This is a genomic window from Rhizobium lentis (genome assembly GCF_014200175.1).
GTDB lineage: Bacteria > Pseudomonadota > Alphaproteobacteria > Rhizobiales > Rhizobiaceae > Rhizobium > Rhizobium mulingense.
This window is the reverse complement of the sequence record NZ_JACHBD010000019.1, coordinates 1-54487: the sequence shown is the minus strand read 5'-3', so window position 1 is coordinate 54487 and position 54487 is coordinate 1. Positions and strand designations below refer to the sequence as shown.

General features: G+C 62.8%; 55 protein-coding genes and 1 pseudogene. 34 read left to right on the top strand and 22 right to left on the bottom strand.

Annotated elements, in window-relative coordinates:
* Positions 1–11: 11 nt before the first annotated feature.
* Entirely contained in the window at positions 12–1379 is a 1368-nt protein-coding gene (locus GGI60_RS29205; RefSeq protein ID WP_183919849.1) for a TIGR03808 family TAT-translocated repetitive protein, read from the bottom strand.
* A gap of 233 nt (positions 1380–1612) precedes the next feature.
* Here GGI60_RS29205 and GGI60_RS29200 point away from each other — a divergent pair, with 233 nt between their 5' ends.
* Complete coding sequence (locus GGI60_RS29200) at positions 1613–3910, top strand: EAL domain-containing protein (RefSeq protein ID WP_183919847.1); 2298 nt, start codon at positions 1613–1615, stop codon at positions 3908–3910.
* Positions 3911–3912: 2 nt separating this feature from the next.
* On the opposite strand, the gene GGI60_RS29195 is transcribed toward GGI60_RS29200, so the two are convergent.
* A complete protein-coding gene (locus tag GGI60_RS29195) occupies positions 3913–4884 on the bottom strand; it encodes a glycerophosphodiester phosphodiesterase family protein (protein WP_183919844.1) in 972 nt (323 codons plus the stop codon).
* An 81-nt stretch (positions 4885–4965) separates the two neighbouring features.
* Between GGI60_RS29195 and GGI60_RS29190 the strand changes: the two genes are divergently transcribed.
* The 10 genes from GGI60_RS29190 to GGI60_RS29145 all read left to right on the top strand — a co-directional run bounded on the left by GGI60_RS29190 (position 4966) and on the right by GGI60_RS29145 (position 13261).
* Positions 4966–5811: an alpha/beta fold hydrolase gene (locus GGI60_RS29190; protein ID WP_183919843.1), complete on the top strand. Its 846-nt coding sequence runs from the start codon at positions 4966–4968 to the stop codon at positions 5809–5811.
* 45 nt (positions 5812–5856) lie between these two features.
* The gene (locus GGI60_RS29185) at positions 5857–6867 is read left to right on the top strand and encodes a ligase-associated DNA damage response exonuclease (RefSeq protein WP_183919841.1); all 1011 of its coding nucleotides are present in this window, start codon (positions 5857–5859) and stop codon (positions 6865–6867) included.
* A gap of 198 nt (positions 6868–7065) precedes the next feature.
* Positions 7066–8691 (top strand): cisplatin damage response ATP-dependent DNA ligase, encoded by a 1626-nt coding sequence (locus tag GGI60_RS29180; RefSeq protein WP_183919839.1) that lies wholly within the window; start codon positions 7066–7068, stop codon positions 8689–8691.
* 120 nt (positions 8692–8811) lie between these two features.
* Positions 8812–9735, top strand: a complete 924-nt coding sequence (locus tag GGI60_RS29175) for an alpha/beta hydrolase family protein (RefSeq protein ID WP_183919837.1) — start codon at positions 8812–8814, stop codon at positions 9733–9735.
* A 199-nt stretch (positions 9736–9934) separates the two neighbouring features.
* Complete coding sequence (locus tag GGI60_RS29170) at positions 9935–10741, top strand: L,D-transpeptidase (RefSeq protein ID WP_183919835.1); 807 nt, start codon at positions 9935–9937, stop codon at positions 10739–10741.
* A gap of 141 nt (positions 10742–10882) precedes the next feature.
* The gene (locus tag GGI60_RS29165) at positions 10883–11617 is read left to right on the top strand and encodes a L,D-transpeptidase (protein WP_183919833.1); all 735 of its coding nucleotides are present in this window, start codon (positions 10883–10885) and stop codon (positions 11615–11617) included.
* A gap of 246 nt (positions 11618–11863) precedes the next feature.
* Positions 11864–12073: a cold-shock protein gene (locus GGI60_RS29160; protein WP_004676036.1), complete on the top strand. Its 210-nt coding sequence runs from the start codon at positions 11864–11866 to the stop codon at positions 12071–12073.
* A gap of 212 nt (positions 12074–12285) precedes the next feature.
* On the top strand, positions 12286–12570 hold the full coding sequence (locus GGI60_RS29155; RefSeq protein WP_097582792.1) for a cold-shock protein: 285 nt from the start codon (positions 12286–12288) through the stop codon (positions 12568–12570).
* A 54-nt stretch (positions 12571–12624) separates the two neighbouring features.
* On the top strand, positions 12625–12861 hold the full coding sequence (gene rpsU / locus GGI60_RS29150; protein WP_009996690.1) for a 30S ribosomal protein S21: 237 nt from the start codon (positions 12625–12627) through the stop codon (positions 12859–12861).
* Between the two features lie 166 nt (positions 12862–13027).
* The gene (locus GGI60_RS29145) at positions 13028–13261 is read left to right on the top strand and encodes a hypothetical protein (RefSeq protein ID WP_183919831.1); all 234 of its coding nucleotides are present in this window, start codon (positions 13028–13030) and stop codon (positions 13259–13261) included.
* 28 nt (positions 13262–13289) lie between these two features.
* On the opposite strand, the gene GGI60_RS29140 is transcribed toward GGI60_RS29145, so the two are convergent.
* The gene (locus GGI60_RS29140; protein ID WP_183919829.1) at positions 13290–13769 is read right to left on the bottom strand and encodes a MarR family winged helix-turn-helix transcriptional regulator; all 480 of its coding nucleotides are present in this window, start codon (positions 13767–13769) and stop codon (positions 13290–13292) included.
* A 244-nt stretch (positions 13770–14013) separates the two neighbouring features.
* Between GGI60_RS29140 and GGI60_RS29135 the strand changes: the two genes are divergently transcribed.
* On the top strand, positions 14014–14436 hold the full coding sequence (locus GGI60_RS29135; RefSeq protein ID WP_183919827.1) for an organic hydroperoxide resistance protein: 423 nt from the start codon (positions 14014–14016) through the stop codon (positions 14434–14436).
* 265 nt (positions 14437–14701) lie between these two features.
* On the opposite strand, the gene GGI60_RS29130 is transcribed toward GGI60_RS29135, so the two are convergent.
* Positions 14702–15220 (bottom strand): MarR family winged helix-turn-helix transcriptional regulator, encoded by a 519-nt coding sequence (locus tag GGI60_RS29130; RefSeq protein ID WP_183919825.1) that lies wholly within the window; start codon positions 15218–15220, stop codon positions 14702–14704.
* A gap of 86 nt (positions 15221–15306) precedes the next feature.
* On the opposite strand from GGI60_RS29130, the gene GGI60_RS29125 reads away from it, so the two are divergent.
* The 3 genes from GGI60_RS29125 (at position 15307) to GGI60_RS29115 (ending at position 17420) form a co-directional block, all read left to right on the top strand.
* On the top strand, positions 15307–16035 hold the full coding sequence (locus GGI60_RS29125) for a thioredoxin family protein (protein ID WP_183919823.1): 729 nt from the start codon (positions 15307–15309) through the stop codon (positions 16033–16035).
* A gap of 91 nt (positions 16036–16126) precedes the next feature.
* Positions 16127–16594 (top strand): DUF1579 domain-containing protein, encoded by a 468-nt coding sequence (locus GGI60_RS29120; protein WP_097608535.1) that lies wholly within the window; start codon positions 16127–16129, stop codon positions 16592–16594.
* Between the two features lie 46 nt (positions 16595–16640).
* A complete protein-coding gene (locus GGI60_RS29115) occupies positions 16641–17420 on the top strand; it encodes a VOC family protein (protein ID WP_183919821.1) in 780 nt (259 codons plus the stop codon).
* A 161-nt stretch (positions 17421–17581) separates the two neighbouring features.
* On the opposite strand, the gene GGI60_RS29110 is transcribed toward GGI60_RS29115, so the two are convergent.
* From GGI60_RS29110 to GGI60_RS29100, 3 genes and pseudogenes are all read right to left on the bottom strand, one after another.
* Positions 17582–19102 carry an ABC-F family ATP-binding cassette domain-containing protein gene (locus tag GGI60_RS29110; protein WP_183919819.1) on the bottom strand — a complete coding sequence of 507 codons (1521 nt, stop codon included), beginning with the start codon at positions 19100–19102 and terminating at the stop codon, positions 17582–17584.
* 549 nt (positions 19103–19651) lie between these two features.
* A pseudogene (locus GGI60_RS29105) lies at positions 19652–19828 on the bottom strand (ABC transporter ATP-binding protein); the annotation flags it as partial.
* A gap of 62 nt (positions 19829–19890) precedes the next feature.
* Positions 19891–20781, bottom strand: a complete 891-nt coding sequence (locus GGI60_RS29100) for a hypothetical protein (protein ID WP_246720518.1) — start codon at positions 20779–20781, stop codon at positions 19891–19893.
* On the opposite strand from GGI60_RS29100, the gene GGI60_RS32275 reads away from it, so the two are divergent.
* Positions 20780–20983: a hypothetical protein gene (locus tag GGI60_RS32275; protein ID WP_246720517.1), complete on the top strand. Its 204-nt coding sequence runs from the start codon at positions 20780–20782 to the stop codon at positions 20981–20983. The genes GGI60_RS29100 and GGI60_RS32275 overlap by 2 nt on opposite strands.
* Before the next feature lie 279 nt (positions 20984–21262).
* Here the strand turns inward: GGI60_RS32275 and GGI60_RS29090 are convergent, their stop codons facing one another.
* Both GGI60_RS29090 and GGI60_RS29085 read right to left on the bottom strand, forming a co-directional pair.
* Positions 21263–22858 (bottom strand): ABC-F family ATP-binding cassette domain-containing protein, encoded by a 1596-nt coding sequence (locus GGI60_RS29090; protein WP_183919814.1) that lies wholly within the window; start codon positions 22856–22858, stop codon positions 21263–21265.
* Positions 22859–23197: 339 nt separating this feature from the next.
* The gene (locus tag GGI60_RS29085; RefSeq protein ID WP_183919812.1) at positions 23198–24754 is read right to left on the bottom strand and encodes a helicase HerA-like C-terminal domain-containing protein; all 1557 of its coding nucleotides are present in this window, start codon (positions 24752–24754) and stop codon (positions 23198–23200) included.
* Between the two features lie 207 nt (positions 24755–24961).
* Here GGI60_RS29085 and GGI60_RS29080 point away from each other — a divergent pair, with 207 nt between their 5' ends.
* The 3 genes from GGI60_RS29080 to GGI60_RS29070 all read left to right on the top strand — a co-directional run bounded on the left by GGI60_RS29080 (position 24962) and on the right by GGI60_RS29070 (position 26323).
* The gene (locus tag GGI60_RS29080) at positions 24962–25354 is read left to right on the top strand and encodes a hypothetical protein (RefSeq protein WP_004679798.1); all 393 of its coding nucleotides are present in this window, start codon (positions 24962–24964) and stop codon (positions 25352–25354) included.
* Between the two features lie 77 nt (positions 25355–25431).
* Positions 25432–25887, top strand: coding sequence for an NUDIX hydrolase (locus GGI60_RS29075; protein WP_183919810.1), 456 nt, complete (start codon positions 25432–25434; stop codon positions 25885–25887).
* A 118-nt stretch (positions 25888–26005) separates the two neighbouring features.
* On the top strand, positions 26006–26323 hold the full coding sequence (locus tag GGI60_RS29070) for a hypothetical protein (RefSeq protein ID WP_183919808.1): 318 nt from the start codon (positions 26006–26008) through the stop codon (positions 26321–26323).
* On the opposite strand, the gene zwf is transcribed toward GGI60_RS29070, so the two are convergent.
* Both zwf and GGI60_RS29060 read right to left on the bottom strand, forming a co-directional pair.
* Positions 26324–27853: a glucose-6-phosphate dehydrogenase gene (zwf, locus tag GGI60_RS29065; RefSeq protein WP_183919806.1), complete on the bottom strand. Its 1530-nt coding sequence runs from the start codon at positions 27851–27853 to the stop codon at positions 26324–26326. It abuts the gene before it with no gap.
* Between the two features lie 166 nt (positions 27854–28019).
* Positions 28020–28898, bottom strand: a complete 879-nt coding sequence (locus tag GGI60_RS29060) for a LysR substrate-binding domain-containing protein (RefSeq protein WP_183919805.1) — start codon at positions 28896–28898, stop codon at positions 28020–28022.
* Positions 28899–29072: 174 nt separating this feature from the next.
* Here GGI60_RS29060 and speB point away from each other — a divergent pair, with 174 nt between their 5' ends.
* The 6 genes from speB (at position 29073) to GGI60_RS29030 (ending at position 35324) form a co-directional block, all read left to right on the top strand.
* Positions 29073–30131 carry an agmatinase gene (gene speB, locus GGI60_RS29055; protein ID WP_183919802.1) on the top strand — a complete coding sequence of 353 codons (1059 nt, stop codon included), beginning with the start codon at positions 29073–29075 and terminating at the stop codon, positions 30129–30131.
* Between the two features lie 108 nt (positions 30132–30239).
* On the top strand, positions 30240–31322 hold the full coding sequence (locus GGI60_RS29050) for a PotD/PotF family extracellular solute-binding protein (RefSeq protein ID WP_183919800.1): 1083 nt from the start codon (positions 30240–30242) through the stop codon (positions 31320–31322).
* A 60-nt stretch (positions 31323–31382) separates the two neighbouring features.
* Positions 31383–32417 (top strand): ABC transporter ATP-binding protein, encoded by a 1035-nt coding sequence (locus GGI60_RS29045; RefSeq protein WP_183919798.1) that lies wholly within the window; start codon positions 31383–31385, stop codon positions 32415–32417.
* Positions 32414–33271: an ABC transporter permease gene (locus tag GGI60_RS29040; RefSeq protein ID WP_096765029.1), complete on the top strand. Its 858-nt coding sequence runs from the start codon at positions 32414–32416 to the stop codon at positions 33269–33271. The genes GGI60_RS29045 and GGI60_RS29040 overlap by 4 nt, the downstream gene beginning before the upstream one ends.
* Positions 33268–34065 (top strand): ABC transporter permease, encoded by a 798-nt coding sequence (locus GGI60_RS29035; RefSeq protein WP_183919796.1) that lies wholly within the window; start codon positions 33268–33270, stop codon positions 34063–34065. The genes GGI60_RS29040 and GGI60_RS29035 overlap by 4 nt, the downstream gene beginning before the upstream one ends.
* 221 nt (positions 34066–34286) lie before the next feature.
* Positions 34287–35324: an Ldh family oxidoreductase gene (locus GGI60_RS29030; RefSeq protein ID WP_096765031.1), complete on the top strand. Its 1038-nt coding sequence runs from the start codon at positions 34287–34289 to the stop codon at positions 35322–35324.
* A gap of 107 nt (positions 35325–35431) precedes the next feature.
* On the opposite strand, the gene tam is transcribed toward GGI60_RS29030, so the two are convergent.
* The 5 genes from tam to GGI60_RS29010 form a co-directional block, all read right to left on the bottom strand.
* Complete coding sequence (tam, locus tag GGI60_RS29025; protein WP_183919794.1) at positions 35432–36202, bottom strand: trans-aconitate 2-methyltransferase; 771 nt, start codon at positions 36200–36202, stop codon at positions 35432–35434.
* Positions 36203–36297: 95 nt separating this feature from the next.
* Positions 36298–37572 (bottom strand): hemolysin family protein, encoded by a 1275-nt coding sequence (locus tag GGI60_RS29020; protein WP_183919792.1) that lies wholly within the window; start codon positions 37570–37572, stop codon positions 36298–36300.
* Positions 37573–37734: 162 nt separating this feature from the next.
* Positions 37735–38202: a cupin domain-containing protein gene (locus GGI60_RS29015; protein WP_183919790.1), complete on the bottom strand. Its 468-nt coding sequence runs from the start codon at positions 38200–38202 to the stop codon at positions 37735–37737.
* Positions 38203–38242: 40 nt separating this feature from the next.
* Positions 38243–38374 carry a hypothetical protein gene (locus GGI60_RS32550; RefSeq protein WP_281414071.1) on the bottom strand — a complete coding sequence of 44 codons (132 nt, stop codon included), beginning with the start codon at positions 38372–38374 and terminating at the stop codon, positions 38243–38245.
* A gap of 398 nt (positions 38375–38772) precedes the next feature.
* A complete protein-coding gene (locus GGI60_RS29010) occupies positions 38773–39816 on the bottom strand; it encodes a zinc-dependent alcohol dehydrogenase family protein (RefSeq protein ID WP_183919788.1) in 1044 nt (347 codons plus the stop codon).
* Between the two features lie 248 nt (positions 39817–40064).
* Here GGI60_RS29010 and GGI60_RS29005 point away from each other — a divergent pair, with 248 nt between their 5' ends.
* Complete coding sequence (locus GGI60_RS29005; protein WP_183919786.1) at positions 40065–40952, top strand: branched-chain amino acid aminotransferase; 888 nt, start codon at positions 40065–40067, stop codon at positions 40950–40952.
* Between the two features lie 294 nt (positions 40953–41246).
* On the opposite strand, the gene GGI60_RS29000 is transcribed toward GGI60_RS29005, so the two are convergent.
* Positions 41247–42149 carry a LysR family transcriptional regulator gene (locus GGI60_RS29000; protein ID WP_183919784.1) on the bottom strand — a complete coding sequence of 301 codons (903 nt, stop codon included), beginning with the start codon at positions 42147–42149 and terminating at the stop codon, positions 41247–41249.
* Positions 42150–42285: 136 nt separating this feature from the next.
* Here GGI60_RS29000 and GGI60_RS28995 point away from each other — a divergent pair, with 136 nt between their 5' ends.
* From GGI60_RS28995 to nadE, 4 genes are all read left to right on the top strand, one after another.
* Positions 42286–43482, top strand: coding sequence for an HlyD family secretion protein (locus tag GGI60_RS28995; protein ID WP_183934980.1), 1197 nt, complete (start codon positions 42286–42288; stop codon positions 43480–43482).
* Between the two features lie 72 nt (positions 43483–43554).
* Positions 43555–45174 carry an MDR family MFS transporter gene (locus GGI60_RS28990; protein ID WP_183919780.1) on the top strand — a complete coding sequence of 540 codons (1620 nt, stop codon included), beginning with the start codon at positions 43555–43557 and terminating at the stop codon, positions 45172–45174.
* Positions 45175–45197: 23 nt separating this feature from the next.
* On the top strand, positions 45198–46403 hold the full coding sequence (locus tag GGI60_RS28985; RefSeq protein WP_183919779.1) for an adenylate/guanylate cyclase domain-containing protein: 1206 nt from the start codon (positions 45198–45200) through the stop codon (positions 46401–46403).
* A 102-nt stretch (positions 46404–46505) separates the two neighbouring features.
* Positions 46506–47339 carry an ammonia-dependent NAD(+) synthetase gene (gene nadE, locus GGI60_RS28980; RefSeq protein ID WP_183919777.1) on the top strand — a complete coding sequence of 278 codons (834 nt, stop codon included), beginning with the start codon at positions 46506–46508 and terminating at the stop codon, positions 47337–47339.
* Positions 47340–47346: 7 nt separating this feature from the next.
* Here nadE and gstA read toward each other — a convergent pair whose 3' ends face one another.
* Positions 47347–48030: a glutathione transferase GstA gene (gene gstA, locus GGI60_RS28975; protein WP_183919878.1), complete on the bottom strand. Its 684-nt coding sequence runs from the start codon at positions 48028–48030 to the stop codon at positions 47347–47349.
* A gap of 116 nt (positions 48031–48146) precedes the next feature.
* Between gstA and GGI60_RS28970 the strand changes: the two genes are divergently transcribed.
* Entirely contained in the window at positions 48147–48764 is a 618-nt protein-coding gene (locus GGI60_RS28970) for a TetR/AcrR family transcriptional regulator (RefSeq protein WP_183919770.1), read from the top strand.
* Here GGI60_RS28970 and GGI60_RS28965 read toward each other — a convergent pair.
* A complete protein-coding gene (locus GGI60_RS28965; protein WP_183919768.1) occupies positions 48726–50000 on the bottom strand; it encodes an MFS transporter in 1275 nt (424 codons plus the stop codon). The genes GGI60_RS28970 and GGI60_RS28965 overlap by 39 nt on opposite strands.
* Positions 50001–50110: 110 nt before the next feature.
* Between GGI60_RS28965 and GGI60_RS28960 the strand changes: the two genes are divergently transcribed.
* On the top strand, positions 50111–50452 hold the full coding sequence (locus GGI60_RS28960) for a nuclear transport factor 2 family protein (protein WP_183919766.1): 342 nt from the start codon (positions 50111–50113) through the stop codon (positions 50450–50452).
* A gap of 11 nt (positions 50453–50463) precedes the next feature.
* Here GGI60_RS28960 and GGI60_RS28955 read toward each other — a convergent pair whose 3' ends face one another.
* The 3 genes from GGI60_RS28955 to GGI60_RS28945 form a co-directional block, all read right to left on the bottom strand.
* Positions 50464–51195, bottom strand: a complete 732-nt coding sequence (locus GGI60_RS28955; RefSeq protein ID WP_183919764.1) for a sulfite exporter TauE/SafE family protein — start codon at positions 51193–51195, stop codon at positions 50464–50466.
* A 59-nt stretch (positions 51196–51254) separates the two neighbouring features.
* Entirely contained in the window at positions 51255–51908 is a 654-nt protein-coding gene (locus GGI60_RS28950) for a class I SAM-dependent methyltransferase (RefSeq protein WP_183919762.1), read from the bottom strand.
* A 194-nt stretch (positions 51909–52102) separates the two neighbouring features.
* Positions 52103–52429, bottom strand: coding sequence for a hypothetical protein (locus tag GGI60_RS28945; RefSeq protein ID WP_183919760.1), 327 nt, complete (start codon positions 52427–52429; stop codon positions 52103–52105).
* A 212-nt stretch (positions 52430–52641) separates the two neighbouring features.
* Between GGI60_RS28945 and GGI60_RS28940 the strand changes: the two genes are divergently transcribed.
* A complete protein-coding gene (locus GGI60_RS28940; protein WP_011424542.1) occupies positions 52642–53244 on the top strand; it encodes a superoxide dismutase in 603 nt (200 codons plus the stop codon).
* A gap of 136 nt (positions 53245–53380) precedes the next feature.
* Positions 53381–54226: a metallophosphoesterase gene (locus tag GGI60_RS28935; RefSeq protein ID WP_183919758.1), complete on the top strand. Its 846-nt coding sequence runs from the start codon at positions 53381–53383 to the stop codon at positions 54224–54226.
* Positions 54227–54487 lie beyond the last annotated feature (261 nt).

Sequence of the window (54487 nt, the reverse complement as noted above, 5' to 3'; positions counted from 1 at the left end):
CGCCCCGTCCGTCAGGACATGCGGTTTCGCTCGATGGTGAGCTGCCCATAGGGCGAGCCGCCCTCCGCCAGCTCGCCGGAGACTCGTTTCTCCCACTCGAAGCCGAGAACCGCGCCTTCGGCGATTTCCTGGAAGATGTTGTCGGTGATGACTGCAGTGCCGGCGCCCTCGGCGACCGAGACGGCGCAGCCAACCGGGGCCTTGCGCACGACATTGCCGCTGACGACGACATTGCGCAGATAGGCGCCCCAGCCAATCTGCATTCCCCAGCGCGGCGCCCCTTCGATCACATTGGCCGACACCAGCGTATCGGCCTCCGCTGCAATGCCGATGCCGAAGCCGACCTCGTGCTCGTAGGGGCCCTTCAGCGTCAGGTTGCGCACGACATTGCCGGTGACGCTGGCAAGCCTGCCGCCTTCGTCGAAGTTGGCGATCGAGATGCCGTTGGCCGCCCCGTCGATCAGGTTGGCGGAGACCACAGCACCCTCGAAGGCGAATTCGACATAGATCGCTGTCTCGCCGGAGCGCCGGCACTGGTTGCTGTTAATCTGGATATTCGAGGCGGAGTTGGCGCGGATCGCCGTAAAGGCGCAGTCGGAGATCTGGTTGTTCACCACCATTACGCCGTCGGCGCGGAAGATGTTGATGCCGTTGCCGTTCTGGCCGGTGCCGCCGTCATTGGCGCGTATGTTGGAAATCCGGTTGCCGGAAACGACCGTGCCGTCTTCCGCCTTCTTCCAGCGATGCACGAGAATGCCGCCATTGCCGCAATCGGCGATCGTATTTCCGGTGACCGAAAGATTGGCGGAATCCACCGCGTAGAGCCCGGCTTGGGCGGCACCTGAGATGCGGCTGCGCTCGATCCGTCCGCCGCAGCGCTCCAGCTGCAGGCCGTGCTTGCGGCTGCCGCCGATTTCGCAATTGTCGATCAGCACCTCGTCGACGCCGGTAAATTGCACGAGCCCGCGGGCATAATCGCCGAGCCAGCGGTTGCCGCCGTCGATGACGAGATTGTAAAGCTCGATGCGCCGCACATTCTCGGCCGCGAAGAGATGGCCTTCGCCGGTATAGACGATCCGTGAAGCGCCGGGCACGCCCGTGATGCGGGTATTGTCGGGCAAGGTGAGATTGGAGATCCGGTAGGTGCCGGGCGGCAGGAAGACCGGCACGTTGTCGGCCGCTGCCTGTTTGATCATCTGCTCCAGGTTGCGGGCCTTGCGGTCGCCGCTTTCGGGGATGGCGCGATATTCCACCGCGTCGATCGCGCCGCGCAGATCGGGCTGGGCAGCAGCCGTCAGCGGCGAGGTAAACGCGCGCGACGTCCCGCCCGCGACCGCCGAGGCGGCGAGAAAGAGAAGCATGTCGCGGCGTGAAGGCATTCCGGGCTCTCCTGTCATGGCCCGCCTCTAGCAGGAAACGTGCCATCCCGCCTGTCTTCTTATGGCACAGGCTTTTCCCCGGGCGCGCGAAATTGTGGTTGCCGCCAAGGTTGAGGGCAGGATCTCGCCGCTTATTTTGGCGTGTTGTTCACATCTTTCACTTAAGCAAGCCGAAGGACTTCAGGACTACTTTAAAGGGAAACGACGATCGCGGGGCGGGGGAGAATGGCGTCATGCACGAAACGAGTGCCAGGCGATGGGAATCGGCCGAGGCCCTGACGGCCGAGACGCGGCGCTTCGTCGCCGCGACCGAGGCGATGATGGCGTCGACCGCCTACCACCTCTCCGAAGACGTCGAGAACCTGCGCCTGAAAGCGATCATCCACGAACTGCCGGATTTCCTCTATGTCAAGGATCGCGACAGCCGCTTCGTCTTCGCCAATGCCGTCACCGCCAGCAACCTTGGCTTCAGGAGCGCCGAAGAGATCACCGGCAAGCGCGATTTCGACCTGTTCGATTTCGAGGTGGCGCGCCGGCATTTCGACATCGAGCAGCAGATCATGGCGAGCGGCGAAGCTCGGATCGACATGGAGGAAACGGTCGTTCTTCCAGGCAGCCCCAGGCCGGTCTGCCGGCTGACCTCGAAGATACCGCTGCGCAATGGAAGCGGCGAAATCGTCGGGCTGATCGGCGTTTCCCGCGATATCACCGAACGCAAGCTCCAGGAGGATCTCCATCGCGAACAGGCGAAACTGCTCGAAATGATCGCCCGCAACGAGCCGTTGCCGATGATTCTCGAGGCGCTGGTGCTGATGATCGAGGCGCAGCTCATCGGCATCGACGGATCGGTGCTGCTGCTCGACAGCGAGGGCACCAGGCTCTATCATGGCGCGGCTCCCAATCTGCCCGGCGGCTACAGCCGCCTGATCGACGGCGTTACCATCGGCCCCAAGGTCGGCTCCTGCGGCACCGCCGCCTGGCGCGGCCAGACCGTGATCGTCGAGGACGTGATGAGCGATCCGCTTTGGGAGGATTTCCGCGCGCTGGTTGCCCCCTTCGGCTTCCGCTCCTGCTGGTCGACGCCGATCGCCACCTCTGAGAATAATGTGCTCGGCACCTTCGCCCTCTATTCCAGGGAAGTCCGCCGTCCCACAGAGCATGAAATGAAGCTGGTGGCGCTCGCCACCCATATCGCCGGCATCGCCATCGAGCGCAAGCGGGTCGACGATCGCATCCATTTCATGGCCCATCACGACGATCTCACCGGCCTGCCGAACCGCGCCTTCCTGAAGGAGCGGCTGGCCAATATCCTCAATCAGGCCCGACGCAACAACCGCAAGGTCACCGTCGCCTATATCGATCTCGACAATTTCAAGGACGTCAATGACGGCCGCGGCCACGCCGCCGGCGACGAGGTGCTGAAGGAGATCGCCACCCGCATGGCCAACAGCGTCCGCGCCTCGGATATGGTGGTGCGGCTCGGCGGCGACGAATTCCTCGTGGTGCTCGTCCACCAGTCGAGCCACGATGCCGGCATCTCCCGCCGCCTGCGCGAACTTCAGAAGGCGATCAACCGGCCGATGCGCGGTAAGAGCGGCGATATCGCCATCACCGCGAGCATCGGCGTTGCCGCTTTCCCCGTCGACGGCGCAACCGCCGAAGAACTCCTTGCCAATGCCGACAGCGCCATGTACCGGGCCAAGCAGCTCGGCCGCAACACGCTGCAGCATCACGATGGCGCCGGCACATCGGTCGGCATGCCGCTCGGCGAACACGAGGAACTGCACCTGGCGATAACAGGTGATCAGCTGTTCCTGGAGTATCAGCCACAAGTCGATGTCGCCACCGGCCGCATCACCGGCATCGAGGCGCTGGTCCGCTGGAACCATCCGGCAAAGGGCAGGGTGCCGCCGATCAATTTCATCCCGCTCGCCGAAGAGACCGGCCTCATCGTTCCCCTCGGCCTCTGGGTGCTGAACGAGGCCTGCCGCCGGGCGCGCGCCTGGCAGGATACCGGTGTGGCGCCGCTGACGATCGCCGTCAACGTCTCGGCCAAGCAGTTCGCCGATCCGGATTTCGCAAGCCATGTCGCCGAGGCGCTGGAGCGTCACGGCCTGCAATCCCATTGGCTGGAGCTCGAGGTCACCGAAAGCGTGGTGATGCAAGATGCCGAACGCGCGCTGGCGATGATGGCATCGCTGCGGGCGCTCGGCGTGCGCCTGTCGATCGACGATTTCGGCTCCGGCTATTCCAGTCTTGCGGCGCTGAAGACCTTCCCCTTCGACCGGCTGAAGATGGATCGTTCGCTGGTCGAGGCGCTGCCGGGCGACAAGACCGCCGTCGCCATCGTTTCGGCTGTGATTTCGCTGGCGCAGACGTTGAAGCTTTCGGTGCTTGCCGAAGGCGTCGAAACCGACGCCCAGATGGATTTCCTGCGTCACGCGCGCTGCGAGGAGGCTCAAGGCTATCGCTTCTCCCGGCCGGTTTCGCCGGAGGAGATTCTCCGATTGTTGCAGACGCAGCTCCGCTGACCTTATTTCATCGCCTTGCCGATCGCTTCGATGTCGTTTGTCCAGATGCCGGCGGAGAAGTTCTGCGGCAGTTGCGAAAGTTGCGTGGTGTCGTCGATGCCGGTGGAGAAGTCGCTGCCGCGATAGGGGCCGAGCACGAAGACCTCCGTTCCGGCATCCTGCATTCGGTTGAGGAAGCGGTCGGGCCAGCCCCAGAGCCAGGGGGCGATATTGATCGGCACCAGCATCATCCGCTGCTTGCAGGCATCCGGCAGCAGGCCGGTCCAGCCATAGCCGATATAGCCGGTGAGGCAGCCCTTCAGGCTCTGGCGCGAGGCGGTCTTGATATCGGGCACGCGCCGGCGGATGACGTCGATCGGTTCGTCGCCGCCATAGACGATGATCTCGGCCCGTCGCTCAGTGGAAAGCCCGATGAGCACGGCGGCGAGCTTTTCGCCCTCGGAAGGGTCGCGGCTCTTGACGTTGATCAGGAAGCGCCGATTCGGAAAGGTCGATAGTACCTCGGCAAGCGTCGGCATCATGCCGAGGCCGCGGCCGCGAAAGGGAAAGCTCTTGCCGCCATCGGCGGTGTAGCGATAGCCGATGTCGAGCTTCTTCATGTCAGCCATCGCCTGCTCGCGGGTGACGCCGTGCCCGTCGGTGCGGCAGTCGAGCGTCCAGTCGTGGAAGACGGCGAACTGCCCGTCCGTCGTCGGATGCACGTCGATCTCGACGATATCGGCGCCGGCGGCAAAGCCCGCCTGCATCGAGCGGATGGTATTCTCGAGATAATCGTGTTTCGGCGGCAGCATGCGGCTCGCCGTGCAGGTGTCATTCTTCAGATCGGTCTCGTCAAAGCGCTGGGCGAGGCCGCGATGGGCGAGCAGCACCGGCTTTCCTGGGCGGTGCTCCGCCAAAAGGCTGCTATTGTTGAGATAGATACCGGCCGCGGCGAGCGCGAATGCGCCGGCGCAATAGAAAAGCGTCCTGCCCATATTGCTTCCCCTGATTGCATCGAAGGACGCAACAGCTAGAAAGCGATTCTGGTTGTTCTTGGGCTGTTTTCCGGCTTTTCTATGCTGGCCGCCGATAAACCCGAAAGGACTGTCATCGCCAAGGAACGACACGACGACGAGCTCATCCATTTCGAAGACCACGGCACGGCCCCCTTGCCGCCGGCCGCAGTCGAAGGCCATGTCGGGCGCGAGGGCGCCCGCATCTGGTATGCGAGCTACGGCACCGGGCCGGCCGTCATCCTGCTGCACGGCGGTCTCGGCCATAGCGGCAACTGGGGCTATCAGGTCCCGGCGCTGCTCCAAAGTGGCCGCCGCGTCGTGCTGATCGACAGCCGCGGTCATGGCCGCAGCAGCCGCGATGCCCGTCCTTACACCTATGAGCTAATGGCCGCCGACGTACTTGCGGTCATGGATGACCTCTCTCTGGACAAAGCGGCCTTTATCGGCTGGAGCGACGGCGCCTGTATCGCCCTTATCCTCGCCATGACGGCGCCGTCACGTGTCGAGGGAGTGTTCTTCTTCGCCTGCAACATGGATCCGAGCGGCACGCTGGAATTCGTCGCCACCCCGCGCATCGACCGCTGTTTCGCGAGGCATGCCAGGGATTACGCCGAACTGTCGGCCACGCCGGACGATTTTCATCCCTTCGTCGAGGCGGTCAGCCTGATGATGCGGACGGAGCCGAATTATCAGGCCGCCGATCTCAACCGCATCGGCGTGCCGGTGGCAATCGTGCTCGGTGAACATGACGAATTCATCAAGCCGGAACATGCGGAATATCTCGCCCGCAGCATTCCGGACGCTCAGATGATCTATCTCAAGGGCGTCAGCCATTTTGCGCCGCTGCAGCGGCCGGCCGAGTTCAACGCCGCAGTGCTGTCCTTCCTCGACGGGCTTCCGTCTTGAACGTTCCCTCTGGCCTCGCGCCCAGTTCCCGCTATCTCTTGCAGCATGAGAGCTGACGCGCTGCTTTATCCTGCCCCGGAAGGGCTCTATTGCCCGGAAGGCGGATTTTATGTCGATCCGGTGCGCCCGGTGGAGCGGGCGCTCGTCACCCACGGCCATTCCGATCACGCCCGGCCCGGTCACGTGAACGTGCTCGCCACCCGCCAGACGCTCGACATCATGCGGCTGCGCTACGGCGACGGCTTTTGTGCCAGCGAGCAGGCTGCAGCCCTTGGCGAGGAGCTGCTGGTCAACGGCGTCAAAGTGATCTTTCATCCCGCCGGCCATGTGCTCGGTTCGGCCCAGATCGCCATCGAGAAGAACGGCACCCGCATCGTCGTCTCCGGCGATTACAAGCGCCGTCCCGACCCGACCTGCGCGGCCTATGTGCCGGTTGCCTGCGATGTCTTCATCACCGAGGCGACCTTTGGCCTGCCGGTCTTCCATCATCCCGATCCACTCGACGAGACCGGCAAGCTGCTGGCTTCGCTCCGGCAATTTCCCGAGCGCACCCATCTCGTCGGCGCCTATGCGCTCGGCAAGGCCCAGCGCGTCATCCGGCTGCTGCGCGATGCCGGTTATGCCGAACCGATCTATATCCACGGCGCCATGGAAAAGCTCTGCGACTATTATGTCGGCCAAGGCATTGATCTCGGCGAGCTGCAGCCCGCCACGATCGAAAGCCGCGACAAGTCGGCCTTCAAGGGCGCCGTCGTCATCGGCCCGTCCTCGGCCTTTGCCGACCGCTGGGCACGACGCTTCAACGAACCATTGCCGGCCTTCGCCTCCGGCTGGATGTTGGTGCGCCAGCGCGCCAAACAGCTCGGCGTCGAACTGCCGCTCGTCATCTCCGATCATTGCGACTGGCCGGAACTGACCGAAACGATCCGGGAGCTGCACCCGGCCGAGGTCTGGGTGACCCACGGCCGCGAGGAGGCGCTGGTGCGCTGGTGTCAGTTGCAGGGCATCAAGGCGAAACCGCTGCATCTGGTGGGTTATGAGGATGAGGCGGATTGAGATGAGCTGCGTGCTGGACCAAAACCCCTCCCCATCCCCTCCCCACAAGGGGGAGGGGCTTAACGTCTCGCACCGTCCCACCGCAAAATCTCTGCTGCGAACGAGGTCGAAAGAGGGCAGCGCAGCGCCGCGGGTTAGCCCCTCTCACCTGTGGGGAGGGGTTGGGGAGGGGTCTTTTTCCCAAGCACGGAGGCCATCATGAAAGCCTTCGCCGACCTCCTGGACCGCCTGGTTCTCACCCCCAGCCGCAACGGCAAGCTCAAGCTGCTGACCGACTATTTCCGCGACACGCCCGATCCCGACCGCGGCTACGGCCTTGCCGCGATTGCCGGCACGCTGGAGGTGCGCAACGTCAAGCCGGCCATGCTGCGCGATCTGGTGCTGGAGCGCATGGACGAGGTGCTGTTCCATTATTCCTACGACTATGTCGGCGATCTCGCCGAGACCATTTCGCTCGTCTGGGACAATGAGCGGGACATAGACCGCTCGGCCCTGGCCCAGCCGCGACTCGGCGAGGTCGTCACCCGCATGAACGCGCTCGGCCGCACGGAAGTGCGCGGCTACGTCCGCGATCTGCTCGACCGGCTGGATTCCTCCGGCCGTTTCGCCTTCATCAAGCTGACGACCGGCGCGTTGCGCATCGGCGTGTCCGCCCGCCTTGCCAAGCAGGCGCTGGCCGATCTCGGCGATAAGGACGTCGCCGAGATCGAAACCCTCTGGCACGGCCTGCAGCCGCCTTACGAGACGCTGTTCCGATGGCTCGCGGGCGGCGGTGAAAAGCCGGTACTCGCCACTCCGGCGATCTTCCATTCCGTCATGCTCGCCAATGCGGTGGAGGAGGGCGATCTGGCCAGTCTTAATCCGGCCGACTATGCCGCCGAGTGGAAATGGGACGGCATCCGCGTCCAGCTTTCCCGCTCCGGCGACAGGCGCAAGATCTATTCGCGCTCCGGCGACGACATTTCAGGCGCCTTTCCCGATATTCTTAAGGCGATCAATTTTTCCGGCGTCGTCGACGGCGAGTTGCTGGTCGGCGGCACCGCCCGCTCCAACAGCCCGACCCGCACCTTCTCCGACCTGCAGCAGCGGCTGAACCGCAAGACGGTGACGGCGAGGATGCTCGATGATTACCCCGCCTTCATCCGCGCCTATGACCTGCTCTTCGACGATGAGGAGGATGTTCGCGGCCGCACCTATATCGATCGACGCGAGCGTCTCGCCGATATTATCGACCGCGCCCCCCATGATCGTTTCGATCTGTCGCCGCTCGTGCCTTTCTCGTCCTGGGAGGAGCTTGACGCTTTGCGCGCCGCCCCGCCCGATCCGGTTATCGAAGGCGTGATGATCAAGCGCCTCGACAGCATCTATCAGGCCGGCCGCATGAAGGGCCCCTGGTTCAAGTGGAAGCGTGATCCATACAACGTCGATGCTGTGCTGATGTATGCCCAGCGCGGCCACGGCAAGCGCTCGAGCTACTATTCCGATTTCACCTTCGGCGTCTGGGCCGACGACGAGGACGGCGAGCAGCTGGTGCCGGTCGGCAAGGCCTATTTCGGTTTCACCGATGCCGAACTCGAGCTGCTCGACAAGTTCGTGCGCAACAATACGACAGAGCGTTTCGGCCCGGTGCGCGCCGTGCGCGCCGACCGGGATTTCGGCTTCGTCGTCGAAGTCGCCTTCGAGGGCATCAACCGCTCGACGCGGCACAAATCCGGGGTCGCCATGCGCTTCCCGCGCATCGCCCGCCTTCGCCCGGATAAGCCACCTTACGAGGCCGACCGCCTGCGCACGCTGATCGCCATGATCGACGCCAAGCCAGGCTGAGTTGCCGGCCGCCTGCGCAACAATGACGCAGGGCGATATTTTCAACAGTATGTGTCTTGGCGGCAGCGCGGTTTCCGGTGCAAATCTTGCGGGCCGGGGAAATGATTTGGGTGCTGCGTCATGAGCTCGCATGAACAAAATTGCTTTTTCCGGCAACGCCGTGCCGTGCTGGCGGGTCTTGCCGGCGCGCTCGTCCTGCCGCGCGTGGCGGCCGCTTTCGACGTGCCGGACGAGCCGCGCCTTGCCAAGCACGATTACGCCGAGGTCCGCCGCCACTTCCGCACGAAGCTCCTGCAGAAGGGCCCAGCGCCCGATAAATACGAATCGCTGACTGCGCCTGCCGACGCCGAGAAGATCTTCTACCGCTCCGGCTATGGCGGCGAGCTGGAACTGGTCGCCTGGGTGTCGAAATACAAGCGCGAGCACGCGGCCAAGCCGGCCGTGCTATTCCTGCACGGCGGCAATGCCATGGGGACCGGCCACTGGCAGTTGATGAAGCCCTATATGGATGCCGGTTATGTCGTGATGATGCCGTCGCTGCGCGGCGAAAACGGCCAGAGGGGCAATTTCTCCGGCTTTTACGACGAGGTCGATGACGTTCTCGCCGCCGCCGAGCGCCTGGCGCATCTGCCGGGCGTCGATCCCCAGCGCCTGTTCATCGCCGGCCACAGTATCGGCGGCACGCTGACCATGCTGACGGCGATGAGCACCCATAAGTTCCGCGCCGCCGCGCCGATTTCCGGCAATCCGAACGCCTTCCGCTTCTTCAGCCGCTATCCTCAGGACATCCGCTTCGACGACAGCAATGCGCATGAATTCGAGGTGCGTTCGGCGCTCTGTTACGCCCACAGCTTCAAATGCCCCATCCGGGTGCTTCACGGCACCGAAGAGCCGCATTTCAACGACCGCGCCGATCTGCTCGCCCGCCGCGCCCGCGCCGCCGGCATTCATATCGAAACCGACACCGTCGCCGGCAACCACACCTCGGCGCTGCCGGCTGAGATCGAACAGAGCATCCGCTTCTTCCACGGAGTAGCGGCGTAAGCTCTGCCGATGCCGGCAAGGCTGCCGGAGCATAATGGACGATTGATTACGCATGAGCTCGCCGTCGCCGATCCTGGCGGCGGGTTTATCATTTTGCTCGACTTGGTCTTTCCCACCCCAACGCCAGCCTCGCGCCAGCCGAGCATGCCATCCTTCCGGCAGTATCGCCGTCTCGCCGATCGTTGATAAGGGTGGTCCCATGAATTTTATGCGCCGGGTTTTTCCGATTGCCGGGCTTATGATTGCTGTAGCGCCGCTCAGCGGCTGCAACATCCTCATTCCCGATGTCGCCGCCGATTCGCCCGCCCGCTTCGTTCAGGAAACCTCGCCGGTCTTTTACCAGCCGCCCGGCGTCGATCCGCGCCGGGTGCGGCCCATCCCTGACCAGCCGGTGCCGCAGACGCGCGAGCTTTACAAGACCCAGTTCCACCAGACCTATGGCCTGCCGGTCACCAATCCGGTGCATGCGGCGATGTATGGCGAGCTGCGCGACGAGGATTTCACCCTGCCGCCGATCCCGGTCAGCCGCATGCAGCCGCAATTCCTGCGCCAGGAGGTCGATTATCAGACGACCGAGCGCCCCGGCACCGTCGTCGTCGATACCAAGGCGCGTTTCCTTTATTTCGTCGAGGCGGGCGGCAAGGCGATGCGCTATGGCGTCGGTCTCGGCCGCGACGGTTACGCTTGGTCGGGCCGCGGCGTCGTCCAGTGGAAGCAGAAATGGCCGCGCTGGACGCCGCCGGCCGAAATGGTCTCGCGCCAGCCCGATGTTCGCGCTTTTTCCGCCGAAAACGGCGGCATGAATCCGGGGCTGCAGAACCCGCTCGGCGCGCGCGCCATGTATATCTTCAAGGACGGGCAGGATACGCTCTATCGCATCCACGGCACTCCAGACTGGCAGTCGATCGGCAAGGCCACATCCTCCGGCTGCGTGCGCATGCTGAACCAGGACGTCGTCGATCTCTATGATCGCCTTCCAGCCAAGGCCGAGATCGTTGTGATGTAGCGCTGCAACAGCGCTGCCCATATCGTCGGCTCCATCAGGAACACGTCTGCGTGAAGCTATGGTTTATTTGGCGCAAGCCGATAGATTTCCTTATGTCGTTATTCCAGGATTCCCGCATCAAAAGGAAATCAGTCCCGCGTCATGAGTTCCGATAGACATCTTTCCCGCCGTAGCTTCCTTTCCCTTTCGGCTCTGACGGCGGCCTCCGCGCTCACCGGCTGCGCCTCCTCCGCCAACACCGTGACATCGGGCGATACCTCGATCATCTACCGTTCGCCCATGCGCCTGTTCCAATCGCCGGGAGCGTCGAGCGTCCCGAGCGGCGCCGAGCTTGCCGTCATGTACGGCCCGGTCGAGGACGGTGGCTTCCTCATTCCCGCCGTTCCCTATGAAGAGATCGATCCGCGCTATTATCGTCAGCGTGTCCTCGACCCCACCGGCCAGCCACCCGGCACTATCGTCGTCGATACGCCGTCTCGCTTCCTCTATCTCGTCCAGGCCGACGGCATGGCGATGCGCTACGGCGTCGGCATCGGCCGCGAGGGTTTCGCCTGGCAGGGGTCGGGCGTCATCCAGTGGCGTCAGAAATGGCCGCGTTGGAAGCCGCCGAACGAGATGGTCGCCCGCCAGCCGGAACTGGTCAAATACTCGATCGAGAACGGCGGCATGGAGCCGGGCCTGAAGAACCCGCTCGGCGCTCGCGCGCTCTATATCTTCTCGAACGGCGAGGACACGCTCTACCGCCTGCACGGCAATCCCGATTGGCGCTCGATTGGCAAGGCCGTCTCCTCGGGCTGTGTCCGGCTGCTGAACCAGGATATCATCGATCTCTACGATCGCGTTCCGACGAAGGCGCCGATCGTCGTCTGGCAATGATGCCGCCGGGGCGGCCGCCGGCCGGCCGCCCCTGCTTCTCTTTCGCCTGCCAATTCCCCGCTCGGAAAAGTTTTATTTCTGATTTAGCATTGCTTAATTCGACAAAAGGCCTACATGGTGCCTATCGAATTTTGCTTGTGACCTTTGTCCATGCGCCAAGAGCGCTTCGTCAGATCTCGTCTCAACATCGATATTGCCCGCGGACATCCGTCCCGGGCGCACACAAACGGTTGAAAGGAGATCGTTATGAATTCAGGCGTCGTCAAGTGGTTCAACGGTACCAAGGGTTTCGGCTTCATCCAGCCCGATGACGGTTCCACGGACGTTTTCGTCCATATTTCGGCAGTCGAACGCGCCGGCATGCGCGAACTCACCGAAGGTCAGAAGGTCCGTTACGACCTCGTTCGCGACAAGCGCTCGGGCAAGAACGCCGCCGACAACCTGCAGGCTGCATGATTTGTCATTCGCCTCCGCCGATCATCGATATGGCGGCACGCTGACCACGGATGTACTGGCAGCGAGCCGACCACCAGTGGCGGCGGGCCGACCACCAGTGGCGGCGGATAGGCTGAGTGACGGGAAGAGGTCGGGTCCGCGCCCGGCCTTTTTGCTTTGATCGCGGTCTTTGATTGACCAATTGAACAGCCGAAGAGTTGAGGGACACTGCAATGGGCAGGCCAAACTACAAAGTCGGCGACACGATCGTGCTGAAATCCGGCCTCACGCGCACCGCGAAAGCCGAGAAGCGATGCCGAATCGCCAGCATTCTGCCCAACGACCACGGGCATGTGCAATATCGCGTCCGGTTTGACGCCGAGAATTTCGAACGCCGCATCACCGAGGCCGACATTGACACCGGGAAATCACCATGTGAGGCGTCCCCCGAGGCGGTGGCCAAGTCGGACGGCGCCGGGTCCTGGCTCAAACTTTCGAGCATCAGGATTGGGAAATAGTCCCGCGTTTTATTATGGACAGTGCGGCGTCGCCGCCGAAGAAAGGATATCATCTTGCAGGTACTCGTCAGGGATAACAACGTCGATCAGGCACTGCGCGTGCTCAAGAAAAAGATGCAGCGGGAAGGTCTGTTCCGGGAAATGAAAGCGCGCAGCGCCTTCGAGAAGCCCTCCGAGAAACGCGCCCGCGAAAAAGCCGAAGCCATTCGTCGCCAGCGCAAGCTTGCCCGCAAGAAGATGCAGCGTGAGGGCTTGCTGCCGGCGCCGAAAAAGGTTCTCCGCGCCCGCTGATCCCCGGCCGCGGCATCGCGGCCAACGTGAACCACGGCCCGGCCGCTACACCGCGGGCCAACGTGGAACCACGGCCCGCCGTGGGTCGCGGCCGTCCCCGAAATCACGGCCGCGGTATCGCGGCCCGGCCGTGGCTCAATATCGCCAGCACCTGAGAAAGGCGTATATGACTGCCACCAAGGGAGAATTCTTCAATCCCGCCAAGCTGTCACCCCGTGACAAGGCGGAAACCACCGATCAGACGGCCCGCGCCATCATCGCGGCCGAGGCCTCGGCTCGCGACAAGAAGACGGAAAAGCTGAAGGCGATGCGTTTGCAGCAAGAGGCGGAAGCCGGAGCGGAAGCGGTGCCGGCAAAGAAGCGCAGGTCGCCGGCCAAATCCGCTCAGCGGCGGCCGTAATTCGGCGAGCAGGCCCGGGCAGGAGGCTTCAGCCGCCGGCGGCGCCGGCCCGGCCGAGATTGCCGCGCAGCCGATGCAGCATGTCGCGCATCTGCCCCATCTCCTCCAGCGTGCAGCCGGCGGCCTGCCCGATCGCCGTCATGATCGTATCGACCTCTCCCTTCATCACCTGGCCTTTCGGAGTCAGCGACACGATGACCTGCCGCTCGTCGCGCAGGTCGCGGATGCGCTTGATCAGACCGCTTTGCTCCAACCGTTTCAACAGCGGTGACAGTGTGCCGGAATCAAGGTCCAGCTGTTCGCCGATGGTTTTCACCGGCAGCTCGCTGCGCTCCCACAACACCAGCATCACCAGATATTGCGGATAGGTGAGGCCGACCCTGTCGAGGATCGGTTTATAGGCGCGGGTGAAGGCATGCGCCGTTGCATAGACGGCGAAACATAGCTGCTTTTCCAGCCGCTTCTCCTCTTCCGGTATTTCGATCGTCTTTGTCGCTTGCGCTTTCATATCATCATCCCCGAGCATGAGGCCGAAAAGTGTGAGCGGTTTTCGGACGACATTATGCTCTCATTTTAACGTAGAGCAGGATTCAGATTTTAGGCCGAGCCGGCCTAAAATCATCCTGTTCTAAGGCGCCGATTGTCCTCTTTCCGATTCCCAAATGCAATTTGCAAAATTCACTTGCGTGCAATTTAATTGCGCGATATTGAAAATTCAACCCTGATCGAAGGGCCAACCAAAGGAGATTGTCATGCCTATTCTCTATACGACTCAAGCCTCTGCCACCGGCGGCCGCGCCGGCCGCGCCGTTTCCGATAACGGCGTCCTGGACGTGACGCTGACCGTTCCCAAGGAGCTCGGCGGCGACGGTGCGACCGGCACCAATCCCGAACAGCTCTTCGCTGCCGGCTATTCCGCCTGCTTCCTCGGTGCCCTGAAATTTGTCGCGGGCCAGCAGAAGGTCAAGATTCCCGAAGACACGACGGTCTCGGCCAAAGTCGGCATTGGCCCGCGCGAAGACGGCACCGGCTTCGGCATCGAAGTGGCGTTGACCGTCAATATCCCCGGCCTCGACCGCGAAACCGCCGAAAAGCTTGCCGCGGCAGCTCACATCGTTTGCCCCTACAGCCACGCCATGCGCACTTCGACCGAAGTTCCGGTCACGGTCGCCTGATTGAGGCGCGCTCAGCAAAACTGCCGGCGACGGCCTTCGGCTTTAGCCGAGGCGGTCGCTTTTCTGCTGCTGACATGAACGCAGTGCTCGCAGCATGGGTCCTCGGGTCAAGCCCGAGGACGACGGAGCAAGGGGAGGTCTCTCGCCTCCAGCCAATCCTGCTCCTCAATCTCCGTCAGTGCTCGGGCTTGACCCGAGCACCTACACTCTGGTCGCATCGCTGGAAACCAAGGGTTTCTCGGATCCGAGGCGTGCTCAGTTAGCTCTACTCGGCCATCACCCGCGCTGTAACTCGGCCGGCGCGGCGAGCGGCCGGCTTCGATGCCTCACCACTCATCTCCGACACCGCCTGCAAATCCTGCCGCAGCCGCGTGGCACCGCCATCCGGCAGCCTGTCGTCGAGCGCCGCATGCGTCTCTTTCCAGATAGGCAGCGCTCTTGCCAGCACCGTCTTGCCTTCGCCGGTGAGCACGAGCAGCCGGCCGCGCCGGTCCTTCGGATTTTCTATCACGCTCACCCAGCCCTTGCGCTGTAAGGGCTTCAGCGCCGCCGTCAGCGTCGTCTGGTCCATGGCGAGCAGGGTGGCGACCGGCCCCATCGGCGGCGGCTCCGGCCGGTTCAGCGACATCATCAGTGAAAACTGCCCGTTGGTCAGCCCCGCCGGTCGCAATGCATCGTCGAACAGCCGGGCCAGCGCCCGCGCCGCTCGCTGCGCATGCAGGCAGAGGCAGGTGTCGCGCACCAGCAGCGTTGTAGAAAAAGGAATTTCAACCGAATTTGACATGGCCATTTTATATTGATATCAATCTTTCTAGTCAAGCAGAAGGAGATGGGCCGGCTCGCCGGCAGCGCCGGAGGAGGGCGCATTCCATGCAGAACGAAGTTGTTTCCCGCGAGCAATGGCTGGAAGCCCGCCGCGCCCTGCTCTTGAAGGAAAAGGAGGCGACAAAGCTGCGCGACAGCGTCAACGCCGCCCGTATGACGCTGCCCTGGGTGAAGGTCGACAAGGATTACGTCTTCGATACGCCCGAGGGAAAAAAATCGCTTGCCGATCTCTTCGACGGCCGCAGCCAGCTGCTGATCTATCATTTCATGCTCGGCCCGGATTGGGAGGCCGGCTGCCCCGGCTGCTCATTCCTCTCGGATCACGTCGACGGCGCCCTGCCGCATCTCAACCATCACGACGTCACCTGGGTAGCCGTCTCGCGCGCCCCACTTGAGAAGATCGCCGCCTACAAAAGGCGGATGGGGTGGAAATTTCCCTGGGTGTCATCCTTCGGCAGCGATTTCAATTTCGATTATCACGTTTCGTTCAGCCCCGAGGATCTTGCCAAAGACAAGGTCTTCTACAATTTCACTGCTATTGAGCCGGCCGAGGCCCATGACGAACTGCCGGGCCTCAGTGCCTTCTACCGCAACGACAAGGGCGAGGTCTTCCATACCTATTCGAGTTATGCCCGCGGGCCGGAGGAACTGATCGGCACTTTGATGATCCTCGACCGCGCGCCGAAGGGCCGCAACGAGCAGGGCACAATGAATTTCGTGCGCCGCCATGACGAATATGAGGATGCTCAAACGGCGCCATCCTGCTGTCATTGAGCAGGCACATGATGCCGAAATGCGTGGGGCGGTTTCCGGACGACGCCATGCTCTAAGAATAGGCGTCGCCATCACCTGAAGGGAGAAGAGGATGATGAAGACGGCTGAAGTGCTGAAGGAGCATTCCTTCCTGGAACGACTGGTCGGCGACTGGAGCGTCACCGCACCCGAGATGGGCGGCAGCGACGACTGGACGGAGACCGTCCGCTCGCTGCATGGCATCTGGTTCGTCGCCGAAGGTCACGGCCGCATGCCCGACGGCAAGCAGGCCACGACGATCCTGACGCTCGGCTACAACGCCGAAAAGGGCAAATATGTCGGCAGCTGGATCGGCTCGATGATGGACTTCATGTGGGTCTATGAAGGCGAGGTCGATGCCTCCGGCAATGTGCTCGACCTCTATACGACGGGACCCGACTTCAATGGCGAAGGTCTGGCCGATTACCGCGAGCAGATCACCTTCATCAACCCAGATCACCGCACCTTCACCTCCAGCGCCAGACAGGCCGACGGTTCGTGGAAGCAGTTCATGGAAGCGCATTACACCCGCAAGATCTGACCATCGCGGCGCACTCGAAACGGGGCGCCGACAAAGGGAGAGTATAATGTCTGAGACGCATGGAAAGTTCATCTGGTGCGAATTGATGACACCAGACACGGCGGCTGCCGCGAAATTCTACAGCTCCGTCGTCGGCTGGACCACCTCTGAGATGAAGGTGGAGGGCATGCCGACCTATACGATCTTCCAGGCCAACGGGATCGGCGTTGGCGGTCTGATGGAGTTCCCGGCCGAACTCGAAGGCCAGGGCATTCCGCCGAACTGGACGGGTTATGTCAGCGTCGACGATGTCGACCAGTCGGCAAAGGATTTCGCCGCCAATGGCGGTGCGGTCCGCCGTCCGCCGGAAGACATCCCGACCGTCGGCCGCTTCGCCGTGGTCGCCGATCCGGACGGCGCCGTCATCTGCATCATGACGCCGGCGCCGATGGAGCAGACCTGGCCTGAACTCGCCTTCGACGCGCCGGGCAATGTCGGCTGGCGCGAGCTCTATTCCGGCAACGGCAAGGACGCGTTCGCCTTCTATTCCAAGCTGTTCGGCTGGACGAAGGACAGCGAGATGGACATGGGTCCGATGGGCACCTACTACATCTTCGCCCATGGCGGCCGGCAGACCGGCGGCATGATGACCAAGCCGGACAACATGCCGATGCCCTTCTGGTGCTACTATTTCATCGTGCCCACCCTCGATGCCGCGATCGAACGCGTCACCTCGGGCGGCGGCAAGGTCGTCAACGGCCCGATGGAAGTCCCCGGCGGCAGCTGGATCATCCAGGCCACCGACCCCCAGGGCGCCTTCTTCTGCCTGGTGGCGCCGAAGCGGTAGTTGATCCACTTTTGATCGCAAGCGGCCCCCTCATCCGCCTGCCGGCACCTTCTCCCCGAGGGAAGAAGGGATATGCCGCGACGTCTCGATTCCCCTTCTACCCAACGGGGAGAAGGTGCCCGGAGGGCGGATGAGGGGGCCACATGGCACGCAACAACACATCACCCCACCACCGAAGCAAAGAACCCTTCCGGGCTCGCCACTTCCACCAGCCGCTTCTTCTCGATCAGCCAGAAGCGGTTGCCGACCGCCCGCACGAAACTGCGGTCGTGCGAGACCAGCAGGCAACTCGCCTCGTGCGCCATCAGCTCGCTTTCGAGCGCTTCCTGTCCCTCGATGTCGAGGTGATTGGTCGGCTCGTCGAGCAGATAGAAATTCGGCTCCGTCAGCCGCAGCACCAGCATGCCGAGCCGCGCCTTCTGGCCGCCGGAAAGCTGGCCGATCGGTTTGGCCTGCATGTCGATCGTCATGCCGGCTCCGGCGAGCAGCGCCCGCGCCCTGTGGTCGCCGACATCGAAGCGGCGGATGATCGTGCCGATCGGCGTGTCGCCGTCGGCAAGATCGGCGAGCGCCTGGTCGCCATAGCCGAGAACCAGCGACGGCGTCGCTTTGATCCCGCCTGGCGCCGCCTCCGGCCGTTCGATCGCCTGCTTCAGTATCGTCACCAGCCGCGACTTGCCGGCGCCGTTGAGGCCGAGGAGCACGATCCGGTCACCCTGGCGGATAAATTGCCGGCCGGTCCTGAACAGCAGCGTTTCATCCGGCGTCGTCACCACCGCATCCTCCAGCGTCACCAGCACCTTGGCATGCGTACCGCGGTTGGTAAGCCGGATGGCGCCGGCCGAGCGCTCCAGATGCGCTGGTTTTGCCGCATCCTCCAGCTTCTCCGCCCGCTGTTTCAACTGCTTCGTCTTGACGACGAGCAGGTCGCTGCCGGAATTGATGCCGATATTGTTGAGCTTGGCGGCCTGCTTGCGCAGCTGTTCCGCCGTCTTCATATCGCGCTCGTAGCGTCGCGCTTCGGCGGCGTCGGCCTCGTCGAGGGCGGCGCGCGCCCTGGAATAGGGGAGGGCAAAGACCGGCGATTGGTCGGGCCGCAGGAACAGAGTCCGGTTGGTCGTCGCATCGAGGAAGGCGCGGTCATGGCTGGAAAGGATCACCGGCACGTCGCGCGGCAGCGCATTCAGCCAGCTTTCCAGCTGCGCGATCTTTTCCAGATCGAGATGGTTGGTCGGCTCGTCGAGCAGAAGTACGTCGGGCTCGCCGACCCAGGCACGGGCCAGCATGGCGAGCCGCTGCCAGCCGCCGCTCAACTGCTGCAGCGGCCGTCGCCGCATGGCCTCCGGCACCTCGAGCGATTCCAGCACGACGTCGACGCGCCAGCTCTCGCTTTCGGCCTGGTCGGCCGGCAGAGCCTGCAGCACCGCATCGTAAAACGCCGTGTCGAAAAGGGCGGCCGGCACATTCTGGGCGACATGGCCGATGGTCAACCCGCGCGCCTTGGTGATCTCCCCCTCGCTCGGCTCGAGCGCGCCGGTGATGCAGGCAAGCAGCGTCGATTTTCCCCGCCCGTTGGCAGCGACGAGACCGATGCGGTCGCCGGCATTGACGACGAGATTAAACTTAGAAAACAACGGGTTGCCCAGCGTCACGCCGAGGTTGCGGATAGTGATGAGTGTCATGATCGTTCTCTGGTCTTGACCGGGAGCGGGGCATCCGGGGCATCAGCCATCACGGAATTGCGCCTTTCAGGCCCGGGACGTTACAGAAATGCGCGCGCAGCTCGGAGACGGCGCCGCATTGGCCACGAAGGGCAGACCAGGAAGAGATGTCGAGAAACGGTCTCTGGTCAGCCCTGCAAACGCATTTGCAGGGCGTCGACGGGACCACGCTGGCGATGATGCCGGAAGTAAGTTTGCATAGCGTGATCCTCCTTTCTCGAATGGGTTGCAGGATGGAAATACCATTGCCGGCAAAAAGAGGCAAGAGAATCGCCGGTGCGGCGCCCAAGAGAGCCTCATCCTGAGGTGCCCCGCAGGGGCCTCGAAGGACGGGGCGGGTGCGCTGGCGCCGATGGCTGCAAGAAGCAGCGTCGGAGCGTGTCCTTCGAGGCTCCGGCCTTCGGCCTGCGCGCCTCAGGATGAGGGAGGTTGGTGGGTGCCGCGCCTCCCGAAAGGCGGAGGGAATGGAGAGGTGTCGCTGGCGGGAGGCAGCGCTGCTCCCCCCTAAAATCACCCACCCACACTGGCAGCCAATTCCAGCCGCCGCTCTATTCCGATACTTTCGACAAACGTCTCGTCATGGCTGACGACGATGAGCGCCCCGTCATAAGCACGCAGCCCGGCCTCGACCGCAGCGATCGAGTCGATGTCGAGATGGTTGGTCGGCTCGCCGAGGATCAGGAGCGGGTCGTGCCCAGAAGCGTCACAATGGCTCACCATATCTGCACCAGCATTTCGCCGTTCAGAAGTCATTGGCGGCAAAGGTTACTTATTGCTCCAACCTTTTGCTGCAGATCCGCAAGGGCTTTGCCAGCCAGTTCGGTGCCCAATTGTTTGTACGTCGTGGTGTCGGCCATTTTCTCGGTCATACAGGTGCAATAGGTTTGGATTTGCTGCTGGGTAATAGCTTGGTTGAGTGAGACCTGCTTCTGAATGCACGCAAACTGGGTGTCAGCTATGAATGATTTTCGAGCTTCGCCATCGATTGCTTCGTCGCGAGAGAACACAAGCTCTCCGTAGGTAAAAAGGCCGACGAAAATTGTGACAAAGACCGCCGCGAACGTGATTGCCCCCCGAATGGCACTTGCGTTCGACTTAGCTTGCCCCCTTTTGAAAACGTTTCGTATGGCTGCAATCACAACAAATAATAGTGGAGCGGCGAGAACCTGCCCACCTAAAGCGCTAATCGTTTCCGCACTCCGAGTGTGGGCGTAGCTTGCTAATTCAAAGCCTCGACCGTTCGCGACCTGAAGTAACAAGGCGGCAGCACTAACGCCAATGCCAATATTGGCACTTCTCCAAAGGCTCCACTTTTGGGCTGCACGATGCCCGATCGCCTCTTCCATAGTCATGCCCTTCTCCTTTAAGCCGCCGCTTTCATAGGTTGAATGCGTTATGTATTGCAAGTATGGCATCGCTTTCGAACTAGCGAGATGAAGCCTTTTCATGGCGAAACGGGCTAGTGGAGCAATCGAGATTGAGCGAAGACTTGATGGCAGGCCCGAAAGGCAAAAATGCCTTGGGGCAGCCGTCGGAGCATCATCGCTGATCTGCGAAGGCTGGCCGATCTGGCGGAAGTAAGTGGTGACGGGGTTTCCGCTGTCGGGGCGCTGAAGCTTGCATGGAACATCACGTATCATGTCCCTGCCAACGAGGCGGCCTTCCATCGATATCGTCATTGACGGTGGGGAGGTTGCCGCCGCGCTCGCGGCCCGCTTCAGCCCGGAAGATGTCGCCAGCATTGCCGCGACCGTGGTCGATCTGCGTCAATACCGCCTCGAACTGATCGAGGCAGAACGGGAAAACCGCCACCGTTCACTGATTGCCACTACCGTCCATTGAGGATGCAAGAAAGCAGTGTTGCAGAGTGCTTCGAGGCTACGCCCTTTGGGCTTCGCACCTCAGCATGAGGGACGTTGGCGGATGCCGCGCTCATAACTGCGGGCGTGACAGATGCGCCGTCCCACGAGAGCCTCATCCTGAGGTGCCCCGCAGGGGCCTCGAAGGACGAGGCGGGTGCGCTGACGCCGATGGCTGCAAAGAGCAGCATTGGAGCGTGTCCTTCGAGGCTCCGGCCTTTGGCCTACGCGCCTCAGGATGAGGGAGGTTTGAGGGTGCCACCTAACTCACTGCATCACCGCCAGCCAGTTCCAGCCGCCGCTCTATCCCGATGCTCTCAAGAAACCTTTCGTCATGGCTGACGACCAGCAGAGCCCCGTCATAGGCGCTGAGACCAGCCTCGACCGCCGATATCGAGTCGATGTCGAGATGGTTGGTCGGCTCGTCGAGGATCAGGAGCGGCGGCGGCGTGGCGCCGAGCGTGCAGGCAAGGCCGGCGCGCAGCAATTGCCCGCCGCTCAGCGTCGAGACCGTCTGCAGCGCCGCATCGGCCCGGAACATGAAGCGGGCAAGCGCGGCGCGGCAGGTGTTTTCATCGGAAAGCGGATTGATCCGGCGAAAATTATCGCGGATCGAGGCCGACGGATCGAGAAGGCTGACCTTCTGATCGAGCATTGCAAAGCCGGTCATCACGGCGACCGTGCCGGCCCAGGGTTTCAACGCACCGGTTACAAGCGCCAGCAGCGTCGTCTTGCCTGAACCGTTGCGGCCGGTGAGGGCGATCCGTTCCGGCCCCGTCACATCGAAGGAGAGATCGCGGATGACGGCATCTCCCGGCCGATAGCCCGCCGTCACGGCCTCCATCTTCAGCACGACCTTGCTGGCGGGCAGCCCCGTCGGCGGCAGGCTCATCGATAGCGGCTGCAGGATCTCGATCTTCTCGCGCGCCGCTTTTGCTTCCTCCAGCGCCTCAGTGCGCCGGCGTTCGGCCAGCCGGGCATTGTCGCCGCCGGTCGTCTCGCTCCGCTCCTTCATGCCGCCGAGCAGGATGCGGGGGATGCCGCCCTTGGCCGCCTTCTTCCGCCCGGCGCTGTCCCGGTGCGCCTGGCGTTCCACCGTCGCCTGCGTCTTCCTTGCGACCTCGGCCATGCGCTTTTCGGCATCGGCGAGGTCATGTTCGGCTGCCGTAAGCTCCAGCGCCTTGCGCTCGCGATAATGGCTCCAGTTGCCGCCGTAACGCGTCGCGCCGAGCGAGGTCAGTTCAACGATCTGATCGACGCTTTCAAGCAATTCCCGGTCATGGCTGACGATGACGGCGCCGGCACGCCAGCCTGAAATCAACGCGATGACGGCCTCGCGGCCCTTTCGGTCGAGATTGTTTGTGGGTTCGTCGAGCAGCAGGAAATCCGGCTCGCTGAAGATGAGCGCGGCAAGCGCGGCCCGTGTACGCTGCCCGCCGGAGAGTGCGGCAAGCAGCGTTTGCGGCTCCGCGTCGAGTCCGGTTCGGTTGAGCGCGGCGGCGATGCGGGCCTCCAGCGACCAGTCCGCCGAGGCAAGCTCGTCGGCCGTTGCCTCGCCGGCTTCGGCACGACGCAGAAGCTTGAGCGCGGCGGCCACGCCGAAGAGATCGGCGATGGTTTCGTCAGCCGCGACCTGAACGCTCTGGCGCAGCACCCCGAGGCTGCCATTGATTGATATCGATCCGGAAAGCGGCCTGATATCGCCGGTGACAAGCTTCAGCAGCGTCGTCTTGCCGACGCCGTTGCGCCCGACGAGACCGCTGCGGTCTCTGCCGAAACTTAAATCGAGATCGGAGAAAAGCGGCCGCCCCTCAGGCGTGGCCCAGGAAATTTGCGAGAGAGTGATGGATGCAGGCATGGTTATGGATTTCCCCGTTGGCAAGGCGAATTGGCATTGCGATCGAGTTGAAATCCATTGCGGCACACATCCTGTTGAAATGGTCGATGGCGGGGAATTTAGGGAAGAAAGGCCCAAGGTTCAAGGCAGGGCAGGTATTCAGGGTGGTCGCGATCGTGCCAGCCTTATACCGGGGCAAAGGAATGGGAATTCGGCGCCCCCTCATCAGCCTTCCGGCATCGACGCGGGTGAACCTCGCGTCTCACCCGTCTTTCGAAGCACAGAGAGGAGGTCGCGGCACGTCCCCTTCTCCCCTCGGGGAGAAGTGGCCCGAAGGTCGGATGGGGCTCGGCGCGGACTCTACCGCTTCAAGCTCCCCAATATCCCGCGCACCAATGCCCGACCGACCTGGGTAGCGACCGTTCGCGCGACGCTCTTCATCGCCGCTTCGACCACCGTTTCCCGCTGGTAGCCCGATCGGCCGCGCGACTGCCCGTGGCCCTGGCGGTTGTCGTCATCGCCGCCGAAACCCGGCAGGTTCCAGCCGGAGGTCGTGCCTGGCTGCTCTGCCGCTTCTTCCTGCGCGCGCTTGGCGGCCTCGGCTTCCGCCGCCTTTTTAGCGCGCGCCGCAAGCATTTCGAAGGCGGATTCACGGTCGACGTCTTCGTCATAGATCCCGAGAACCGGGCTCCTGTCCATGACCTGCTGGCGTTCGCTGTCGGTCAGCGGGCCCACGCGGCCGGACGGCGGCCGGATCAGCGTGCGCTCGACGATCGATGGCGCGCCCTTGGCTTCCAGCGTCGAGACCAGCGCCTCGCCGGTACCGAGATTGGTGATGACGGTGGCGCAGTCGAAGGCAGGGTTCGGGCGGAAGGTCTCGGCGGCCGTCTTCACCGCCTTTTGCTCGCGCGGCGAATAGGCGCGCAACGCATGCTGGGCGCGGTTGCCGAGCTGGGCGAGCACCGTTTCCGGCACGTCGAGCGGGTTCTGCGTCACGAAATAGACGCCGACACCCTTGGAGCGGATCAGCCGCACCACCTGCTCGACGCGCTCGACCAAGACCTTCGGTGCATCGTTGAAGAGCAGATGCGCTTCGTCGAAGAAGAAGACCAGCTTCGGCTTGTCGGGATCGCCGACCTCCGGCAGTTCCTCGAACAGCTCCGACAGCAGCCAGAGCAGGAAGGTGGCGTAAAGGCGCGGGTTCATCATCAGCTTGTCGGCGGCAAGCACCGAGATCTGGCCATAGCCGTTATTGCTGGTGCGCATGATGTCCGTGATCTTCAACGCCGGCTCGCCGAAGAAATGCTCCGCACCCTGCTGTTCGAGAACGAGCAGCGCCCGCTGGATCGAGCCGACCGAGGCCTTGGAGATCAACCCGTACTGGGTAGAAAGCGCAGTGGCGTTCTCGCCCATATAGTTGAGCAGCGAGGTGAAATCCTTAAGGTCGAGCAGCGGCAGCCCGGCCTGGTCGGCGATCTTGAAGGCGATGTTGATGACGCCTTCCTGCGGTTCGGAGGCATCCATCAGTCGGGAGAGCAGCAGCGGCCCCATCTCGGCGACGGTGGTGCGTACCCTGTGGCCCTTCTGGCCGAACAGATCCCAGAAGATCACCGGAAACAGGTCGAATTCATAGTCGGCAAAGCCGATCTGCTCGGCCCGTTTCGTGAGGAAGTCCTTGGGTTCGCCCTTGGCGGCGATGCCGGAAAGATCGCCCTTGATGTCGGCCGCAAACACCGGCACGCCGGCCCGCGAAAAGCCTTCCGCCAGCACTTGCAGCGTCACCGTCTTGCCGGTGCCGGTGGCGCCGGTGACGAGGCCGTGGCGATTGCCGAATTTCAGGTCGAGATATTCCGGCTTGTTGATGCTATCGTCGGGATTGCGGCTCGCGCCGATGAAAATCTTGCCGTCCTCGATCATCCGCAACTCTCCCTTCGGCGCCCGCGCCATTTGTTGAGAAGGCTCGGGCTTGCGCCGCCTTCATCGAACCATCGTTTCACTGTTATAAGCAGGCGGAAGCATGCGGACAACTGTTTGCATGGAAAGCAAAACCGCCGTTTGAAAGCGCAGCTTGAGTTGCGATCGAACTTCGAATAACGTTGACGTTAACGTCAAAAGGAGGCTGACATGAATGAAATTGTAACCCAGATCGCCGATCGCGTGGGTATTGCGCCGGATCTGGCCGAAAAGGCGCTCGGCATGATGCTCGGCTTCCTGCAGCGCGAGGCGGCAGACGGCCCAGTCGCGCGGATGATCGAGGCGATCCCCGGCGGCGCTGATCTCGTCGCCCAGTTCAACGGCGCCGGTGCCGGCGGTGGCGGCCTGCTTGGCGGGCTGATGAGCTCTCTCGGCGGTGGCGGCATCATGGGCCTCGGCCAGCAGCTGATGGGCGAGGGCCTCGGCATGGGCGAGATCACTTCGCTCGCCAAGGAAACCATCGCCATCGCCAAGCAATATGCCGGCGAAGAGGTCGTCGACGAGGTCGTCGCCTCGGTTCCGGGGCTCAGCCAGTTCGTTTAAACGTTGGCGGAACAGAGGAGCCTCGCGGTATTCGCTGCGAGGCTTTTCTATTTGTCAGCGCCCCGAAGGAGAGCTGCATGACCGTCTGGCGCCCGCCGCAGCAGATCAGGGTGAAAGTGATCGGCCTTGCCTGGAGGGAAGATCGGCTGCTCGCCGCGGAAGTGGAGGATGACGGCGGCCGCATCAAGGGTGTTCGGCCGCTCGGCGGCTCGATCGAATTCGGCGAGACACGCGAGCAGGCGCTGCAACGCGAATTCCGGGAGGAGCTCGGGACGGCAATCCGCATCGTCGGACCCTGGATTCTTCTCGAAAATATCTTCGAACACCATGGCGCAATCGGCCACGAATTCATCTTCGCCGCCGATATCGAGCTGGCCGATAAAACCCTCTACGATCGTGACGAAATCCGCTATTCCGAGCTGGACGAGACGGCGGCGACGGCACGCTGGTTCGGCCGCGATATGCTGCGTGACTCCGGCCTTGATCTCTATCCGACGGGCCTCGAGACGGTGCTGTCACCCTGGCTTGATTGAGCCCGAAGGACGTTTTGATCTGCTCGCCAAACTTTGATCGTCCTTACTCGCTCCATAGGGAACAAGGGAGTAGATTTGCTGTTTCTGCCACATCGCCGACATCAGAAGGAACAGCATCATGCGCAGGTTTATTGAAGCAACGTCGATTGCTCTCCTCAGCCTCTCCACGCCGGTCCTCGCCCAGTCGAACATGGGCATGGATGCCAGCGGCCGGATCGACGGCACGCCGCCGCTCGGCACGGCGCCGGGCGCCGAGCCGCAAACCGGGCTGGTCATCCCGCTCGACTCGATCGAAACCGGCAGCGTCGGCAACGGCGCCCCGAGCGGCCGCGTCGACTGGGCGCGCTGTCCGCCGCGCAAGGCCCGCGGCGCGCTTGCTACGCAGGGCGGCAATAGCGGCGCTTCCGTCAACCCCGCATGCCGCGAAGGTCAGTAATCAGGCAAGGCTCTCTTTGCCGTTCTTGCCATCCTGGTGCAGGACGACGCCGAGTTCGTGCCACTTGCGCCCGTCGCGCTCGATGAGCGCATCGGCGCAGGCCGGTCCCATGCTGCCCGGCGCGTAAGCTTCGGGCGTGCTCGTCTCCCCAGCCCAGATGTCCAGGAAGGGCTGCACCGCCGCCCAGCCGGCCTCGATGCCGTCGGCGCGCTGGAAGAGCGTCTGGTCACCGATGAAGAGGTCGTAGAGCAGCGATTCATAGCCTGTGGTCTTGCCGATATCGAACTTGTCGGCATAGCGGAAGTCGAGGGAAACCGGCGTGGTATCAACCGAAAGCCCCGGCGACTTGATCGAGATCTCCATGCTCATGCCCTCATCCGGCTGAACCTGGATCACTAGCCGGTTCGGCGGCAGGCGGCGATTGACCTCGGTCTCGCGGAACTGCGCGAAGGGCACCGGCTGGAAGGTGATGACGATCTCGGTGTCGCGCGCCGTGAGCGCCTTGCCGGTTCTCAGATAGAAGGGTACGCCCGCCCAGCGCCAGGTATCGGCATAGAGCTTCAGCGCCACATAAGTCTCGGTCCGGCTGTCCGGCGAGACGTCATTGGTGTCGCGATAGGCAGGAAGCTCGACGCCGTTGAGCCGGCCGGCCGTATAGGCGCCGCGCACGCCATGCGTTTTTGCCTCCTCTGGCGTATAGATGCGCAGCGCCTTCAGCACCTTGCTTTTCTCGTTGCGGATCGCTTCGGCGTCGAAGCTGTTCGGCGGCTCCATGGCGATCATCGCCAGCAGCTGGAAGAGATGGTTCGGCACCATGTCGCGCAGCGCCCCTGTGGCATCGTAGAATTTGCCGCGGCTGCCGACATCGACGATCTCGGCGGCGGTGATCTGCACATGATCGATATAGCGGCTGTTCCACAGTGACTCGATTATCATATTGGCAAAACGCGCCGTCATCAGGTTCTGCACCGTCTCCTTGCCGAGGAAATGGTCGAGCCGGTAAACTTGGCTTTCCTCGATCTGGGCGAGGATCTGGGCATTCAGCGCCCGTGCCGAGGCAAGGTCGGTGCCGAACGGCTTCTCGATGGCGACACGGCGGAAAGTGCCATCCTTCTCGTCGGTCAGGCCATGGGCGGCGAGCTTCTCGACGATCGAACCGAAGAAGGACGGCGGCACGGCAAGATAGAAGGCGGCATTGGCATCCGGCCCCAGACGCTTGCCGATCTCGAGGAAAATTTCGTCCTTGGTGAAATCACCCGATGTGTAGCTTATGCGCGGGCGCAGGCTCTCCCAGGCTTCGTCCTTGACCGACTGCTCATCGCCGTTGAGGTGGTTGAGGAATGCGTCGAGCCGCCCGCGCAGGAATTCATCGTCGCCCGGCTCGATGCCGATACCGAGAATACTGAGATCCTCACCAACGAGGCGCTGGCGCGTCAGGTTGATGATCGCCGGCACCAGGAGGCGGCGCGTCAGATCGCCCGTGGCGCCGAAGATGACAAGGGTGACCGGCGGGGTGGGGGCAGCGTTCATGTGTCATCTCCGAGATTTGTGTCCGACTATAAAGCCTGCCGCTTCCGCCGCAACATAGGCGGCGAGGGGTAACAGGCATTTGACATTACGGGCCAGCGGTGGCCAGACCCGCTGGTTGCGAGAGGTGTGCAATGTCATGGTTGGCGCCCGATCAATTAACCAGCCCTCAGTTATGGACGAGCGAAGCATAGAACCAGTCGATGAAGACACGGACGATCGGCGTTGCATGAGCCTCGGTTCGGCAGGCCACATAGACCGCGTCGTTGGCCGGAACCGTAAGGTCGAATGGCGCGATCAGCTCGCCCCGTGCGATCATGTGCGCGGTGGTGATATTGTCGCCGAGCGCCACGCCATGGCCGTGCATGGCCGCCTCGATCGACAGGCGCGCGTCGCTCATCATGTGCTGGCGCGCCGGCATCGCAACGCCGGCGGCCGCAAGCCAGGTGTTCCATTCATTGCCGCGATCGGCGTTCAGGAGCATGTGGTCGCGCAGATCGCGCAGGGAACGCAGCGGCCGCCTGTTCATGAGTGCCGGGCTGACGACAGGGAAGAGCTCCATCCGGCTCCACAGGCGCGACCAATAATTGGGCCAATTGCCGCTGCCGTAGAGAATGCACAGGTCGACATCCGGGGAGCTCAGATTGTTCGGGTCATTCGAGGCGCGCAGGTCAAGCTGGATGTCGGGATATTGATCGGTGAACTCCTGCAGCCGCGGCATCAGCCAGAGCGATAGCACTGCCGCAACGCAGGTCACCCGTAGCGTGCCGCCGGTCGCTGGCCGGGTCATCGCGGCTTTCGCTGCTGCGATCTCCGAAAACGCGTTGGAGACGACCGGCATCAACAATGCGCCCTGGCTTGTCAGCTTCAGCCATTTGCCGCCGCGCTCGAACAGGCGCACGCCGAGAGATTCCTCCAATGTGCGTATCTGATGGCTGATAGCGCCGTGGGTGACATTCAGCTCGCGGCTCGCGGCGGAAACCGATCCATGACGGGCAGTGGCCTCAAAGGCGCGTAGCGGGTTGAGTGGCGGAAGGCGGCTGGACATGATGGACCTGTGAGAAAAACTCGCACGAAACTGCATATTAATATCAATTGATTTTCCAGCAAGCTTGCCGTTCAATGATCGGAAGAAGCCATCGGGGCTCTGCCGCAGAGCTGCAGCCGAGGACGACTGAATTCCATATCTGATAGCAGCATCATCGCACTCGAGAAGGCCGCCATGTCCTGGAATGAAACCAAGCTTTCCGAACTCCGAACCAAATATGGCGAGAGCCACGGCGGGGAGCTGCACGACCCCGAGTTCCGCAAGGTGGCCGAGAAGATCTTCAACAAGAGCGGCACCCGGCTCGCGCCCTATTCAGGCATCCCGACATTCCTCTCCGCCCCGCTCATGCAGGTCGACAACGAAAACCCGGACTTCGGCGACTTGCAGGTGGCGATCCTTGGCGTGCCGATGGATCTTGGCGTGACCAATCGCCCGGGCTCACGCTTCGGGCCGCGCGCGCTACGCGCCATTGAGCGCATCGGGCCTTACAATCACGTGCTCGGCTGCGCGCCGGTTCAGGAACTGCGCGTGGCAGACATTGGCGACGTGGCGTTTCAGAGCCGCTACCGGCTGGAATTGTCGCACGAGGATATCGAAAAACGCGTGGCGCAGATCGTGGCGGCAGGCGTTCTGCCGCTCTCCGTAGGCGGCGACCACTCGATCACTCATCCGATTCTGCGAGCCGTCGGCAAGGAACGGCCAGTCGGCATGATCCATATCGACGCCCATTGCGATACCGGCGGCGCTTACGACCTGACCAAGTTCCACCACGGCGGCCCGTTCCGCAACGCGGTGCTGGACGGTGTGCTCGACCCGACGCGCGTGGTTCAGATCGGCATTCGCGGCTCGGCCGAGTATCTCTGGGAGTTTTCTTACGCCTCGGGCATGACGGTGATCCATGCCGAGGAGATCTCAGCGATGGGCATCCCTGCGATTATCGAAAAGGCGAAGGCCGTCATCGGCGACGGGCCGACCTATCTTTCCTTCGATATCGACAGCCTCGATCCGTCCTTCGCCCCGGGCACCGGCACGCCGGAGATCGGTGGTTTCACCACCCGCGAAGTCCTGGAGCTGATACGCGGCTTCAAGGGCGTAAACCTGGTCGGCGGCGATGTCGTCGAGGTCGCGCCGCAGTATGACGCGACCACCAACACGGCTCATGCCGGCGCGCAGATGCTGTTCGAAATATTGAGCCTGATGGTGTTCAGCCCGGCAATCCGCGGCGCAGCCTGACGGCCTTGGCCGCAGCTCAAGGCGGCCCGGAATGACAAGAAGGCTGCAAAGGCCTCGATTAGATTGACAGAGGGAAGCGGCGGCGCCGCATCGGTGAGGAGAATGACCATGACGAAGTTGACAATGAACCGCCGCACCGTGCTCGGCGTCGGCATCGGTGCGGGCGTTGCCATGCTGGCAATGCCGCATGTGCTGCGCGCCCAGGACAAGTCGCTGAAGGTCGGCGTTTATGGCGGCTACTTCAAGAACTCGTTCGACAAGAACATCTTTCCGGAGTTCACCAAGGCAACCGGCATCGCTGTTGAATCCATCGCAGAGCCGACCGGCGAGGCCTGGCTGGTGCAGATGCAGCAGGCAGCCCAGGCAGGCCAGGCGCCGGCAGACGTTTCGATGATGTCGCAGGTGGCGATGCGCAAGGGGCAGGCCACAGAACTATGGGCTCCGCTCGACATTGCCAAGATCAAGAATTCCAGCAATCTGCTTGAGCGCTTCATCAACAAATATCCGGATGGCCGGGTTGCCGGCATCGGGGCAGTCTCGTGGTTCATCACGCTGGTAACCAACACCGATGTTTACAAGGAAGCGCCGACAAGTTGGACCGCACTGTGGGATCCCGCCAATGCCGACAAGCTTGGTCTGCTGGCACTCGTCTCCAACTCATTCCTGCTCGATGTGACGGCAAAGACCTATTTCGGCGGCGCACAAGCGCTCGACACCGAGGAGAACATCCTCAAGGTGTTCGCCAAGCTGGCCGAGCTGAAGCCGAATGTCCGCCTGTGGTATCGCGACGAGGCGCAGTTCGAACAGGCGCTAAAGTCGGGCGAGATCCCGATGGGACAGTATTATCATGACGTGACCGGCCTCGCCGCCGCGGACGGCCAGCCCGTTCGCTCGACCTTCCCGAAGGAGGGCGGCATTCAGGACGCAGGCTCCTGGGCGCTGTCGAAGGCGTCGAAGAAGACGGAAGAGGCGCATATCTTCATCGACTATATGTGTCAGCCGTCTGTCCAGGCTGTGCTGTCACGCAAGGTAGGCACGTCGCCAACGGTCAAGCGCGAAACGACCGACCTGAACGAGAAGGAATTTGCGGCGGTTTCTTCCGACATCGAACCGATTATTCCGCATTACGACATGTACACCTCCAAGGCCGACTGGCTGAACGAGAAGTGGACGGAAATGATCGCCGGCTGACACTGATCGTTCTTTCCCGGGCCTCGTCGGGGGCCCGCCCATCCGGTTAGGAAGAGGCATATGTCGGGACTCACGCTACAAAATATCGTCAAGGAATTCGGCGCCTTTCGCGCCGTCGACAATGTCGACCTGACGGTGCCGCACGGCGCGTTCGTCTGTCTGCTCGGCCCTTCCGGCTGCGGCAAGACAACCTTACTGCGCATGATCGCAGGTCTCGATCTGCCGACAGCGGGCCGCGTCACGCTCAATGGAAACGACATCACCAGGACGCCGACGCACCAGCGCGAGCTTGGCATGGTCTTCCAGTCGCTGGCGCTGTTCCCGCACCTGACTGTTGGCGAGAATATCGCCTATCCACTGCGCATTCGCGGCCGTTCCAAGGAAGAGCAGGCGACGCGGGTCGAAGAGCTGCTGGCGATGATCTATTTGCCGGGTTACGCTGATCGCGCCGTGTCGAAACTCTCTGGCGGCCAGAGGCAGCGCGTCGCGATCGCAAGGGCACTGGCGATTTCGCCAAAACTCTTCCTGCTCGACGAGCCACTATCGGCGCTCGACGCCAAGTTGCGCGAAGCCATGCAGGTGGAGCTCCGCCAGCTTCATCAGCGGCTCGGCATCACCACGATTGCCGTGACGCACGACCAGCGTGAGGCGATGACCATGGCCGATACGGTCGTGGTCATGAACGGCGGTCAGATACGCCAGGCGGCGTCGCCGACCGAAATTTATCGTCGACCGGCAGACAGCTTCGTCGCTGATTTCATCGGCCAGACAAATCTGGTCGAAGCCAGGCGAGAGGGCGGCGCGGTCAATATACTGGGGCAGCCAGTCACCGCCCTGTCGCTGTCGGCGGGCGTCGAGCGCGCCACGCTCTCGATCCGGCCGGAAGATGTACGCCTGGGCCCGCCGAAGGCCGGTGCACTGACGGGCGAGGTCACCTTTGTGCGCGATCTCGGCGGGGTCATCGAAACCTTTGTCAATGTCGGCGGTCAGCAGTTCATTGCGGTCTCTACGCCGCGCGAGCGCCCTGACGTCGCGGTGGGTCAGAAGGTGGGCATTGCGCTCACCGACAAGGACTGCGTGGTGCTCGAGCAATGAGACGCGATGCCCCGCGGACGCTTGGCGACTATGCCCCACTAGCCTTCCCGGCGATCATGCTGATCGTCTTCTTTGTCGTGCCTTTCGGCACGATGATTTCCGTCAGCTTCTTCAAGCGCCAGCAGGGCGGCTTCTACACGCCTGATTTTGTCTTCGACAATTATGTCCGCTTCCTCTCGGCCTTCTTCGGCGGCGTGCTCAGCTTCTCGCTGATCCTTGCGATTGCGGTGGCCGTTATGTGTGTCGTTCTGGCCCTGCCTTTCACATATCTGCTGATCCGGATGAAGCGGAGCACCCAGGTGGTCTGGCTGGTCGCACTCCTTTCGATCCTGTCCCTGTCCGAAGTAATCATCGGTTTCGCCTGGTCGACGCTGTTTTCGCGCACGGCCGGCATCACCAACCTGTTCGTGTGGCTCGGCCTCATGCAGCAACCAGTCGCCCTGACACCGAGCGTCGGCGCCGTATTCACCGGCATGGTCTATCAGGCCTTCCCTTATACGGTCCTGGTGCTCTACCCGGCGCTGGTGCGGCTTGATCCGACCCTGTCTGAGGCCGCGCGCACGCTCGGCGCTTCGCCTGTCAAAGCCTTCTTCACCGTTGTAGTACCGGCGCTGCGCGATACGATCGTCGCCACGCTGATCATGGTCTTCATCTTCGCGCTCGGGTCCTATCTGTTGCCGCAACTGCTCGGCCGCCCGCAGCACTGGACCCTTTCCGTGCACATTACCGACCAGGCGATCTATCAATCGAACATGCCCTTCGCGGCTGCGATGGCGGTGTTCCTGGTGTTGGTGACGCTGGGCCTTGTCGCGCTGACCCTTCTCGTTGGCCGCCGGGGAGGGGCCGTCGCATGACCATTCTCCGCAACGTTTTTTTCGGGCTGGTCGGGCTGTTTCTCGCTCTGCCGCTGATCGTCGTCGCCGGCGTGTCGGTCAACGCCAAGCAGAGCCTCACCTTCCCACCGCAAGGCTTCTCGCTCGGCTGGTACGGTCAGATCTTTCTCGACATGGAATGGCGCAACGCGCTAATCGCGTCACTTGTACTGGCGCTGTCGTCGGCGGCGCTGGCGGTGCTGATCGCCTTGCCGCTCGCCTGGTTCCTTTGGCGCCGCTACGCGCCCTGGGCCAACATCTTCCAGTTGCTTGGCGCGGCGCCCTTTACCCTGCCGCCGGTTATCACGGCGCTTGGCCTGCTGACTTTCTGGGCCACGACCGGATTTTACGGCCAGCCCTGGACGGCGGTGATCGGCCACGCCATCTTCTTCGTCACGCTGCCGCTGGTGACCATTTCGCTCGGCTTTTCGGCCATCGACCGCTCGCTCGTGGAGGCCGCCTCGACCTTGGGCGGCGATGATCGTGCCGTGTTCCGAACCGTCGTTCTGCCACTGATCTCGCCTTACATCGTGTCCGGCTATGCTTTTGCCTTTGTGCTGTCGCTCAACGAATATATCGTTGCCTACATGACGGTCGGTTTCACGCTGGAAACGCTGCCGATCAAGATCTTCAATTCGCTGCGTTACGGCTACACGCCGACCATGGCGGCGGTGACGGTCCTGTTTGTGGCGACGGCAGCGATCGTCTTCAGTCTCGTCGCACGCTTCGGCGACCTGCCGAAACTGCTGGGCGCGATGACCTCCAGCGAACCCTGATCGAGGCAATCCGTCGCCGCGACGGAACGCCAGGGCGTCCTGCTGTTTGCCTCTGCCGCCATGGGCGTCGCGGCGGCGATCATTTGATGAACATCCTGAAAGTCGCACTAACGGCAACGATGGCGCAACTGGGCTGCAGGACAGTTGAAGACTTTGCCGCGTGTGGCGCTCAAAGAAGGCAGGGCGGCGAAAACCGAGCTTAATTTCGGATGGAGAATCGCATGACTGAAGCCGTTATGATGAGCGTGGAAGCTCTGCAAAATCGAGTCCTTGCCATCTTCGAGCGCGCAGGATTGAACAAGATCCAGGCGGCGGCTCTGGCGCATGTCATCGTGGCCGGAGAACGCGATGCCTGCAAGTCGCACGGCATTTACCGCATCGAGGGTGCGCTGCGCACGGTAAAGGCCGGCAAGGTGAAGCCCGATGCCGTTCCTGCTCTCGCGCCGGATGACGGCAGCGCCATCGTCAGAGTCGATGCGCAGGGCGGTTTCGCCAATGCGGCGTTTGAACTCGGCGTACCCGCGCTGGCGGAACGCGCAACGCGGCTCGGCATCGCCGCCATGGTCATCAACGACTGCTCGCATTTCTCGGCCCTGTGGCCAGAGGTCGAGGCGGTAACCGCGCGCGGTCTGGCAGCATTGGCGATGTGCCCGAGCTATGCGACGGTTGCCCCATCCGGAGGCAGCAAGCCTCTGCTCGGCACCAATCCGTTTGCCTTCGGCTGGCCTCGCAAGGACCAGCCGCCCTATGTGTTCGATTTTGCCACTTCGGTGGCCGCCCGCGGCGAGATCGAACTGCACCGCCGCGCCGGCAAGCAACTGCCGGAAGGTTGGGCGATTGATGCTGCCGGCAATCCAACCACTGACCCGGTTGCTGCCCTCGAAGGTGCAATGATGCCCTTCGGCGGCCACAAGGGGTCCGCCATCGCCACCATGATAGAGTTGCTCGCCGGCATCATGATCGGCGATCTCACCAGCCCCGAGGTTCTAGACTACCTCGGCACGACGATCTTGGCGCCGTTCCATGGCGAACTGATCATTGCAATGTCACCCGAAGCCTTCGCCAAAGGCCGCCCCGGCGACCCATTCGCGCGCGCCGAAGTGCTCTTCGAAACGATCGTCGGACAAGGTGCGCGGCTTCCGTCGCAGCGCCGCTTCGCCGCGCGCATCCAATCGGAAGCCAAAGGTATCAGCCTGACCGCAGCTGAGATTGCCCAACTGGATGCGCTGTTGGCGGGCGGATTGGCTGCCGTTAACTAGACGAATGCACGTTGCGCGGAAATGTGCAGCGGCTCCGCGGGCAGCGACAGATTGATCGACACAAGCTGCGAAACCATTGGTGCGAGTGAGCATCGGGCCGCAGCCGGTTATTTCTTCACCGCTACCATGAAAATCCGCGGGAACCGCAGCAGCACCCGCCCGTCCGACAGCTTCGGATAGGCCCTTTCCACCCGTTCCCGATAATCGGCCAGGAATGCCTCGCGATGTCTCTCGCCGGCATGGGCGAGATAGGGCATCAGCCCGGTGCCTTTCACCCATTCGACGATCGCCGCCGCATCCGCCATCGGGTGATTGTAGATGGTGTGCCAGATATCGATGCGCGCCGCCTTGGCAATCAGCCTGGAATAATAGGCGGAGGGCGGAGCCAATGGCTGGCGGCGCACGCCCTTTTCCTCGAAGGCGGCCTTCCACGGGCCGGCATGGGCGCTCTCTTCCATCGCCAGATGCGAGGGTTCGCCGAGATTGTCGGGCATCTGCACGGCAAGAACGCCGCCTTTCGAAAGGCCGTCCATCAGCCGCTCGAAAATGTCGAGATGATCGGGAAGCCACTGGAAGACGGCATTGGCAAAGAGCAGATCGGCGGGTTCCTTCGGCTGCCAGCTGCCAAGATCCGCCTCGACGAAGGCGATGCCGGGAAGCCGCTTGCGGGCCGCCTCCAGCATATTGACGTCGCTGTCGAGGCCGGAGACGCCTTCGGCGCCATAACGCTCGATGATGAGTTCGGTCGAATTGCCTGGCCCGCAGCCGAGGTCGACGGCGCGGCCGATGCTCTGCAGCGGCACCTGCGCCAGGAGATCACGCGCCGGTCGCGTGCGCTCGTCCTCGAATTTCACATATTGGCTGGCGGACCATGCCATGGCGTACCTCCCGATGTCAGACCACATTTCCCGTGGCGGATGCCGATCCTGTCGGTGTCCCTTCGTCGAGCTTGACGATCTCAAGGCGCCGGCTTTCACGCCGCAGACACAAGTATCTTGTCCACGCGCCTGCCGTCGAGATCGATGACTTCAAAGCGCCATCCGTCTCGCGTGAAGCTCTCACCCAGTTCCGGCAGATGTTTCAGCTCTTCCAGCACCAGGCCGGCCACAGTCTGATATTCGAGATCGTCGTCGAGCTTGAGATTCAGGAATTCGGCGAATTCGTCGATCGGCGTCCAGCCGGACACCAGGTAGGAGCCGTCGTCGCGGCGAGCGATGGCCTGCTCGTCGACCGGCCCCTCCTGCAGAGCGCCCATGATCGCTTCCAGAATGTCGCCCGACGAAACAATTCCCTCGAAATGGCCGTACTCGTCAAAAACCAGCACCATGTGTACCGGCGATTTCCGGATCGCTTCGATCACATGAATGGCGGTTGAAAGGTCTGAAACCACAGGAACGTCTTGCGTCAGGGCCTTGATATCGACACTGCCGTGTTCGGACATCGAATCGTAGAAATCCTTGACCGGAAGAATGCCGATTACCTCGTCCGAACTGCCTTTTCGAACGGGCAGCCGAGACCGCTTCGTCCGGTGCAGCTGAGCGCGAATTTCGTCAAGGCTGTCGTCGATATCGATGATTTCGACGTCGCGCCGGGGCGTCATAAGCGCCCGGGCGGTGCGATCCGCCAGCCGCATGACGCCTGAAATCATCGCGGACTCTTCGCTTTCGATCACGCCCGCGGACTGCGCCTCGGCCAGAACTGTCTTGATCTCCTCGTCGGAGACGTTATCGCCGCTTTTTCCTGTCTGGCCCAGCAGCTTGAGAACCAGGTTTCCGGAGGTGTTCAGAAGCCACACGAGGGGCAGGGCGATTCTTGAAAGCACCGCCATGGCGGGTGCGACCTTCGCCGCGACTGCTTCGGGTTCCCGCAACGCGATCTGCTTCGGAACAAGTTCGCCGACGATGAGAGAGAGATAGGTGATCGCGACGACGACCGAACCGACGCCGACAGCGTCGGCCGCCGCCGCCGACATTCCCTGTGCTTCCAGCCATCCGGACAGACGGCCGCCGAGCGTGGCCCCTGAGAAGGCGCCTGAGAGAACGCCGACCAGGGTGATGCCGATCTGAACCGTGGAGAGAAAGCGGCCGGGGTTTTCGGCAAGTTTGATGGCCTGGGCCGCACCCTTGCTGCCATTGTCGGAGAGAACCTTCAGGCGGGCTGTTCGAGAAGACACGACAGCCAGCTCAGACATGGCGAGCACACCATTGAGAATGGTGAGAAACGCCACAATTCCAATTTCCAGAAACACAGGGACCCTATTCGTTATTAATCAGGCGACGCGGCGAGGCGTTCGACGAGGCTATATATACGCATCGCCGATCGTCTTCCATCGTCGTTTAAGATCGATGTCGGTTCCCTCAGTCTTTGGAAATGCCTGAGACGGCAAGCGCGAACCAGGCGGAAGGTCTCATCACGCCGCCAGGATGGTAATCCCATAGGCATTGGCGGCCGCCGTCATGCGGGCGATGGTTTCCGCCGAAGGGCTGGTCTGCGGTGGCTCGCTTGCGCCTTCCGCTTCGATGAATTCAGCCATGTCGCGATCGACGACAGCGGAAAACACCGCCGGAACGTTTCCGCGGTTGGCGTAGCCGTGCACCATGAAGGGCGCGATGGTGACGATGTCGCCGGCGCCGGCCTCGATCTCCTCGGGGCCGTTGTCGGTCAGCCGCCAGATCGTCAGGCATCCCTCAAGGATGCGGAACACCTCAGGGCTTGCATGAGCATGTTTCGGTGTCCGGCTGCCGGGCGGCACGGTGACGTCGAAGACGTTGAGCCAGGTTCCGCGGATGCGGACCTGTCGTTCGATCCGGTCGCCGAGGACGAAAAAGCGTCGTGCCTCTTCGCCGGCAGGCATTGTCACAAATGAGTTGGACATCATGTCTCTTTCTTCTTCTTGGTTTTTGTTTGCGCGGCAGCCGTTAAAGCTTGCCGCCGCCTTTAACAACAGCCCTGTCGTCGTGGCTTGCGACGATCTCCGTCGGCAAGCCGGTGACGGCGATATCGGTGCCGCCGGCCATTTTCGCAAGGCCCGCCGGCTGCGACGGCCGCATTTCCGGCCGCCCGCGCCTAATTCCGGCGACACAGAAGAGGCGCACAGAACGCGGCGGCTGTTCCGGCCGTCCGACGCCACTGGAGCCTCGGCGAAGGCGCGATCCATTGGCGCGCGCTCTTTGCAGTCCGAAGGACGGGCGAGACCCGCGGCTCGCCCAGGCTGGTGCCCGAAGGGTCGGATGAGGGGGCCACACGGCACATCCTATCTATTGCTCTTCGCTTGCGTTCAGCGCATCGCGGCTTCGCCGCGCACCCCCTAATCTGCCTGCCGGCACCTTCTCCCCGCTGGGGAGAAGAGGCGTGTAGCACTCGCCTTGCTTCCCTCTTCAGTCGGAGGAAGAGATAAACGCCGTTTTCTGCCTCCCGTGCTTGCCACAGGCGAGAGGCCGGACTTCTCTCACGAAAACTGCGTGATGACGCTGATTCCCGTCCCCTCCGCCTTGTCGAGCACCATCAGCGCCGGCACGGCCTCCTCGAGGCTGATGCGCCGTCCGATCAGCTTTTGCGGCGCGATCTTGCCGGCTGCCAGCATCGACAGCATGGCGTCGTAGCGCCAGGCCTGCATGCCGTGGCTGCCGTAGATCTCCAGCTCGTTGCTGATCACTTGAGCCATCGGGATTTGCGGTGTCGCGTGCTCGGCAAGCATCAGCCCCACCTGCACGTGACGTCCGCGGCGGCGCAGGTTCTTGATCGAGTTGAAGCAGGTGGTGGGATGGCCGAGCGCGTCGATCGAGACATGCGCGCCGCCCTTGGTGATCTCGCGCACCGCCTCGGCCACGTCGGCAACGCTTGAGGCATTGACCGTCGCCACCGCCCCGCACTCTCTGGCAAAGGCGAGTTTCTCCTCCGATATGTCGATGCCGATCGCGTTGGCGCCGAGCGCAGTGGCGATCATGATCGCCGACAAGCCGACGCCGCCGCAGCCATGCACGGCGATCCATTCGCCGGGTCCGGTGCGCGCATGGTCGGCGACGGCGCGAAACGAGGTGGCGAAGCGGCAGCCGAGGCTTGCCGCCGTCGCATCGTCGATCGTATCCGGCAGATGCACCAGATTGGTGTCGGAATAGTCGATCGCCACATATTCAGCAAAGGAGCCCCAATGGGTGAAGCCCGGCTGGAACTGGTTCGGGCAGATCTGCTGGTTGCCGGAATGGCATTCGCTGCAATGGCCGCAGCCGGAAACGAAGGGCACGGTCACCCGGTCGCCCACCTTGGAGCGCATCACGCCGCGGCCGGTGGCGACGACTTTTCCGGCAAGCTCGTGCCCCGGCACATGCGGCAGGCGGATATCGGGATCGTGCCCCATCCAGCCGTGCCAGTCGCTGCGGCAGAGCCCGCTGGCGCCGACCGCTATGACGACGCCATCCTCTGTCGGCGTCGGATCGGGGAGGGTGCGGATTTCGGGGGCCTGCTCGAAGGCTTCGTAATACATGGCTTTCATCGGCGTCCTCCTTCACGTCTCTCCGCTCAAGCGTCCATGATGCCATGCGGCAGGCAGCCATTCCAACAGAGATTCCATCATTTTTGCTGATGCACCCGTCGCCCACGCCGCAGTTGTCGCGCACGAATATTGCGGCCCGGCGCCATCCCCCGGCATTTTCTTGCTTCCGTATTTGCGGCCGGGATTTGTCCTTGACCCGGCTTGCCGCCGGGGCTTTTGCTTTCCCGGATATGCAAGGGAGAGCAGCAATGGCCGTCGATACATCACCGCGTTCCACCACCTGGACTCACGTCGATGGGGAATGGCTTCCCGGCAATCCGCCGCTGATCGGGCCGACCTCGCATGCCATGTGGCTCGGCTCCACGGTATTCGACGGCGCCCGCTGGTTCGACGGCATCGCCCCGGATCTCGATCTGCATTGCCAGCGCATCAACCGCTCGGCGCTCGCCATGGGCCTGAAGCCGGTGAAGTCGGCCGAGGAGATCGTCGCGCTCGCCTGGGAAGGCGTTGGCAAATTCGATGGTGCGACGGCGATCTACATCAAGCCGATGTATTGGGGCGAACACGGTTCGCCCGGCAGCATCGTCTCTGTCGACGCGGCATCGACCCGCTTCGCGCTCTGCCTGTTCGAGGCGCCGATGGGGCGTCATGGCGGCAGCAGCCTCACCGTTTCGCCCTATCGCCGCCCGTCGCCGGAAACGGCGATGACCGAGGCGAAGACCGGTTCGCTCTATCCGAACAGCGGCCGCATGATCGCCGAAGCCCGCAGCCGCGGCTTCGATAATGCTCTGGTGCGCGACCTGAACGGCAATGTCGTCGAGACCGCCTCTTCGAACGTCTTCATGGTCCGCGACGGCGTGGTGATGACGCCGGCCGCCAATCGCACCTTCCTCGCCGGCATCACCCGCGCCCGCGTCATCGGCCTGCTCCGCAAGGCCGGTTTCGACGTGGTGGAAGCAACCCTGGCCGTCGAGGATTTCCTGGCCGCCGATGAAATCTTCACCACCGGCAACTATTCCAAAGTCGTCGGCGTCACCCGCCTCGACGACCGCGATTTCCAGGAAGGCCCCGTCACCCGCAAGGCGTTGGAGCTCTACATGGACTGGGCCCACGGAAGAAGCGAAAGTGAAGAGTGAGCAGCGGCCCCGCGGAGAGGGAGCAATCGATCCAGTGAATCGATTGCAACGACGAACGCGGAGCGCAAGCGCAGGGCCGGCGCGATCCCGCCGGCAGAATTGAGATCGGGATACACCCCCTCTGCCCTGCCGGGCATCCGCCACAAGGAGGGAGATCGGATGGGCGCGATGGCTTCCCTAAACAACGGGCCGTCATGAGCCGTAAATGGAAGGCGAGGCATGGCTTCCTGCCAATCTCCTCCCTAGCGGGGGAGATGCCCGGCAGGGCAGAGGGGGCGGCTACACTCGCGCCCCTCACGTCATCCACTTCCGATGCTCCGCAAACCTCTCGGCCAAGAGGTCGATGAACAGCCGCACCTTGGTCGGCAGGTGGCTGCGGTTGGGATAGACGGCGTTGATGTTGAATTCCACCGGCCGGTAGTCCGGCATGATCTTCACCAGCCGCCCTTCGGCGATGTCGTCGAACACGACGAAGCTTGGCGCCAGGAAGATGCCTTTTCCGTTGAGCGTCAGGAAACGCAGCATCTCCGCGCTGTTGGAGACGACATTACCGCCGATCTTGACGCTCTCCTTGCTGCCGTCGCCATCCTCGAAGCGCCATTCGTCGCCAAAGGGGTAATAGGCATATTGCAGGCAATTGTGATCAGCGACCTCGGCCGGCTTCTTCGGCATCGGATGGTTTTCGGCATAAGCCGGTGAGCAGACGAGCATATGGCGCCAGGGCGTCAGCTTGCGGGCGATGAGCGAGGAGTCCGGCGGCGGCACGGTGCGCATCACCAGGTCGTAGCCATCCTCGATCATGTCGACCATCCCTTCGCCGACGCTGAAATCGAGCGAGATCGACGGATAAAGCTCCATGAACTCGCTGACCACAGGCAGCAGGAAACGCACGATGGCGCTGCTGGTATAGACCTTGAGCGTGCCGCGGGGCGTCGTGCTGAGCGCGCCGGCCGTCCGGTCCGCCTCATCGAGTTCGGCGAGGATCTGCGACGAGCGCTCATAATAATATTTGCCGGTTTCGGTGAGGCTGACCTTGCGCGTCGTGCGGTTGAGCAGCCTGACACCGAGCCGCTCCTCCAGCGATTGCACATGATTGCCGACCATGGTGACGGACATGTTGAGCCGGCGCGCGGCAGCGGAAAAACCGCCGCATTCCACCACCCGGCCGAAGACTGCAAGGCTTGTCAGCCGATCCATATCGCCCTCGGATTATCCGCTGAGAGTTGATGATCCTTCCCGATATAAGCAGATTATCAAAGTGAATGGCAGAGCGCATCTTCCCTCGCATCGAACAAGCCTCGCCGAAACGGGGCGCCAGACGAAGGAAGAGACGATGGTCGAACTACCCCGCAAGCAGGATTTCGAAAGTGCCGGAGAGGCCGAGCGGATTTTGGCCGAGGCGCCGGCCGCCCAGGCGCCTGCGATGCCCGCTGCCGAAACCCCGGTTGTCGCCGCGCCTGAAAAGACCGGCCGCAGCATCGTCAAGCGCGCCGTCATCGCCGCCGCGCTGCTTGCCGGCGTCGCTTTCGCGGGTGATTTCGGCCACCGCTACTGGACCGTCGGCCGTTTCATCGAATCCACCGACGATGCCTATGTGAAGGCCGATTACACCACCGTCGCCCCGAAGGTCGCCGGCTATGTCAGGCAGGTGCTGGTCAACGACAACGACGTGGTCAAAGCAGGCCAGGTGCTTGCCCGCATCGACGACCGCGATTTCCAGGCCGCACTCTCGCAGGCGAGAGCAGATCTGAAGGCGGCCGAGGCCGCCATCACCAATATCGATGCCCAGATCGCCCTGCAGCAGTCGGTCATCGGGCAGGCCAGGGCGACGATCGACGCCTCGCAGGCCTCGCTCGATTTTGCCGTGTCCGACGCCGCGCGTTCGGCCCGCCTCATCACCAACGGCGCCGGCACCCAGTCGCGCGCCGAACAGACCCAGTCGGCCCGCGACCAGGCGGCTGCCGCCGTCGAGCGCGACCGGGCGGCCCTCGTCGCGGCTGAAAACAAGGTGCCGGTGCTCCGGAGCCAGCGCGAACAGGCGGTTGCCGAGCGCGACCGGGCGGCCGCGGCCGCCCACCAGGCCGAACTCAACCTGTCTTACACCGACATCGTCGCCGCCGTCGACGGCACGGTCGGCGCCCGCTCGATCCGCGTCGGCCAGTATGTCACTTCAGGCACCCAGTTGATGGCCGTCGTGCCGCTGCACGCAGTCTATATCGTCGCCAATTTCAAGGAAACGCAGCTGACCTATGTCCGTCCCGGCCAGTCGGTCGAGATCAAGGTCGACAGTTTTCCCGATATGTCGATCAAGGGTCATGTCGACAGCGTTTCGCCGGCAAGCGGTCTCGAATTCTCGCTGCTGCCGCCTGACAACGCCACCGGCAACTTCACCAAGATCGTCCAGCGCATCCCCGTCAAGATCGTCATCGACGACGAGGCCTTGAGCGGACTGCTGCGCTCGGGCATGTCGGTCGAGCCCGAAGTCGATACCAAGGCTGCCCAGAGCGTGGCTTCCCGGGCCTCCGGATAATCCTTCTCGTTCCGAAAGATCGCCGAACCCCATCATCGGAAAGTTTCCGCACCAGCAGGAAGGAGACAGGTCATGGCCACTCTTCAGATCGCCGCAAACGGCAATTCGCTTGCGCGCCCCGCCGCCGCAGCGCCCGCCACACCTGCCGCCATGAGCGCGCTTCGCATGTGGTCGGCTGTCGTCGGCTCGACGCTCGGCGCCTTCATGGCGGTCCTCAACATCCAGATCGTCAATGCCTCGCTTGCCGATATCCGGGGCGCCATCGGCGCCGGCACGGATGACGGCGGCTGGATCTCGACCTCCTACCTGATCGCCGAGATCGTCGTCATTCCGCTCAGCGGCTGGTTGGCGCGGGTCTTTTCGCTGCGCAACTATCTGCTGGCGAACGCCATCCTCTTCCTGATCTTCTCGGTCGCCTGCGCCTTCGCGGCCAACCTGCAGCAGATGATCATCCTGCGCGCCATTCAGGGCTTTTCCGGCGGCGTGTTGATCCCAATGGCCTTCACCATCATCATCACGCTGCTGCCCAAGGCCAAGCAGCCGATCGGCCTGGCGCTCTTTGCCCTGTCGGCCACCTTCGCACCGGCCATCGGGCCGACGATCGGCGGTTATCTCACCGAAAACTGGGGCTGGGAACATATCTTCTACGTCAACCTGGTGCCCGGCGCGCTGATGGTCGGCTTGCTCTGGGCCTCGCTCGACCGGGCGCCGATGAACGTGAAGCTGCTGTCCAAGGGCGACTGGCCAGGCATCATCACCATGGCGATCGGCCTCGCGGCCCTGCAGACCGTGCTGGAAGAGGGCAACAAGGAAGACTGGTTCGGCTCCGATTTCATCCTCCGCCTGTCTGTTATATCAGCCGTCTCGCTGAGCCTGTTCATCGTCATCGAGCTGAGAACGGCCCAGCCGCTGTTGAACCTGCGCCTGCTGCTGCGCCGCAATTTCGGTTTCGGCATCGTCGCCAACTTCCTGCTCGGCATCGCGCTTTACGGTTCGGTCTTCGTGCTGCCGATCTATCTCACTCGCATCCAGGGCTACAATTCCGAGCAGATCGGCATGGTTCTCGCGTGGACCGGCATTCCGCAGCTGCTGCTGATCCCGCTGGTGCCTCGTCTGATGAAGCGGTTCGACGTCCGGCTGCTGATCGTTATCGGCTTTGCCCTCTTCGCCGCCTCGAATTTCATGAACGTCCACATGACCGGCGACTATGCAAGCGACCAGCTCTTCTGGCCGAACATCGTCCGCGCCGTCGGTCAGGCGCTGGTCTTCACGCCGCTGTCGGCGATCGCCACATCAGGCATCGAGAAGGAGAATGCCGGTTCGGCTTCGGCGCTCTTCAACATGATGCGCAATCTGGGCGGCGCGGTCGGCATCGCCTCGCTGCAGACCTTCCTGTCGAAGCGCGAACAGTTCCATTCGAACATCCTGACGCATTCGGTCTCGGTATTCGAGGAAGCCACTCGCGATCGCATCGCCAGGCTGACGGGCTACTTCATGAGCCACGGCGTCAGCGATCAGGCGCTCGCCAGCCACAAGGCCGTCGTCGCCATCGCGCTCAAGATACGCAAGCAGGCCAATATCATGGCCTTCAGTGACACCTTCTTCCTGCTTGGCGTCGCCCTCGTCGTCGCCCTGCTGGCAAGCCTGCTGCTGAAAAAGCCCGGTCAGCTCGCCGGCGGTGGCGCCCACTAACCCGTCTCCGGGAGGAGAACACCATGCCCTCAGCAATCCATGCTCCCGATCTCGACCGATTTCAGCCAAAGGCCACTGGTCATGCCGTCAGCACAGGCGCGCTGCTCTCGATCATCGAGTGGCTTTCCGGCGACGAATGCCACGCGCTTGATGAAGCCGGCCTCGTCTCCGGCCTCGGCCGCCGGCTTCAGGCGCTCGGCCTGCCGGTCGATCGGATGACCCTGCATCTGATGACGCTGCATCCGGAGTTTATCGGCCGCACCATTGCTTGGGCGCCAGGCGAGCCGGTCGAGATCCATGACCGCGAACATGGCGCGCGGGTCGCTATTGCGAACACGCCGCTGCGCAAGGTCATGGAAACCAGGGAACCGCTGATCGTCGGGCCTGGCGAAAGCGTCCATGGCCGCTGGCAGCATATCGATGTCTTTGCCGATCGCGGCCTGATGCAGCTCGTCATCGCGCCTCTCTGCAATGTCGACGGCCCGGTCAGCGCCGCCGTCTTCGGCACCAGGCGGCCGGGCGGTTTCACCGTCTCGGAGCGCCAGGTGATCGAGCGCATCCTGCCGGCGCTGCGCAACACCAGCGAGCTGCGCATTCTTCGCCAGGTCGAGCTCAGCCTGCTCGATACCTATATCGGTCCGCTGACGGCAAGCCGGATTCTGGCCGGCCGCATCCGCCAGGGTGAGATCGAATCGATGGAGGCAGCCCTGCTGCTCTGCGATCTGCGCGGCTTTACCGAGCTGTCGAACCGGCTGCCCGGCAGCACCGTGCTCGGCATGCTCAACGCCTATTTCGACAGGATCGTGCCGGCCATCACCCGCGAGGGCGGCGAGCTGCTGAAATTCATGGGCGACGCCGTGCTCGCCTTCTTCCCCGGCTATGACGCGGCCCATTCCTGCGGCGCTGCTCTTGCGGCAGCCCGCGCCATGCTCGATGAGATCGACCATTTCCAATATGAAGGCATCGGCGTGAAGGCCGGCATCGCCCTGCATTACGGCGAAGTCAGCTACGGCAATATCGGTTCCGGCCGCCGCCTCGACTTCACCCTGATCGGCCGCGACGTCAACCTGGTCAGCCGCATCCAGACCGCCTGCGGCGAACTGGGAGAGGCCTTGCTGATGTCGGCACCGTTCCGTCGGGACGCCGGGGCAGGGGATGTGCTGTCGGTCGGGGCGCATAGGCTGAAAGGGTTTGCCGATCCGGCGGAGCTGTTTACGATCGTGCGGTAGGTGTGCGGTGCATGCATGGCAGGTCTGCCCGAAACGGCTTCGTCTTCCCCCATCTTTTCGCCATAGTGGCGCCGGAATTCCGTAAGCGGGGAGGAGGAGCTTATGACCGTGCTGTTCGACGAACAAGGCGAGATCATCCGCGAACTGGGTGTCGCCGCCGATATCGATCCTGAGCGAGAGATCGAACGGCGAACCGCTTTCCTCAAGGATTATCTCGTCGGCTCGCGCATGCGCGGCTACGTCCTCGGCATCAGCGGCGGCGTCGATTCGCTGACGGCGGCTTTGCTGGCTCAGAAGGCCGTGCGCGAGTTGCGTGACGGCGGCCATGCGGCCGAATTCATTGCCGTGCGTCTTCCCTACGGAGTCCAGGCTGATGAGGCCGATGCGGAGAGGGCGCTTGCAACGATCGGTCCCGACCGCTCGATGGTGGTCAACATCAAGGCGGCGACGGATGCGATGCTGGCCGCCGCTCAGGATGGCGGTCTTGCCTTCGCCGATGCCGGCCGGCAGGATTTCATCCTCGGCAACATCAAGGCCCGCCAACGGATGATCGCCCAGTTCGCTTTGGCCGGCGCGCTTGGCGCCCTCGTCATCGGCACCGATCATGCGGCCGAAGCAGTCATGGGCTTCTTCACGAAATTCGGCGACGGTGCCGCCGATATCCTGCCGCTTGCCGGCCTCAACAAACGCCGCGTCCGCCTTCTGGCAAAGCGGCTCGGCGCCCCCGACGAGCTCATCTTCAAGGTACCGACCGCCGATCTGGAAGACCAGCGGCCGCTGCGCCCCGACGAGGAGGCCTATGGCGTCAGCTATGACGAGATCGACGATTTTCTCGAAGGCCGGCCGGTCGGCGAGATCGCCCGCCGCCGTATTCTCGCCGCCTATCGCGCCACCGCCCATAAGCGCGCTCTGCCGGTAGCCGTCAACGCGCTCTGAGGAGCGTTTAAGGCTGCACCGGCACGCCCGTCCAGTCCGACGAGGCGAGATAGGCATTCGGCGCAAAATACACACCGTCGGCATCGAAGGCCTCGAGATCTTCGGCCCGCAATGCTTCGCGCACCTTCGGGCGGGCCGCCACGCGGGCCATGAAGCCGTGCAGCGCCGGCCATTGCTTGAGATTGATCTCCGTCCAGGGCGACCAGTTCAGGCAGACAAAGAGATAGGCGTCCGCCACGGTGAAGGCCTCGCCGGTCAGATAGGGTCCGGCAAAACGGCCGCTCAGCCAGGAAAGGCGCTTCGAGACCTGAGCGCGGATCCGCTCATGCACGCTGGCATAAGCCGGCTCGAACAGCAGCACCATCGGCTTGTGCAGTTCTGCGGATATGAAATTCAGATAGGACTGCACCTCGTTGCGTCTGAGGTTGCCGACCTCCGGCAGCATCGCGGCGCCTTGCGGGACGCTGTCGGCAAGGAACTGCGCGATCGCCGGGCCTTCGGTCAGCACCTTGCCGTCGTCGAGCATCAGCGCCGGCACATAGCCGTTGCCGTTGATGGCAAGATAATCCCTGCCGTCGCTCGTCCGGTGGGTCTTCCGGTCGACTTCGACGAGCTCGATATCAAGCCCCAGCTCCCGGCAGACGATGTGCGGTGAAAGCGAGCAGGCAGCGGCGTTCATATAGAGTTTCATGGCGATTTCCTCTCTCATGCAGGCGGTCGGCGCCGCCTGTTCGATATCATTGAACATCTGTACTGTTTCGCATAAAATAGCCTTCGTCAAGAAATTTAATGCGAAGCAGTACAAATATGAAGAATGAGAAGAAGCGTGGCCGCCCCAGGGCCTTCGACGCCAAGGCAACGCTCGCCAAGGCGCGGGACGTCTTCTGGGACAGAGGTTTTGCCGCCGCCTCGCTCGACAATCTCAGCGCGGCGACGAACCTCAACCGCCCGAGCCTCTACGGCGCCTTCGGCGACAAGGAGGATCTCTATCTCGATACTTTGGAGGGTTATCGGCAGGACGGCATGGATACGCTGGCCCAGGCGCTCGATCCGTCACTGCCGCTGCGCGATAATCTCGCCCGCGTCTACGCCGGTGCGTTGGATATCTATTTGCATGGCGAAACCGCCGCCCGCGGTTGTCTGCTGATCGGCACGGCGACCGTCGAAGCGGTCGAGCGTGAACGGGTTCGCGAGGTGCTCGGCCGCAGCCTCAGCGATTTCGACGGCGAAATCGAAAAGCGCATGCGCCTTGCCGTGGAAAGGGGTGAACTTCCCGCGGAAACCGATCCGCAAATGCTGGCAAGGCTTGCTTCCGCCGTCATGCATTCGCTCGCGGTGCGCGCCCGCGCCGGCGACAGCCGAGAGATGCTCGAGGCGATCGCCCGCTCAGGCGTCGAGCTGATCTGCGGCAGCGCCCGGCGCTGATCTCGACCCGGCGTCAATCGTTCCAGGGCGCACCATCCAGGCGTAGGCGGCACCGGCAAGGAGCAGCACCGAGGTGCCAAGGAAAACCGCCCGCATGCCGATGTGCCCGCCGACGAAGCCGCCAAGGACGGGGCCGGCCACCTGGCCGACATATTGCGAGGAGACGGAGAGGCCAAGAATGCTGCCGGCCGCACTGTCCGGCACGCTGTGGCGGATGACGGCGGCGATGCAGGGCAGCAGCCCGCCAAGGGCAGCCCCCATCAGGAAGCGCAGGATGATCAGCTGCCAGGAACTGGTGACGAAGGCCTGTGGGACCAGAAGCAGCCCGGCGGCGGCGAGCGCGCCCGCAATGACCGACCAATGGCCGATCCTGTCGGCCAACCTGCCGAGCCAGGAGGCGGAAAGTATGCTGCCGAGGGCGGCCGCCGACATGACGAGGCCCGAGATCATCGTCACCTGCGTTGCGATGGGCACGATCTGCGCGACATAGACGGTGATGATCGGCTCGATCGACATATTGGCGAGCATCAGAAGCATGCCGGTTGCCAGCATGGCGATCACAGGCCGCTTGTCGGCGATGGATTTCCAACCGCCGCTCGCCTTGGCCGCCTGTTTGCGGGCCTGCGATTTTTCCTCCTTGATCAGCAGGGTCGTGGCGAGAAAGGCGAGGAAGATCATGCCGCCGGCGGCGAGAAACGTGCCGCGGATGCCGATGATCGGCGGCAGCACTCCGCCAAGGAGCGGCCCGACGAGATTGCCGGCCATGATGCCGGAGGAGAGCACGCCGAGAGCCCAGGCCGAGCGATCCTTCGGCGTCTGCGTCGCCACCAGCACCATCGAGCCGGAGGAGTAGCCGCCCGCAAGCCCAACGAAGAGCCGCAGCGCCACCAACTGCCAGACATTGCCGGCCAGGCCCATCAGCGAGATCGCCAGCGTCATGCCGAGGCTGGCACGCACCAGCATCAGCTTGCGGCCGTAGATGTCGCCGAGCCGTCCCCAGAGGGGCGCGACGAGAGCGGCAGCCAGGAAGGTGGCGCCGTAGGCAATGCCGGACCATTGCACGATTGCCGCATGGTCGCTGACGCCGAGTTCCTCGACGTAGAGTGGCAAGAAGGGAAGTAGCAGCGTCATTGCCACGATCGTCGTGAAGGAGCCGATCAGCGAGATCGCAAGGTTGCGCTTCCAGTAGATCGAGCCTGCCTTAACGCTCGCCGCATCCATTTTCATATCGGTCATTCCCTGCCTAGGTGTCGACCACGGGGCGCAATTGCGCCGAAACTGGATCATCTAGGGTAAATGTGCTAGAGCCGATTGCGTGATGCAACCGGTTAACGGAGGATCTTGCCATGAACGATATGCGCACGAGGCAGCAGACCGTCCGTGATCTCTACGCCGCCTATCTCGAAGACCGCAAGGATAAAGTCGGCACCATGCTGACGGAGGATTTCACATTTTCCAGTCCGCGTGACGACCATATCGACCGGGCTGCCTATTTCGAGCGCTGCTGGCCGAAGGAGCCGTTGTTCCGCCGTATCGACATCGAGTTCCTGGCGGTCGATGGCGATGAGGCGGCTGTTCGCTACCGCGTCGAAAAACTGGACGGCACAAGCTTCCACAATATGGAGAGCCTGCGTTTCCGCGGCGGTAAGATCGCCTCGGTGGAGGTCTATTTCGGCCGGAATCTGTAGGCTCGGCGCAGTTAGAAGATCCGCATGGCCGATGTTGTGATGATCACCATGGAGACCGCCACCATCAGGGCCCGCACCGGCAGCCGCTTGACCAGGATCGCGCCGAAAGGGGCGGCGACGACGCCGCCGATGATCAGGCCGATCGCCGAATTGAGCTCCGACCAACCGAGCGTCAGGATGAAGGTCAGCGAAATCGTCAGCGTTACCGCAAATTCGGTGAAATTGGTCGAGCCGATCACCCGTTTCAAATCATGGCCGCGCCCGACGAGCGTGCTGGTGACGACTGGTCCCCATCCGCCGCCGCCGATCGCATCGAGCATGCCGCCGCAAAACCCGACAGGCGGCACCGCCCAGTCGCGCACTTCACGCCTGGTTGGCGGGCGAAAGGCCTTGTAGAGTATCAGCAGGCCGATCGCCATCAGATAGGCCGACACGAAGGGCTCGATCACCTTGCCGTTGATATTGGCCAGCAGATAGGCGCCGATCGCGCCGCCGATCATGCCAGCAGGCGCCAGCCGCGCCACCAGCCGCCAGTCGACATTGCGGTGATAGGCATGCGACAGGCCGGAAGCGGCCGTCGTGAACATTTCCGTCACATGCGTCATGGCGCTGGCATTGGCAGCAGGCAGGCCGAAGGCGAGAAGGCTCGTCGTCGACAGTACGCCGAACGCCATGCCGAGCGCACCGTCGACGATCTGCGCACAGAAGCCGACGGCGATGAAAAAGAAGATATCCGATGTCATGCAGTCCCCTCAGGCGAACAGTAGCATCAGAATCGGCGACGCGTGAGAAACTTTTGACCTCAGGCCGAAAGTCCGCGCTGCTTCAGCCGGACGATCTTGAAAAAGCCGTTTGGAAAGACCGGCAAAATATCGTTCGCGGAAAAGTCGCCGCGACGCTCGGCCCAGGCGAGGATGCGGTTGATGCGGAAGGCGGAGGACCAGCCGATGTGACGCACCAGCGGCGCCACCGCCGCCTCGATCGCGCCCTGCAGGCCGGCGCCGTCGCCGAGCTTGCTGGCCAGGATGATCTCACCGCCCGGCCGCAGCACCCGGGCGCACTCGTCGAGCGCCCGCTCGGGATCGGGGATGAGCGTGATGACGAAAGGCAGGCAAACGACGTCGAAGGACTGGTCGGCAAAGCCCAGCGCATGCGCGTCCATCACTTCGAGTGCCTGCACATGCCGCAGGTTTTCGCTGCGCACCTTTTCGCGCGCCCGCGCAATCATATGTTCGGAAATGTCGATGCCCGTCACCCGGCAGCGGCTGGGATAGTGGGCGAGCGTCAGGCCGGTGCCAACGCCGATTTCCAAAATGTCGGTGCCGGCCGCAGCGGCAAGGGCGGCAAGCTTGCGGTGGCCGTCGCGCAGGATGCCGCGGTAGACGCGGTCATAGATCGGCGCCCAGCGCTGATAGATTTTCTGCTGATCTTCCGCCCGGTTGCGAAGTTCCGACATGCCTATGCCTCCTGCCACACCCCCAAGAATCGGAATCATTTTTATAAAAGGATCATGCATTTATCACAAACATTGAGCGCCTCGGCGCCTCTCACAGACGCGCGGCGCTCTAAAAACCCGGAACGTCAACTCCTAAGGGTGGTCTTGGGTTCCGCCCGGATGCAACTGGAGTCGCAAATCGTGACGGCGGCCGGCTATTTGGCCGGCGCCAATCCAAGCTTCTTGACATCCATCGCACTACCGATCTCGACTGACTTCTCCTGCTTGTCATAGACGCAGATCTGGGCGACAAGCCCCTTGGCGCCTTTCGGCTTTCCCGTCACCAAAGCGAGCCCGTAATGGGCGCTGCCGAAAGGATCGACGCTGACGGCAGGCTTCTCGAGCGCGACTGCCGCCTTCCTGCATTTGGCCTCCACATCGGCCGCGAACTGCTGCCAGGCCTCGTCGGAGGAGGCATGGGCCGCGCCGGCGAGACAAGCAAGCGCGGCTGCGGCCGGAAGCTGGATTATATTCCTGTTCATATCGGATCTCCCTTGTTGAGCATTGCGCTCGAGGCGGTTTCCGGGCGGGTATGTCAGGCGATTTGCGCGTGCGATGTCAGCTCTGAAACTGAGGCAAATTTTCCTCCGGCCGGTCGTTTTTTGATATTTCGCCGGTTGCCTCTCCCCCGTTCCCCTCCTATGTTCCGCCTCACCTGCCGATGACGCAATCTATTGCCAAGAGGAGATCTGACATGGCTTTCGAATTGCCTGAACTTCCGTATGATTACGAAGCCCTTGCCCCCTTCATGTCGAAGGAAACGCTGGAGTTTCACCACGATAAGCACCACAAGGCTTATGTCGACAACGGCAACAAGCTCGCCGCCGAAGCCGGCCTTGCCGATCTCTCGCTCGAAGAGGTCGTGAAGAAGTCCTTCGGCACCAATGCCGGCCTCTTCAACAACGCCGCCCAGCACTACAACCACATCCATTTCTGGAAGTGGATGAAGAAGGGCGGCGGCGGCAACAAGCTCCCGGGCAAGCTGGAAGCGGCTTTCGCCTCCGATCTCGGCGGCTACGACAAGTTCAAGGCCGATTTCGCCAATGCCGGCGCCACCCAGTTCGGCTCCGGCTGGGCCTGGGTTTCCGTCAAGAACGGCAAGCTCGAAATCTCCAAGACCCCGAACGGCGAAAACCCGCTCGTCCACGGCGCCACCCCGATCCTCGGCGTCGACGTCTGGGAACACTCCTATTACATCGACTATCGCAACGCCCGCCCCAAATATCTCGAAGCCTTCATCGACAGCCTGATCAACTGGGACTACGTCCTGGAACGCTACGAAGAAGCCACGAAGTAAGCGGCACCGACTTGCCGCCTTCCGCGGCGATGTCTCGGCCTCGTTGATCTTGCACCCGGCGTTCTCCCGAACGCCGGGTGTTCGTTTTCGCATCCGTCGTCACATCCTTGTTACCGGCCGAACCTAATCACGCCCCATGTCCTCGTCCGCCCTTCCCCTGTTCCGCTTCGGCATCATCGCCGATCCGCAATATGCGGCCATCCCTGCGCATGCGGCCATGAACCGCTACTACGCCAACAGCCTCGCCAAGGTCGCCGAGGCGATCGAGATCTTCAACGGCGAAGATTTGAGCTTCGTCATGACGCTCGGCGATGTCATCGACCGCAGCTTTTCAAGCTTCGACGATATCCTGCCGGTCTATGAGAAGCTTAGGCACGAGGCGCTCTTCCTGCTCGGCAACCACGATTTATCCGTCTCAGCGGGGCATCTGTCCGAAGTCGCCACACGTCTCGGCATGCCGTCGCCCTATTACAGTTTCTCCCGCCACGGCTGGCGCTTCATCGTGCTCGACGGCAATGAAGTCAGCACCTTCGCGCCGCCCGAAGGCCATCCAAATCGCGCCCTTGCTGCTGAAATGCTGGCCGAACTGGAGGAGAACGGCGCCAGGAATGCGCATCGCTGGAATGCCGCGCTGAGCGACGCGCAGTTCGCCTGGCTGGCCGATGAAATCGCGCTAGCGAGCGAGGCGGGCGAAAAGGTGATCGTCATGAATCACTATCCCGTGCATCCGCCCAGTGAACATGGCATGTGGGATAGCGAGCGCATCGTCGCGCTGCTCGCCTCGCACGACAACGTCGTCGCCTACCTCAACGGTCACGACCACGTCGGCAATTACGGCATGGCCGGCGCCTGTCACTTCGTCAATTTCAAGGGCGTGGTCGACACCGAAAGGGAAAACGCCTTCGCGATCGTCGAAGTCTACCCCGATCGTCTCGAAATCCGCGGCTTCGGCCGGGAAGAGAGTCGGACGCTGGTTTATTAGGCGGGGTGGACTGCCGATAGAAGTTGGCCAACTCCTCCTTACGTCATGGTCGGCCTTTACCGGCTCTATAACAGAAATTGACCGAGATATTCGGGGTGCCTCTCCGAAGAAGCGCCCAACCCGCCAACGGTGAGTTTGTCGGAACGCAACCTCATCCTCCGTCATCCTCGGCCTTGAGCCACTGCTGTCCGGTTTAAATTTTGTCACCATTGGAGGCTCATCTGGCCGGGATTGCCGGGGGGACGTTGGCTTGGTTTTAGC

Excerpts from the sequence above, each read along its gene's own strand:
- GGI60_RS29205 (WP_183919849.1), bottom strand. The coding sequence starts at position 1,379 with ATGCCTTCACGCCGCGACATGCTTCTCTTTCTCGCCGCCTCGGCGGTC.
- GGI60_RS29200 (WP_183919847.1), top strand. The coding sequence starts at position 1,613 with ATGCACGAAACGAGTGCCAGGCGATGGGAATCGGCCGAGGCCCTGACG.
- GGI60_RS29195 (WP_183919844.1), bottom strand. The coding sequence starts at position 4,884 with ATGGGCAGGACGCTTTTCTATTGCGCCGGCGCATTCGCGCTCGCCGCG.
- GGI60_RS29190 (WP_183919843.1), top strand. The coding sequence starts at position 4,966 with ATGCTGGCCGCCGATAAACCCGAAAGGACTGTCATCGCCAAGGAACGA.
- GGI60_RS29185 (WP_183919841.1), top strand. The coding sequence starts at position 5,857 with ATGAGAGCTGACGCGCTGCTTTATCCTGCCCCGGAAGGGCTCTATTGC.
- GGI60_RS29180 (WP_183919839.1), top strand. The coding sequence starts at position 7,066 with ATGAAAGCCTTCGCCGACCTCCTGGACCGCCTGGTTCTCACCCCCAGC.
- GGI60_RS29175 (WP_183919837.1), top strand. The coding sequence starts at position 8,812 with ATGAGCTCGCATGAACAAAATTGCTTTTTCCGGCAACGCCGTGCCGTG.
- GGI60_RS29170 (WP_183919835.1), top strand. The coding sequence starts at position 9,935 with ATGAATTTTATGCGCCGGGTTTTTCCGATTGCCGGGCTTATGATTGCT.
- GGI60_RS29165 (WP_183919833.1), top strand. The coding sequence starts at position 10,883 with ATGAGTTCCGATAGACATCTTTCCCGCCGTAGCTTCCTTTCCCTTTCG.
- GGI60_RS29160 (WP_004676036.1), top strand. The coding sequence starts at position 11,864 with ATGAATTCAGGCGTCGTCAAGTGGTTCAACGGTACCAAGGGTTTCGGC.
- GGI60_RS29155 (WP_097582792.1), top strand. The coding sequence starts at position 12,286 with ATGGGCAGGCCAAACTACAAAGTCGGCGACACGATCGTGCTGAAATCC.
- GGI60_RS29145 (WP_183919831.1), top strand. The coding sequence starts at position 13,028 with ATGACTGCCACCAAGGGAGAATTCTTCAATCCCGCCAAGCTGTCACCC.
- GGI60_RS29140 (WP_183919829.1), bottom strand. The coding sequence starts at position 13,769 with ATGAAAGCGCAAGCGACAAAGACGATCGAAATACCGGAAGAGGAGAAG.
- GGI60_RS29135 (WP_183919827.1), top strand. The coding sequence starts at position 14,014 with ATGCCTATTCTCTATACGACTCAAGCCTCTGCCACCGGCGGCCGCGCC.
- GGI60_RS29130 (WP_183919825.1), bottom strand. The coding sequence starts at position 15,220 with ATGTCAAATTCGGTTGAAATTCCTTTTTCTACAACGCTGCTGGTGCGC.
- GGI60_RS29125 (WP_183919823.1), top strand. The coding sequence starts at position 15,307 with ATGCAGAACGAAGTTGTTTCCCGCGAGCAATGGCTGGAAGCCCGCCGC.
- GGI60_RS29120 (WP_097608535.1), top strand. The coding sequence starts at position 16,127 with ATGATGAAGACGGCTGAAGTGCTGAAGGAGCATTCCTTCCTGGAACGA.
- GGI60_RS29115 (WP_183919821.1), top strand. The coding sequence starts at position 16,641 with ATGTCTGAGACGCATGGAAAGTTCATCTGGTGCGAATTGATGACACCA.
- GGI60_RS29110 (WP_183919819.1), bottom strand. The coding sequence starts at position 19,102 with ATGACACTCATCACTATCCGCAACCTCGGCGTGACGCTGGGCAACCCG.
- GGI60_RS32275 (WP_246720517.1), top strand. The coding sequence starts at position 20,780 with ATGTCCCTGCCAACGAGGCGGCCTTCCATCGATATCGTCATTGACGGT.
- GGI60_RS29100 (WP_246720518.1), bottom strand. The coding sequence starts at position 20,781 with ATGATACGTGATGTTCCATGCAAGCTTCAGCGCCCCGACAGCGGAAAC.
- GGI60_RS29090 (WP_183919814.1), bottom strand. The coding sequence starts at position 22,858 with ATGCCTGCATCCATCACTCTCTCGCAAATTTCCTGGGCCACGCCTGAG.
- GGI60_RS29085 (WP_183919812.1), bottom strand. The coding sequence starts at position 24,754 with ATGATCGAGGACGGCAAGATTTTCATCGGCGCGAGCCGCAATCCCGAC.
- GGI60_RS29080 (WP_004679798.1), top strand. The coding sequence starts at position 24,962 with ATGAATGAAATTGTAACCCAGATCGCCGATCGCGTGGGTATTGCGCCG.
- GGI60_RS29075 (WP_183919810.1), top strand. The coding sequence starts at position 25,432 with ATGACCGTCTGGCGCCCGCCGCAGCAGATCAGGGTGAAAGTGATCGGC.
- GGI60_RS29070 (WP_183919808.1), top strand. The coding sequence starts at position 26,006 with ATGCGCAGGTTTATTGAAGCAACGTCGATTGCTCTCCTCAGCCTCTCC.
- zwf (WP_183919806.1), bottom strand. The coding sequence starts at position 27,853 with ATGAACGCTGCCCCCACCCCGCCGGTCACCCTTGTCATCTTCGGCGCC.
- GGI60_RS29060 (WP_183919805.1), bottom strand. The coding sequence starts at position 28,898 with ATGTCCAGCCGCCTTCCGCCACTCAACCCGCTACGCGCCTTTGAGGCC.
- speB (WP_183919802.1), top strand. The coding sequence starts at position 29,073 with ATGTCCTGGAATGAAACCAAGCTTTCCGAACTCCGAACCAAATATGGC.
- GGI60_RS29050 (WP_183919800.1), top strand. The coding sequence starts at position 30,240 with ATGACGAAGTTGACAATGAACCGCCGCACCGTGCTCGGCGTCGGCATC.
- GGI60_RS29045 (WP_183919798.1), top strand. The coding sequence starts at position 31,383 with ATGTCGGGACTCACGCTACAAAATATCGTCAAGGAATTCGGCGCCTTT.
- GGI60_RS29040 (WP_096765029.1), top strand. The coding sequence starts at position 32,414 with ATGAGACGCGATGCCCCGCGGACGCTTGGCGACTATGCCCCACTAGCC.
- GGI60_RS29035 (WP_183919796.1), top strand. The coding sequence starts at position 33,268 with ATGACCATTCTCCGCAACGTTTTTTTCGGGCTGGTCGGGCTGTTTCTC.
- GGI60_RS29030 (WP_096765031.1), top strand. The coding sequence starts at position 34,287 with ATGACTGAAGCCGTTATGATGAGCGTGGAAGCTCTGCAAAATCGAGTC.
- tam (WP_183919794.1), bottom strand. The coding sequence starts at position 36,202 with ATGGCATGGTCCGCCAGCCAATATGTGAAATTCGAGGACGAGCGCACG.
- GGI60_RS29015 (WP_183919790.1), bottom strand. The coding sequence starts at position 38,202 with ATGATGTCCAACTCATTTGTGACAATGCCTGCCGGCGAAGAGGCACGA.
- GGI60_RS32550 (WP_281414071.1), bottom strand. The coding sequence starts at position 38,374 with ATGCGGCCGTCGCAGCCGGCGGGCCTTGCGAAAATGGCCGGCGGCACC.
- GGI60_RS29010 (WP_183919788.1), bottom strand. The coding sequence starts at position 39,816 with ATGAAAGCCATGTATTACGAAGCCTTCGAGCAGGCCCCCGAAATCCGC.
- GGI60_RS29005 (WP_183919786.1), top strand. The coding sequence starts at position 40,065 with ATGGCCGTCGATACATCACCGCGTTCCACCACCTGGACTCACGTCGAT.
- GGI60_RS29000 (WP_183919784.1), bottom strand. The coding sequence starts at position 42,149 with ATGGATCGGCTGACAAGCCTTGCAGTCTTCGGCCGGGTGGTGGAATGC.
- GGI60_RS28995 (WP_183934980.1), top strand. The coding sequence starts at position 42,286 with ATGGTCGAACTACCCCGCAAGCAGGATTTCGAAAGTGCCGGAGAGGCC.
- GGI60_RS28990 (WP_183919780.1), top strand. The coding sequence starts at position 43,555 with ATGGCCACTCTTCAGATCGCCGCAAACGGCAATTCGCTTGCGCGCCCC.
- GGI60_RS28985 (WP_183919779.1), top strand. The coding sequence starts at position 45,198 with ATGCCCTCAGCAATCCATGCTCCCGATCTCGACCGATTTCAGCCAAAG.
- nadE (WP_183919777.1), top strand. The coding sequence starts at position 46,506 with ATGACCGTGCTGTTCGACGAACAAGGCGAGATCATCCGCGAACTGGGT.
- gstA (WP_183919878.1), bottom strand. The coding sequence starts at position 48,030 with ATGAAACTCTATATGAACGCCGCTGCCTGCTCGCTTTCACCGCACATC.
- GGI60_RS28970 (WP_183919770.1), top strand. The coding sequence starts at position 48,147 with ATGAAGAATGAGAAGAAGCGTGGCCGCCCCAGGGCCTTCGACGCCAAG.
- GGI60_RS28965 (WP_183919768.1), bottom strand. The coding sequence starts at position 50,000 with ATGACCGATATGAAAATGGATGCGGCGAGCGTTAAGGCAGGCTCGATC.
- GGI60_RS28960 (WP_183919766.1), top strand. The coding sequence starts at position 50,111 with ATGAACGATATGCGCACGAGGCAGCAGACCGTCCGTGATCTCTACGCC.
- GGI60_RS28955 (WP_183919764.1), bottom strand. The coding sequence starts at position 51,195 with ATGACATCGGATATCTTCTTTTTCATCGCCGTCGGCTTCTGTGCGCAG.
- GGI60_RS28950 (WP_183919762.1), bottom strand. The coding sequence starts at position 51,908 with ATGTCGGAACTTCGCAACCGGGCGGAAGATCAGCAGAAAATCTATCAG.
- GGI60_RS28945 (WP_183919760.1), bottom strand. The coding sequence starts at position 52,429 with ATGAACAGGAATATAATCCAGCTTCCGGCCGCAGCCGCGCTTGCTTGT.
- GGI60_RS28940 (WP_011424542.1), top strand. The coding sequence starts at position 52,642 with ATGGCTTTCGAATTGCCTGAACTTCCGTATGATTACGAAGCCCTTGCC.
- GGI60_RS28935 (WP_183919758.1), top strand. The coding sequence starts at position 53,381 with ATGTCCTCGTCCGCCCTTCCCCTGTTCCGCTTCGGCATCATCGCCGAT.